Here is a 43,857-nt window from a genome sequence, read left to right on the forward strand (position 1 = left end):
AAAACTTGATTTTATTGGTCATAATCAATTTAATTTGAGCTTTAATAATCAAGTTATTTTTAAAGGCTTATTAAATCAAGTAAACCGCACAACTGACTCTCATGGACTTTGGAATGTACAAGTATCTAGTCATAATCCACCAAAGCAGAATTTTACGTTAACCAAACTGGCATTACCAACAGCGGTTAAAATATTTCAATATAATTATAGTGTTACTGAAAAAGGTAAAATGACAGGCGTTATTGGTCTTAGTTATAATGGCAATGATAAAGAACAAATTACTCAAGTACTTAATCATATTCTTAATGTTTATCATAAGCAAAATATTGAACGAAAAACACTAGAATCAAAACAAACTCTGAGCTTCCTAGACAAACAACTTCCAGAGTTAAAGCAACAACTTGAACAATCTGAAATCAAATTTAATCAATTTAGAGAAAAGTATAATACGGTAGATGTAACTCAAGAATCAGAACTTATGCTGAAGCAAAATATTGAGCTTGAGAAAATGAAAATTGAGTTAAAACAGAAACAGGCAGAGTTATCAGCAAAATATACCCCTGATCACCCTTTAATGGCTGAAATTAATGCTCAAATCACATCTCTTAATCAAAAAACAAATGAACTTGCTCAATCGATTAGACGCTTACCTGAAACTCAACGATTATATTTACAACTTTACCGCGATGTCAAAGTTAATACGGAATTGTACACCTCACTATTAAATAACTATCAACAATTGAAAATTTCCAAAGCTGGTGAGATTGGTAATGTCCGCATTATTGATACTGCAGTTGAACCTATCGAACCAATTAAACCGAAAAAGCTGATTGTTCTCATCTTATCTATTTTTATGGGTGGATTCATTGGTGTGCTAATCGCATTAGTCAGAAATATGATGCAATCGGGTGTGAAGGATTCATCACAAATTGAAAACTTTTTCAACTTACCTGTCTATGCAACAGTTCCTCGCTCTCCATATCAATTAAACCGCCTTGATAAACTTAAAAAGCAAAAGGTTATTCCAATTCTGGCTGAGAAGAATTCAGAAGATATTGCAATTGAAAGCTTAAGAAGTATTCGTACGGCACTGCATTTCACTTTTATGCAGGCAAAGAATAATGTCATGTTAATTACAGGACCCGCACCCTCGATTGGTAAATCGTTTGTTTCAACAAATTTAGCAGTGATTTTGGCTCAAACAGGTAAAAGGGTTTTACTCATTGATGCTGACTTACGCCGTGGCTATTTACATAAATACTTTGGGGTTAGCAATGAAAAAGGCTTAGCGGAGTATTTAATTGACGATGCTCCCCTAGAAAGTGTCATTAAATCGACCAATATTGCTGGATTAGATTTCTTAAATCGTGGTCGTAACCCTTCAAATCCTGCAGAACTATTAAGCTCAGATAAGTTTCGAGACTTCTTAGCCAATTTAAATGAAACATACGATCACATCTTAATTGATTCACCACCAGTACTTGCTGTTACTGACAGTATCATTATCTCGCAATATGCCGCAGTAAATTTAATTGTTGCACGTTATAACCAAACCGCTTTAAAAGAATTAGAAATTACCGTCAATCGTTTCGAACAAGCAGGAACGAAAGTCACTGGTTTCATTCTGAATGATGTGCAAAAAACCTTTGGTGGAGGTTATGCATATAACTATGCATATACATCCAAAGCAGAGGATTAATTTTTAAATATTTAGAAAAAGTCAGATTTAAAATCTGGCTTTTTTTATTTTTATACCTATATATTCTTAGATGATTTGGTTAGAAAATGATATCGTTTCTAATATAGACGTTATATGCTGCTGTGGTTAAGCTATGATGATCAAATTAACTCTTTGAAAGATTAAAAATTGGGAAATCTTATGAGTAAAGCCTTACCCATCGCTGTTGCTATTATTTTAGGCGGTGCTGCACTTGTACCTGTTTACTATGCATCTCAACACCCAGCCGATAGTGCTGTTAAATTTGAATCGCAAAATTTTGATATGTCAAAAAACGCTTCGGCGCTTGATCAATTAAGTTATGCACAAGGTTTTAAAATGGGTGCGCAGATTCCTGCTGAAGTGAATGCTAAAGCAATGGCAGCGGGTATGCTAGATGCTGCGGAGAAGAAACCTTCTCGTTTCTCTGAAGCTGAAATTAAAAAAGCAACGGCTCTAATTAATAAAGAAATGTTTGCGAAAGGTATAGAAGAATTACGTTTAAATTTAGACAAGATTCCACCTGAACAAAGAGCTCAAGCTGAACAAGCACTCAAAGCTTATGATGCAAATATGGCATTTATGAAAGAAAATGCAAAAAAACCTGGCGTAATTACCACTGAAACAGGTCTGCAATATAAAATCACCAAAGAAGGTACAGGTAAACAGCCAACGGCTGAGTCTACCGTGATTGCACACTATAAAGGTTCACTGATTGACGGGACTGTATTTGACAATTCATTTGAACGTAATCAACCGATTGATATTCCTTTAGGTCAAGTAGTTCCTGGTTGGACGGAAGGTTTTCAGCACTTAAAAGAAGGTAGCAAAGCAACCTTATATATTCCGTCTTATTTAGGTTATGGTGAGCAAGCGCAAGCCAATATTCCACCTTTTAGTACACTTATTTTTGATGTTGAACTAATCAAAGTAAAATAAAAAATATTAAGGAGAGCTTTTGCTCTCCTTTTTTGATCTAAAATAAATCAATCTAAATTGAAAACTACTTCTTCTGAAGTGTAATACAAATAATCGAACAAAAGACCGATTAAAATCCAAGCAAAGTCCCTACAGTAACGTGTACTAAGGGAAATTAATGAATATAAGATTTTGACAACTCCAATGAATGTACTGAAGCCATTATATTGTGCTTAGATCATGGATTTCAGCCAAGGGTTACAATTCATGAATAGAAGGCTCTAGTACAATTTTATATATTTCTGCAAAATTAACATATGACGATGAAGGTCTGTAAAAGATGATTCCTTTAAATAGCACTCTAATTTTTAAAGTTGAATAATTGAAAGTGAAATAATAGTCGGAAGATGGAATTAAATATGAAAAATACTGTTTTATTGTTATCAATGTTCAGCTTAGCTAGCATGAGCCATGCTGTTGTCATCACCAATAAGAGTACCCAGCAAGAACAACTCGGCTATAGCTATGGCTATGTCATGGGGCGCAGTAATGCAGAAACCTTAAAAGATATTAATCTCGATGCTTTTATTCTGGGACTCAAACAAGGTTCTACCAGTCAAAAAGCGACATTAACTGATGAAGAAATGGCAAAAGCATTAACTCAATACAAACAACAAAGTGATGCAAAACAACTTAATAATTTTAAACAATTAGCCCTAGAAAATGCAAAACTAGGAGATGCTTTTTTGGCTGAAAATGCAAAAAAATCAAATGTGATAACGACAAAATCAGGTTTGCAATATTCGATTCTACAGCCAGGAACAGGAAAATCTCCAAAAACCAATTCTAAAGTTTCCGTCCATTATGAAGGTCGCCTACTCGATGGAACAGTATTTGACAGTTCGATTGCTCGTAATCAAGCCGTTGATTTTCAAGTGAACCAAGTTATTCAAGGTTGGACTGAAGGCTTACAATTGATGAAAGAAGGTGCTAAATATCGCTTCTTTATTCCAGCAGCATTGGCATATGGCGAAATTGGTTCAGGTGATGCGATTGGACCGAATAGTACCTTAATTTTTGATGTCGAGCTTTTAAAAGTAAGCCCTTAAAAGATCAGCTAAAATAAAAAAAACATCGCAGTGAGTTTAAATCACTGCGATGTTTTTTTTATTTTCAATATACATTTTAATGTTTCAGATGGCGCGGTCTAAATCCGGAAGCCAGTAATGCCACAGCATATGCCACAACACCAATCACACAAAGCCCTGCAACTTCAGCAATACGAATCCATTGAGAAAGTGCCCCATCGTACCAAGTCAATCCATACCAAAGTGCTGCAACCATGACTAAATTTGCAATTACAAACTGGATAGATAATTTTTTCCAATGTGCCCCAAAACGGAAAATATTACGTTTATGCAAGTAGTAATACAGCATTCCAGCATTCACGAAAGCAGAACCTGACGATGCAATCGCAAGTGCCATATGCTCAGCTTTCCAATCAATCAGTTTAAATATTCCAATAAAGACAACGTTTAAAATGGCATTTGCCGCAACTGCCATTAAGCCGACACGTACGGGAGTTCTCGTATCCTGCATGGCATAAAAACCGGGTGCAAATACTTTAATCAGCATAAATGCCAACACCCCACCACTCATACATTGCAGTGCCATTGCAGTCATTTGTGTATCTCGCAAATCAAAAGCACCGTGCTGAAATAATGCTTGAATAATCGGTGTAGACAGCATAAATAACGCAATACTGGCAGGTACACCGACCACGACAATGACTCGGGCTGCCCAATCGATCATGGCACGAAATTTAGTTTGATCATGCTCTGCTTTACGCGCTGAAAGTGAAGGTAGAATCACTGTACCAATTGCTACCCCAATTAAGCCTAAAGGTAACTCTGTCATCCGTTCGGCACTATATAGCCACGATACCGAACCATCCTGCATGAAAGATGCCCAAATCGTATTTAACAATAAATTAATCTGGGTAACGGAGACACCAAACAAAGCTGGCAGCATCAGTTTTAGAATACGATCTACGCCTTCATGCTTGAAATCAATCTTGGGTGGGATCAATAATTTTTTATGCCACAATTCAGGAATTTGAATTGCTAGTTGTAATATACCTGCAATAACCACTGCCCATCCGAGTGCCATAATTGGCTCTGCCATATGCGGAGCCAACCACCAAGCACCAGCGATCATGGTAATATTGAGTAAAACTGGGGCAAATGCTGGGGTCGAAAATGATCCATAACTGTTTAAAATACTACTGGCAAAAGCCGTAAGTGACATAAACATCAAATATGGAATCGTTAAACGAAACATATCAACTGCCAAATCAAATTTGGCAGGATCATGATGGAAACCAGGTGCATAGACATACAAAATTGCAGGTGCTACCACCATACAAAATAATGTTAGCAAAGACATGACCGTTAACAAACAACCAAATACCCGACTAATCAGAATCTGAACTTCTTCGTGTAATTTTGTTGTTTTATATTCTGTTAATACGGGAATAAAAGCTTGTGAAAATGCACCTTCAGCGAATAATCGCCTGAAAAAATTTGGAATACGAAAGGCAACCACGAAAGTATCGAAATCTTTACCTGCACCAAAGACATTCAAAAGAACCATATCTCGCACAAGTCCCAACACTCGTGACAACATGGTCATTGCACTGACAATAAAGGTGGATCGCCACAGCGCCATCGTATTCACCTAGTAATTATAAAGTCGCTATTGTAATGAAAGTTTCTCAAAATTACGTTGTTAATTCATGAATGCTGTGATGATTTTTAAGACCGCTTGTTCTGAGCCAATAATGTTCTGAAATATGACCATTGAAAATGCGATCCAGGATCTGTTTTCCGTCCGGGTGCAATATCAGAATGCCCTGCTAAATGTTGGGCTATTTTTGGAAATGCATACTGTAAGGTTGCCACAGCATCTGCTAAAACCTGATATTGAATTTCTTCAAAATCAGTATCATCACTGCCTTCTAATTCAATGCCAATGGAATAATCATTGCATTCTTTTTGAGCAAGATAACTTGAACGCCCAGCATGCCAAGCCCGATCATTAAAATTCACAAATTGCAGAACTTCACCCGTGCGCAAAATTAATAAATGTGTTGAAACTTGCATCCCTTCTATCGTTTGAAAATAAGGATGTACCGACCAATCCAGTTGATTCTGGAAAAATTGCTCGATATAGCCACCACCAAATTGTGAAGGAGGTAAACTAATATTGTGAATGACAATCAGCTGTATTTCCGTCTCTTCAGGGCGTTGACTATAATTAGGCGTAGAAATTTGACGAGCACCGATGAGCTGTCCATCTACAACTTGAAATTTTGCTGCTGATTGCATCACTCATTCCTAGACGATGATTATCTTTTTCAAGGCCGAACTCACTATTCGGGCAAAGCTTAGTTTACGCTGAACTATCTTAAATAAAAACTTCTCAAAATATTCGGTGAGAATGCTAATATAGCGCTCAATTTTAAGGCTGAACACGAAAGGGATTCCATGAGCATACCTGAATCTTTGCTTGAACAATCGATTCAAATCAATATTCAACACGCGCTACAGGAAGATATTGGCGATGCCGATATTACAGCCCTGCTCACGCCTGAAGATGAGCAAGCCACTGCAACGATAATTACCCGTGAAGATATGATTCTTGCAGGACAGCCATGGGTCAATGCATTAATTCAAGCGTATGATCCAACAGTAAACATCATATGGCTGAAAAATGACGGTGATTTCGTCCAAGCCAATGCAGCTATTTTCAAACTTGCAGGTTCGGCACGTAGTTTATTGACGGTAGAACGCCCTGCTTTGAATTTTATTCAAACCCTATCGGCCGTTGCAACCAAAACTGCAGAATATCTTAAACAGCTTGAAGGTTTAAATACCAAGCTATTAGATACCCGTAAAACTTTACCAGGATTACGTATTGCACAAAAATATGCAGTTACCGTTGGCGGTGGTCAAAATCATCGTTTAGGATTATTTGACGCTTTTTTAATTAAAGAAAATCATATTATGGCGGCGGGTGGCATCACTCAAGCCATTGCCAAGGCACATCTGATTGCACCTGGTAAACTAGTAGAAGTAGAAGTAGAAACGTGGAATGAGTTAAATCAAGCGCTTCAAGCAAAGGCAGATATTGTGATGCTGGATAATTTCAGCCAACAGCAAATGATTGATGCAGTCAAACACGTTGCAGGTCGTTGTAAACTGGAAGCATCGGGTAATATTACGCTTGATAATTTGCACGAAGTTGCAACCACAGGTGTCGATTATATTTCAATGGGTGTACTTACTAAAGATGTCAAAGCCGTGGATTTATCCATGCGTTTTAATGGCTAAAACTTAAAAAAATAGTCGATTTAATGTTCAAAAACGGCAGTACCTCTGCTGTCGTTTTTTTTATTTATGATGCATATTTACCACCTTAACGACAGATTACATAAATGTACTTTTGAAAAGCTAATGTGATCTTTTATATTTAATTTATCCAAATTATTATAAACATAGAGAATATAACAGTGAAAAAAACAAGCTACTTATATAGTCTTTTAAGCCTCTCGATTTCCTCATTCAGTATTGCTGCACCTTTAGACATACATGTACTCAGCGCAACGGTAAAAGATCAGAACATTGCCAATGCAGAAGTGATTTTACAAAAAAATGGGGAAAGATCTGCATCCAATAGCACCAATGCACAGGGACGAACAATAATCGCGAGTAACCTCAACGATACTGTCGAAAATCTACTGATTATTAAAAAGCAGGGTTATTCAACTTTGGTGGCAAAATGTCCATGTGATGGTATGACCTATGCATTAAGTCCAGTACTCAAAGATTTGAATAGCATGCGAATCGTACTCAATTGGGGGCAGAATCCTTCAGATTTAGATTCGCATTTAAGTTATAAAAATCAACATATTTATTGGAACAGTAAGCAAGGCACGAATGCCAACTTAGATGTAGATGATGTTGACTCTTATGGTCCAGAAACCATAACTATCGAAAAACGTTTAGCCGATCAGTATTATGTTTATTCTGTACATGATTATTCCGATCGTGAATCTCCTGATACCCATAATCTTGCCAATAGCCAAGCCAAAGTCATGGTTTATGCAGGCGAATCTTTAATCCGTTCCTATTATGTTCCTACAGAAAAAACTGGAAACTTATGGATGGTATTTCGTATTTCACCAGAAGGAGAAATTCAAGATATCAACCAAATTTCAGGTACTCAGGCTGGTGCAAGCCGAATTGGCTCCACTGTCTCTAATTATCAAAACCAAGCAACCCAAGTACATCAGATTACTGTTTCAAGCGCCGATCAAGCCCATGCCAAAACGTTAAATCTTAAAGCAGATCAAGCCTATAAAAATAATCAGTTTGAGCAAGCTGCGATGCTCTATCAACAATCGATTGATTACAATCCAAATATTGGACAAACCTATAGTAATTTAGCATTAAGCTATCAAAAACTTAATCGTTCTGCAGAGGCATTATGGGCCAATCAAAAAGCCATTGCTTTAGCAAACAGTAACAATACCAAAGCCTATTCACATTATAATATGGGGCGTATTTATGAAAATCATCAGGACTACGCTGCTGCTTTGAGTCATTACCAACAAGCTAATCAATTTAAACCGAACCCAAGTTATGATGAGGCAATCCGACGTGTAACTCGTTAAATTATGTATAGAGGAATTTTAAATAATTCCTCTTTTTTCATGCCGATAAAACTGTAAATAATGCGCATTGATGCACTCCTTACTCAAAAATTATTTCGCTAATTGTGCTCGATAATCTTGTATTTATCCACAAACCTAAACCACACTTATTGATTACAATTTAAGCAACCTGATTACATTGTAAAAATATCTAAACGGCCTATAATATTTGCCCATCCCAAAGCAGCGCAAATTAGATCAAATGGCGACATTGAAACAGCAAGTATTATTCCTACTTGTGGCTTTTTTATCCGTGTTCATTTTTTTCTTATACCAAGAAGATCTCAGTAAGTTCTTACAATTCAGTGAGCCTTATCAAAAATTGCGCCTATATAAATATGGTTTTTCTGTTCTCCTAAATTATTCTTTTATTAGCTTATTTTACTTATTTTTAAGAAAAACTTTTGCAACCCTTTTACTGAGCCAATTCTTGGTTTTTTTTCTGACTTTTATTAACATCAAAAAAGAGCAATATTTATCATCTAGCTTTGTACCCAATGATTTTTTGTTAGTCAAAGAAACCTTTATTGCCTCTCCTTTTTTTCTAAAAATCACTGTCTTTACAGGGATTACATTATTTTTAGCTTTATTCATTTTTCTATATAAAAAAGAGCGTTTTGGAAAGAATAAGCTATTGTTAGTCAATGCAGTTTTTTCAGTTTCTATACTTTCATTTTTTGTGACTGCAAATTTTACCAATAATTTTAGTCAGGCCTGCTCACCTGCGAAGAAATCGTCACTGTGCCAATACACTGCCTTTTTACCGAATACGCGTGGTGATTGGGTGGGTGATCATCTGACCATTAAAAATTTAGGTTTTACCACTTTCTTTTTTTCAAAATCAGTCGACAGTATTAATACCAAAATCTTTCAAACTGAAAATATTCCTGAAGATAAAGTTCAGGCTTTATATGCTGAACCAGTCGCCCAAACCAATCCTCCTGTGACTCATCCGCAGAAAAACCCAGTGTTACCCAATATTATTTTTGTGATGAGCGAATCACATTGGGATGCAACTCAGCTGGATAAAAGCATTCCAAAAAATATTACCCCAACCATTCATAAAAATCAGGTCTCCACACTGCTCTCGCCTAGTTTTGGAGGAGGGACGGCGAATGTCGAGTTTGAAGTTTTAACCAGTTTAAATGTTTTACTGAATCAGAATGAATTGGCTTATGTCTCTAAACTTAAACGTCCGACATACTCTCTTCCTATGTATCTAAATACATTAGGTTATGACACCACAGCGATGCATAATAATGGTAAGTATTTTTATAATCGTAGCGCGGTATACCAAAATCTAGGTTTCAACCGATTTACCTCAATTGAAAATATGGTCAATGCCGCTGATCGCCAAAAATTTATTAATCAGGCGGGTTGGGCAACAGATGATTTATTGTATAGCAGCATTCACGATCAATTAAAAAATACAGAGCAACCACAATTTATTTATGCGATCAGTGTCGAAAACCATCCAATGTACAGTGATGATCGTTTTGGGAAAGACAACTATAAAATTACCAAAGCGGGTATTAGTGATGCATCCAAGCGCCAATTAAATACTTATTTAACCGGCATGAAACGTGCAGATGATAAATTAAAAGGTTTAATTGAAGATGTTAAACAATTAGATCGCCCGACCATCATCATTTTCTTTGGTGACCATCTACCAAATTTACAAGCCGTGTATGATGAATATGGCTTCTTTGCTTCAGCACAGGAAAAAACTGAGAAAAAGGATGTTAGGTTTTTTGAAACGCCTTTAGCCATTTGGAGTAACTTCCCAATTGACCGTAAAAAATTACAAGGAGATTTTATTGCGGCGCATTTCTTAGGCCCTAAAGTTTTAGAAGCGGCACATATTCCTCTTTCACCTTATTATACATTTATTAATAAAGTCAGCTCATGCTATAACGCAGTGCATCAAACGGCGGTAATGCCGAAAAAAGAATGTAACTTTGATCAAACACAAATATTAAATCAATATAAAGACCTGAACATGGATGTACTCAACGGTAAAAATTTTAGTTATCAAATGCTAAAGACTCCAGCGGAAAGTTAATTTTTAGGACGACTCTTCGGAGTCTTCATTCTCTTACTTCAGATTTTCTTTAGACAAATTATTATTTAAAGATGAATCTCGAGTTTCAACATTTCCAGAGCGAGGATCACCAGCCATGATTAAAAAAGTAATTACTGCAAATAAAATAATCAATATTTTCATCAGCAAACTCATTACAAAAAATTTATATTCAGCCTAACGGGAGGATATGACAGATTGTGGTAGATTTTGTATATCAACAACAACATCTTGCAAGTAGTTATGTATCTATAAAAAAGTCTATCGATCTCAATAACTCAAAATTTTATAAAAAAATAAGGTGCATATAGCACCTTATTAAATATTTCAAAAACTCAAACTAGGACTCTATAAAGCCCATATATGGGTCTGAAATTGAGTCTTCATTGGTTTCAATCCTGCCTGCAAAACGACGTTTATACGTTGGATCATCTACCATGGTGACTGTGAAATCATACCAACCACCGAATTGTGACATATCCCAATGTAGCTCTTTTTCAGTTGATGCTGTCTCGATATTCCAAGTCTGGTTGGGTAAGTAAGCATTGGCTTTAATCAACAGTTTTGTAGATTTAGTTGAATCATTACGAACTTTCAAATAAATTTTAGGATCACACTCTTCTACACACACTCTTACTTCTGCTAGAGATTCTCTTTGGCTGGCTTTATTCAGATCACCCATAAAATGGCGATGGAAACCATTTGGCCCCAAGACCCATAAATCATATTGTCCTTGTTGAGCCGCCCAACTATGATCTAATTGTTTACCTGCTTCTAACATATAACGATGTGGAATTGCGTCTAAATTTAAACGATCATAGACGTGGAACACAGCAGCTTGCGTTCCTGTATTTGAGAATATCAGCTTAACTGTTTGAGCCGTGAGATCCACTTTGGCACTACTATGTAATATATAAGGCAACGCACGTGAGGGACGAATTCCCATATCTTGTACTGGGTATTGCTGGCTTAAGGGTCGTGATACTTGTGGCATTGCAGCCTGAGAGGTACGAATTGCATCTACCTCTGCTTTGCTCTTCTTCCCATCTAAACTCGGAAGAGCCAATAAATTAGGTGTTTTAAAATTAAAGGCTGAGGTTAAATCACCACATACAGTACGACGATACGGGCTAATATTCGGCTCTTGTACACCAAAACGTTGCTCCAAGAAACGAATTACAGAAGTATGATCAAAGACTTGAGAATTAACCCATCCTCCGCGACTCCAAGGTGAAATAACATACATCGGTACACGCACCCCCGGCCCATACACACGACCATCTGGCTTCGGTTGTGATTTTGAAGTATCTACAGCTTTATGATCAAAATATTCGTAAGACATTTGTTGATCGGACAGCGTCGTTTTCCCCTGTAGCACACCATTGGCATCTCGCGATGGAGCACTTGGTGAGGGTATATGATCAAAAAAACCATCATTTTCATCAAAATTCACCAACAAAACCGTCTGACTCCACACATCAGGATTATTGGTTAATGCATTTAAAACTTCTTGAATATACCACGCACCCTGCACAGGGCTGGAAGGTCCAGGATGCTCACTATAGGTCGCTGGTGCAACAATCCAACTGACTTGTGGTAACTGACCTTGAGCAATATCATCTTTCAATGTACCTAAAAAACCACCGTCAGGCATTGTATTTGCAATCGCTTTATAAAGTGGCTGCTTAGCATCGATTGCAGCATCATAAGCTGGACAAATGGCTGAATTACTCACTGGCTGACCTGAAAGCTCATTGGCACGACGATACTGTTTAAAACCAGCTAAAGGATTATCCGTAAAATTATCTGGCATATTTTGATAAATTTTCCATGTCACCCCTGCTTGCTGTAACCGCTCAGGATAAGTCATCCATTCATAACCTTGTGTTGATGGACCGATCTCATCAAATTCATTCACCACACTGGCAACATTTGCTCCAGTTGGGCCATTCGTCCCCGTCCAAATAAACTTTCGGTTTGGGTTGGTTCCAGCATGCATAGCACAGTGATATGCATCGCAAATTGTAAATGCATTGGCTAAAGCAAACTGAAATTCAACTTCTTGTTTTTTATAATAACCCATCGACTGAGGCTGTTTATATTTAACCCAGTTGGACATGCGACCTGCATCCCAAGCCGCTTGGCCATCTGACCATGAGTGTGGCGTTCCACTGACACGCTGTGCATTGCCTCGACTACTGTCTAAATGATACGGCAATACTTTATTTTGAGTTGCGTCGTACTGTTCCCACACCTTACGTCCATTGCTTAAGGGAATCGTAAAACGGTCACCAAAGCCACGAACCCCCTTTAACGTTCCAAAATAATTATCAAAAGATCGATTTTCTTGAGTCAAAATGACCACATGTTTGACATCCTTGATGGTGCCTGTATCTACTTTGGCATCGATCGCTAAAGCTTTTTGGATACTTAGGGGAAAACTGGCTAAGGCTGCTGTTCCAAACATAGTTTTAGTTGAATTAAGCAAAAATTCACGACGATTCATTATTCTGTCCTTCTCATTCTTATTTATTATGGGGCGCAATGTATTTTGCAATTTGAGATCGGTGGATTTGGTGTTGAATTCTTATTGTCATTGCCATCCTTACATGCACTGAGCATTAAACTACTACTAAACATTAAACTAAGAATTAAAAATCGCATCGGTCAAATCCATGAATGAAAGATGCTCATAGTCAATACAAGCGCAATGACAGTTTGGTGATGCTTTCATGGCAATTTAATTAATTTTCTATTTTAAATATAAAAAACGCATCCGAAGATGCGTTTTTTAGTTCAGGAATTATTGAGTTAAATTACCAACCCAATGCTTCCTGTTGTTTTTTAACTAATTCTTGGATGCCTTTTTCAGCCATTTCAAGCATTGCATTTGATTGGGCACGAGTAAATGGTTTTTCTTCCGCAGTCCCTTGAATTTCAATGAATTCACCAGCTTGAGTCATGACAACATTTAAGTCTGTTTGGCAGCTTGAATCTTCTTCATAGCAAAGATCAAGTAATACTTCATCTTGGTATATACCTACAGAAATTGCAGCAACTAACCCCTTTAAAGGATCTTGTTTAATTTTCTTTTTCTCAAGCAACACATTCATGGCATCAATGAGTGCTACTGCTGCACCCGTAATTGCTGCTGTACGTGTACCGCCATCGGCTTGGATCACATCACAGTCAATAGTAATGGTATTTTCACCTAATTTTTTCAGGTCAACCATGGCACGAAGACTACGTCCAATCAGACGCTGAATTTCTTGAGTACGACCACTTTGTTTACCACGAGCAGCTTCACGATCACTACGCGTATGAGTTGAACGTGGCAACATACCGTATTCAGCAGTTACCCAACCTTGTCCCTTACCCTTAAGAAAACGAGGAACTGAATTATCAATACTTGCTGTACAAAGTACTTTAGTATGACCAAATTCAACCAATACTGAACCTTCCGCATAACGCGTATAGTTACGGGTAATTTTAACATCACGTAATTGGTCTAACGTACGTTGGTCGATACGCATAATTCATCCTTATAATGACTTAAATTAATTGCGCACGATTATAACAGAAGCCGATGCGATGATTTCGTTACAGCTTGATGGTTTTTGCATATAGTCTGCTCAGCCCTTTGAAATAAAATCGCCAGTTTGATAAAAATCCTATGTATCTCTTTCATTTAGCGGCTTACTAACACAATGCTTTGACAAATTACTTAGACAAAACTTCCACTCCAACATAACATTTCAATGACTTTTCATCCTTGAAAAGTAAGATTTAACCAATGTAGATAATGCTCAATATTCATTTTATTTGAAACAATGCATTCATCTGGTTTTAAGCAAAAATTCCTTTCACTTTTTGTAAAGACTGCATAAATGTATGTGTCATCGAATTTGGCAGAGAACATTTTGCTAAACGCACCCATACACTCCCAAATTGCTGAAAGAAATTTGCTTCATTATAATTTATGCCATATTCAGCACATAAAGCCTTAATCTGAGGAGCTACTTGCGCATAACGATTGGCAGGCATGTCAGGAAATAAATGATGCTCAATTTGATGACTCAAATTACCACTTAAAATATGTAAGGATTGCGTACCTGTAAAATTACTTGAACCACGGATTTGACGTAAATACCATTCCGCACGTGTTTCATTTTCCGTATTGTCTGCTTCAAAAGTCTCAGCATCCTCAGTAAAATGGCCATTAAAAATCACGGCTGAAGACCACAAACTACGAATCACATTGGCAATCGCATTCCCAGCTAAAACAGGTAAAGCATTCGGTCCTGCAATCACAGGAAAAAATACATAATCTTTTAGAATCTGACGGCGTGCTTTTTTACGAAACTTACTTGCATCTTGCCAAACCTGTTGCCAGGTTTTGGTTTTATAGATTAGTGCATCTTCCAAATGCAAATTTTGTAAGCCAACATACCATTCAAAAAACACCATCAATTGCATTGCTAAAGGAATATTCAATAAAAATCGCGGTTCCCATTTTTGCGATTCACTTACTCGCAACAAGCCATAACCAACATCGTGATCTTTGCCAACAATATTGGTATAAGTATGATGCACATAATTATGTGTGTATTTCCAATCATCACCTGCAGCCATCGTATCCCAGTCATAATTGGCACCATTCAGACTCGGATCATTGAGCCAGTCAAATTGACCATGCATCACGTTATGACCCAATTCCATATTTTCGACGATTTTGGAAATTCCCAACAAGCCTGTTCCAACCACCCAAACAGGCGGAATCCAGCCCGCAAACATCAACATACCACGTGAAGCAATTTCGCTATAACGAACAAAATTACGAATTTTATAAATGTATTGCGCATCTTGTTCACCTAGATGCTCCATTACTTCACGACGGATTGTATCAATACGACGACCAAACTCGGCTGTTTGTTCTGGACTCAAGTGTTGCGATGGACTATTTTTTGGAAAATTGACGGATATATTCATTATTTTTCTCCTACCTGATTCAAATATTTTTAAATCACAGACTGAAATTTTGAAACAACACTCCCTCAAGCTCATAGCTAAAATGAAGCCTAAAAAATATGTTTTAATTAATTTAAAGTGTCCGACCTAAAATCTTATTTTTAAAGATTGATCACCACAGGACTCACGGCCTGACTAATACATAGCTTGATTTGAGTCTGACTGGAATGATCAATTTCACCCGTCAGAATATTTTTGGTTGAACCACTCACTTTGGTACAGGTACAGGTGTTACATATGCCCATACGGCAACCATGGGTTGGTCTTAGCCCTGCCTGCTCAGCACTTTCTAGTAAATTAGATTTCGCTTCAAATTTTTGCTGTGAACGTAAAAATGTCACGGGTTGAACAGCTAAAGTTTCATCAACCATCACTTGGAAATACTCTTGCTTTAACTGCTGAGAAATTCCAAATTGCTGATAGATCTGATTTAAACTTTGCATCATCGCTTTTGCCCCACACGCATAACTTTGACGTTGCTGGAAATCTGGAACGAATCGCTGTAATAACTCAAGGGTTAGATGCTGCTTCTGCTGACTGGTGTTGACAGGATGATAGTTAAATTGAGGGTATTGCTGTACCAATTGCTCGAAATCGAGATGAAAAGCATCATCACGTGTAAAATAAATTAAATCGATATTTTGTATATTACGTGACAGTGCATCCTGTAAAAGTGCATAAATCGCGGTAATGCCACTACCTGAAGCCAGTAATAAAATAGAATGCGAACAATCGTCTAAAACAAATTCACCTTGGCTTTGTGATAATTCTACAATACTGCCAAAATCCATTTGGGTTAAAGCATTGGAAACTTTACCTTGCTGTTTCACCGCAATAAGAACATCACCATTCGCTAAAATTTTAACAATCGAATAACTACGTTGCTGACGAATACCTTCGATCACCACAGTTAAAAGTACACTCTGCCCTGCTTTAAACTGTTGTGATTTAAAATTGTGGTTCGGCCGCAGTTGAATTTGATAAAAACCTGCACTGAAAGCACGCGTTTTAATAATTGAAGCTTTAATCTTTTTCCAAGCCCAAACTGGATTGATTTTTTCAGCGATAAAATCGATAAAATCCTCACGAATCCATTCTGGCTGATACTGTATATAATGACTCATGTTGCGTTCCTCTTTGTGCTTGCTATTTATTGAGTGAACATGTGTTCTTTTAGTGAACATATGCACACTATACTCAAATTTAGCACTCAGTCAACACATGTACACTGACATTCGTCGTTTAATTTTTACCAATTTTTGATAGACTCACCGCATCCCATTAATCTTAGGTATCAGAATGTCGATTCGTGATGAACGAAAACAACAAAGCCGCCAAGCCTTATTGGACGCTGCTTTGCGTTTAAGTACCTCAGGTCGATCATTTTCGAGTATCAGTCTGCGTGAAGTTGCACGTGAAGTCGGCTTAGTGCCTACGGCTTTTTATCGACATTTTCAAGATATGGATGAATTGGGCAAAGAACTGGTCGATCAAGTCGCACTCGATTTAAAAACCATTTTGCATCAGCTTGGACAAACCTATTTAAACCAGCCTAAAACCAAGACCAAGGCTAGTTTAGAATTATTTTTTTCTGCTGTAGATCAGAATCCCGCACCTTGGATTTTTATGATTGCAGAACGCTGGGGCGGAGCTGAAGCGGTTCGCCATGCGATCTCAAGAGAAATTGACTATCTCAATCAGGACTTTGCCACTGACTTAGAAAAAATAGACAGCGTGCAACATTTTCACAATATGCATGATTTAAAAGTCTTATCGAATATCTTAATTAATCTCTCGTTTACTTGGGCAATGTCGTGGATTAGTTTAGTTCGCCAAACACCGAGTATTGAATTAGAACTCGAAAAAATGGCCTTAAAAAATCAAACAGTGACCCAAATTCAGCTTATTTTTAGAGGGATTTCAAATTGGGAACGGCCTAAAAATTAAACAACTCATTTCTGTTATCAATTTGAAGATTCATAAAATTTAAAAACCCGCTCAACGCGGGTTTTTAAATAACAATGCTTATTTACCAGTACGTTCTTTATTAATTAAATAATCAACCACTTGAGTAACTTTTTCATTTTCACCTTGCACAACATACTTACCATTAACGACTACGGCTGGTACACCAGACAATTGGTATTGTTGACCTAATTTATTCGATTCTGCAACTTTCGCGGTAATCGCAAATGAATTGTATAAGCTATTAAATTTCGCTTCAGGCACACCATATTGGGTAAAAAATTTCGCTTGTGATGCTTGATCAAAAATTTGCTGACCACTATTTACCGCATGGAATAATGGAATATGGCTATACTTGCGTACACCTAATGCTTCAGATACATAATAACCACGTGCACTTTGTTCCCAAACTTTGTTCATTGCAGCGGGCGTGCGTACAAAATACACATCTTTCGGAATTTTTTTCAACCAAGTCTGCATATATGGTTCAAGTTTGAAACAGTGTGGGCAGCCATACCAAAAGAATTCACGCACTTCAATTTTACCTGGAACAGCAGATTTCCCTGGGTTTTGAATGACGGTGTAATCTTTACCGGCAACATAATCTGCAGCCATTACCTGTGCTGAAAATGCCATGATCATGGCAGTCATGCCGCTTAAAATAAATTTTTTCATTACGCTTATTGTCCTCTCAGTCATTTTGTATAGCTTATGCACTAACTATAAAACAAATATGGGAAATTCGTTTTCCTTCTGTGAAGTTTTTTACGCGATTCATCGCTTTTTTCAGAATTATGGTTACACTAGCACAGCTTGAATTAATTTTTGATTAAAACAAATTACTCAGAGGTGTTGCTTATGTCGAAACTTAATGTTGATCCACAAGAAATTGCTAAATTTGAAGCACTTGCTGCCTTATGGTGGGATCAGCAATCTGAGTTTCGCCCTTTACACCAAATTAATCCCCTACGTTTAAATTGGGTTGATGAACATTCTGGTGGTTTAAGCGGCAAAAAAATTCTAGATGTCGGCTGTGGTGGCGGTATTCTCGCTGAAAGCATGGCGCGCCGTGGTGCCCACGTTTTGGGTATTGATATGGGTGAAGCACCATTGAATGTGGCACGCTTACATGCAGAACAAGAAAATGTCAGTAACATTGAATATCGCCAAGTACCTGTTGAACAGCTCGCAGAAGAGCAAGCTGGACAATATGATATCGTGACGTGTATGGAAATGCTTGAACACGTGCCTGATCCAGCATCCATCATTCAAGCCTGTCAAAAATTGGTTAAACCCAATGGTCATGTATTCTTCTCGACCATTAACCGCAATCCAAAAGCTTATGTATTTGCGATTATTGGTGCAGAATATGTACTGCGATTACTCAAAAAAGGCACACACGACTATCATAAATTCATTAAACCATCTGAACTTGCACATGACATCCGCAATGCAGGTTTAAGCATGAAAGACATGACCGGATTACATTACAACCCTCTCACCAAACACTACTGGTTAGCTCCAAATGTCGATGTAAACTATATGGTTTATACTCTAAATGAAGGTGTGTAATGAAAGCGGTATTGTTTGATCTTGATGGCACTTTAATTGATACCGCTGCAGATTTTATCCGTATCATTCAAGCGATGTGCCGTGAAGAAGGTCGTGATATTGTAGATGCAGATCTAATTCGAACACAGGTTTCCGAAGGCGCACGCGCTATGGTGAAATTGGTTTATCCTGAGTTAGCAGTTGAAGATCCGATCTTTCTTGCCCATCGTCAACGCTTTTTAGATATTTATGGGAATGATATTGCGGTAGATACCGATCTGTTTGAAAGCATGTATCTATTGCTAGAAGAATTAGAAGCGCATGATATTCCTTGGGGAATCGTAACCAATAAGCCGCGTTGGCTCAGTGAATCACTACTCAATGCCTTAAATTTAACTGAACGCTGTGCAGTTTTAGTGTGCCCTGAAGATGTAGCTAAAACCAAACCCGACCCAGAACCGATGTTCCTTGCAGCCAATCAGTTAAAGATTGATGCCAAACAAATTATCTATGTCGGTGATCATCCACGAGATATTGATGCAGGTCGTAACGCTAAAATGTATACGATACTCGCGGCTTATGGGTATTTACCATTGCAACACAAAGATGACTTAAACGCATGGCAAGCAGACTGTATAGTAAAAAATGTTGCTGAACTACATCAGGTCATCAATAAATTGGTAGATATCAAGCAAACAATTGCTTAAGTTAAAATTTTAAAACATCATAACAATTATAGGAGGTCTCCCATGAAGTATTCAGCATATCAACCTCGTCCAGATTTATTAAAAGATAAGATTATCTTAATTACTGGTGCAGGAGATGGTATTGGGCGAGCCGCTGCCATCAGCTATGCACTACATGGTGCAACTGTCGTATTACATGGCCGTACCTTAAATAAACTTGAAGTTATTTATGATGAAATTGAAGCTCTAGGTGCACCACAACCTGCAATTTTACCATTACAACTTTCAACTGCCAGTGCAACCGATTATGAAATCTTAGCCAATACCTTAGAACAGCAATTCGGGCGTTTAGATGGGATTCTGCATAATGCTGGTATCTTAGGTGAACGTGTAGAATTGGCGCATTATCCTGAAGATGTTTGGGATGATGTCATGGCTGTAAACTTGAGAGCGCCATTTGTTTTAACGCAAGCATTATTACCTTTATTGCAAAAATCTGAACATGCCTCTGTGGTTTTTGCAAGTTCAGGCGTAGGACGTGAAGCTCGTGCACTGTGGGGAGCTTATTCTGTTTCCAAAGTTGCGATTGAAGCAGTCAGCCAAATTTTTGCTAAAGAGAATACCTACCCCAATATTCGTTATAACTGTATTAATCCCGGTGGTACACGAACTGCAATGCGCGCCAAAGCCTATCCTGACGAAGATCCCAAAATTTTGCCCACCCCAGAAGCAATTTTACCTGGCTACCTGTACTTAATGGGCGAAGATAGCCTAGATATGAATGGCCAAAGTATTGATGCTCAAGATTAATCTAAAATAAAGCTTGCTGATTGCCCTCCCTGATTCGGAGAGGGCTCAACCTCCACCTTTAAATCTAAATATCCAATCATTATTATAAAATTATTCGGTTTTTTAAATTTATATATTCTCGTTATGATCAGCTTTAAGCCAACAACTGATTCAATTGAGGCATTGTTATGCGTGATTTAAAACGTAAAACTGAAATGATCCAATCTATTCAAGATTTACAATTACCCAATTCCCTTATTTATGCATTAAATGATGCTGAGCAAGCCCATGATATTGTTGAGGCGATCTGTTGTTTAAAAAATATCACGCAACAATGGCACTAAAGCAGATCGCATCTGATCCAAAACTCAATCCAGCAAATTCAATGGATGCCAATATCTCTGAGGATTTCATAATTTTTTACAAATTTAATTCACCTACAATATTCAAATACTTATTCGACTAAAGCATTACAATCTAATTTCTTACGATGAATTTCTTTTATCTTGTTGCAAAATATGTTCTTATTATCTCTGCATTTTTAAATGAATTGATGCTTTACCTTCACAGTTTCTCTGCAATTTCGCAGTACATTAGTGATGTGAAAAATAGCATAAATAAACGAGGGCCTAACATGAAAAATATTTTGACTATATTAGCCATTTTTTTCAGTGCATTGCTAACCAGTCATGTTGCCAATGCAGGACCCCATTTTGACAATGAACGTGGCAATGACCGAGGTCATGGTCAAAAATTTCTCGATTTCCAACAAGATGAAGATAATATTAATGAACAACGTCGCGAACGTGAAGAACGTGGTGTACGTCGTCTACAACAACATAAATGGCAAACTGGTTATGTGATGCCACAACATTATCGTGGTAATAGCTATAAAGCCGATTATAGAGACAGTAACCTTCCTAAACCATCACGTAATCAGCAATGGTATAAAATTAACAATGACTATATTTTAGTAGATTCGGATAGTAATAGTATTGTCGGAATTAAAGGAATGTAAGTAACTTTTATAATCTAATTTTTATTGATCAGCTCAAACAATCGTTTGAGCTTTTTTGCTTTATCGGGTTCAATTCACTTAGTTTCAGTCTGTAAGCTACATTCCTCCATGAAATCTTCATACATTTCACAATTCAACTAAATCTCCCTCACCGTTTATCTCCAATTATTGCGTAACTTGATCTCATCGAAGGACAAAAGTTAATTTAAGGTGAGTCACATGAAAAAAGTTTTAACTGCTATCGCGTTATCGCTGAGTGCCATGATTGCCACGTCTGCAATAGCAGCACCACAAGATTATCAGGATAATCGCCATTATTCACAGCCAAACCACTGGAATAATCAATATAATCAGCACAACAATAATCGCTACGAACATGACCGTTATGATCGTTATAACAACCGAGTAAACCCAAGCCGTGAATGGCGTTCAGGGCAATATTTACCGAATCAATTCAGCTCATCACGTTATCAAGTCAACTATAAAAACGACCGCCATTTACCTAAACCAGGGCGATATCAGCAATGGTATAAAATTAATGGTGACTACGTGTTAGTGAATGAACGTAACCACAAAATTATTCGAATCATTGGCTAAACCTTATTCTTACTAAAATTAACAGATAATTTTAGTGAGATGATATTTTTTGACAGCAAACAATTCAATTGATGTACTAGCCCCCTTATACCCTGAGTAAAAATCTACTTTTCTCAAGGTATAAAAGGGCTTTTTTTTCATCTACTATTCCGTAATTCTGTTTTTTGTTTAGAATCAGCAGAACACTCCTCATTTTTTCATTGGAATAGGCATGCAAACTGACGCTTTAGAAACAATACACAGCACAACTCAGCAATATGTGCATTGGTTTCGTCATTCTGCACCCTATATCAATGCACATCGTGGTAAAACCTTTGTACTAATGTTTGGTGGTGAAGCGGTACAACATGAAAATTTTCAACATATTATTCATGATATTGCCCTGCTCCATTCACTTGGCATTCGCTTGATTTTGGTACACGGCGCGCGTCCACAAATTAATGCAAATCTGAAAGAAAAAGGTATCCAAAGTCCCATTCATATCAACCGTCGAGTAACCACTCGAGAAGCTTTGCCCTGTATCATGAGTGCAGTCGGTTCCATCCGATTACAGATTGAAGCATTATTGTCGATGGGTCTCGCCAATTCACCCATGTTCGGTGCGCGCATTGATGTTGTCTCTGGAAATTTTGTCACGGCAAAACCGTATGGCATCCGCGATGGAATAGATTTCCAACTGACAGGTGAAGTCCGTAGCATTGATACCGAAGCGATTCAACGCCATTTAGATAATCATAATATCGTAGTATTGGGTGCAACGGGTTATTCCACTACTGGAGAAGTCTTTAATCTACTGGCTGAAGAAGTCGCCACCAAAACAGCTATTCATATTAAAGCCGATAAGTTAATTTTTTTAGGTCAGCAGCAAGGTTTATTAGATGAACATGGGCAGCTACTACGTGAAATCACCCCACAGCAACTTGATCAGCACATTATGCAATATCAAGATGCTCATTTTGAGATTGCCTTGCATCTACATAATGCTAAAGCCGCTTCATTAAAAGGGGTGCATCGTGTGCATTTGCTGTCCTATGCCTATGATGGTGCTTTAATTGAAGAGTTATTTACCCGAGATGGTCATGGTACGATGATCACAGATGCGCATTATGAAGAAGTACGCATGGCCAATATTGGTGATGTCGGTGGTTTAATGAACTTACTTCGTCCACTCGAAGAAGAAGGTATTTTGGTCTACCGCTCTCGCGAACGCCTAGAAAGTGAAATTGAACAGTTTGCAGTTATTGAGCGCGATGGGACAATTCTAGCGTGTGCAGCGCTATACCCGATTCCTACAGCAGTCAATGAAATTCAATCCGCAGAAATCGCCTGTGTTGCTGTACATCCAAGTTACCGAAAGTCCAATCGTGGCAGCCAAATTTTGTATTTTTTAGAAGAAAAAGCACATCATCTGGGAATTCAACAGCTGTTTGTTCTGACTACACGCACAGCACATTGGTTCTTAGAACATGGCTTTGTAAGCGCAAGTGTCGATGATCTGCCTGAAGCACGCCAAGCGTTATACAACTATCAACGTAATTCAATGGTTTTTAAAAAAATGATTTAGAGCTCAATATACGAACCTGCATTATCTTAATTTTTATTAAGCATATACGCAATTCAGCACTAAAACTCTAGCATCGTGAGATACGGGGATGTATTCGGTAGATCCCTGTACTCTTTATGTTGTAAAAATACAATGAACATAAAATTATTAATAAAAACAATACTATCGACTCTATTTCCCTAATTCATATTTTTAGATAAATTTTTCACATTTCATTTTATCTTTTTTATTCATGACTAAAGCCTGAAATCTTATTTTTTTTAAAATAAAAAGCCGTTTAGCGTATGTGCTTATTCAGCATTTACCTTAAAGGAGAGGCTCATGCAGCGCAATACCCCCCTATTTTTAAAAACAATTTCGGTATTAAGTTTGGGTGTTGCAAGTGTAATGCTGCTTTCTGCTTGTGCAAAAAAAACTGAAGTTACTACGCTCAATATTGGCTATCAAAAATACGGATTATTACCAATTATTAAAATCCGCGGGGACTTAGATAAAGCCTTAAAGCAACAAGGTATCAAAATTAAATGGGTAGAGTTTCCTGCAGGTCCTCAGCTACTTGAAGGCTTGAATGTCGGCAGTGTTTCTTTAGGTGAGGCTGGTGAAGCCCCCCCCAATTTTCGCACAGGCAGCCAATGCAGATTTGGTATATATCGCGAATCAGCCAGCAGCGCCTCTGGCAGAAGCATTGATTGTTCCGCAAAATTCAACCATTAAATCAATTCAAGATTTGAAAGGTAAACGTGTCGTTTTAAACAAAGGTTCAAACGTTCATTACCTACTCTTGAAAGTTTTAGAAGCGAATCATTTAAAACTCGAAGATATTCAAGTGGTGTATTTACCCCCTGCCGATGCACGCGCAGCTTTTGAAAAAGGTGCTGTCGATGCTTGGGTAATTTGGGATCCGTTCTTTGCTGCGGCTGAACAACAACTTGGTGCAAAAGTGCTGGCGACAGGGCAACACTTAGTCAGTAATCACCAATTTTATTTAGCAGATCGTAAATTTGCTGAAACACATCCTGAAATTTTAAAAACAGTCGTAAATGAACTGAATGCAACTACCCAGTGGGTTCAATCGCATCAAAATGATGCTGCAAAATTATTAGAAAAACCTACTGGTTTACCTTTGAGCGTACTGAATACTTCTATTTCTCGTATGGGTTTTGGCGTTCAGCCCATTTCAAACGATGTCGTAAAAGAACAGCAATATGTCGCTGATGCTTTTTATCAACAAAAACTCATTCCACATAAAATCAATATTCAAGCCGCTATTTTGGCTTATTAAAAGTTAGAAAATACACAGACGAGAGGATCAATACATGACTCAATATCTTGCACAGCATCAAGCGGCAACTCGGTTACATAAATCAGCTTATAGCATAACGGCTATGTTCATTGGCTGTGCAATGTTGAGCTCTACAGCGGCTTGGGCTGTTGATCCAAGTGTAAAACAATTACGAATTGGTTTTCAAAAAAGCTCAATTAATTTTGCCATTGCTAAGCAACAGAAGTTATATGAGAAAGAATTTCCCAACGCAAAAATTACTTGGAATGAATTCCCAGCAGGCCCACAAATTTTAGAAGCACTGGCGGTAGGCTCTTTAGATATTGGCGTTACCGGTGATACACCACCAGTTTATGCTCAAGCTGCTCATAAGCCACTGTACTATATTGCTTATGAAGCAGCGAAGCCTTTAGCTTCGGCCATTTTAGTACCTAAAAACTCACAATTGACTCAACTCAATCAACTTAAAGGCAAGCGTATAGCCCTTCAAAAAGGCTCTAGTGCACATTATTTATTGGTACAAGCTGTCGCTAAAGCTGGTTTGCAATGGTCAGATATTCAGCCTATTTGGCTAACTCCTGCCGATGCCCGTGCAGCCTTCCAAAAAGGTGCAGTAGATGCTTGGGCAATTTGGGATCCGTACTTTGCGTCTACTCAACTGGAAGATCAAGCCAAAATTTTAGTTTCAGGTAAAGACTTGAGTCCAAACTATACCTTTTATTTAGCAGCACCTAATTTTGTCAAACAGCATCCTCAAGCAATAAAAGACATCATTCAACAAATTAATGTCGCTGATCAATGGGTACAAAAGCATAAAGATGAAACAGCACAATTAATTGCTGAAAGTACTGGGTTAAAGCCTCAAGTCAGTCAAATTTTTATTGATCGACGTCCTATACCCTCTTATGCAGCCCCACTAACTGCAAAAGTCATTGCAGATCAACAACAACTCGCCAATCGCTTTAGCGAACTTAAAATTATTCCAAACAGTATCAATATCAAACAAGCAGTTTGGACGGGTAAAGCACTTTAACGCATATAAATTTCGAAGGATGAAATACATGAAAATTTTCTGGTTTATTCCCACTCACGGTGACAGTCGTTATTTAGGTACGAGTAAAGGTGCTCGTCAGGTGGATCATACTTATATGAAACAGATTGCTGTAGCGGTTGATCACCTAGGCTATGAAGGTGTTCTCATACCCACTGGGCGTTCTTGTGAGGATCCATGGATTACCGCAGCCAGTCTCATTGATGCCACTCAAAATTTAAAATTCCTCGTCGCCCTTCGTCCAGGTATTACAACACCTGCTTTAGCTGCACGTATGGCGGCAACTTTTGACCGTCTATCCAATGGGCGCGTTTTGCTGAATTTGGTAACAGGGGGTGATGAACAAGAACTAAAAGGTGATGGCCTATATGAAGATCATGCCACACGTTATAAAACCGCCGCAGAATATGTGAAAATTTGGCGTGAAATTTTAACGCGCTCACATACTGGCGAATCTTTTACTTTCCATGGTGAACGCCTACAAGTAGACGATGCAAAACTGCTTTATCCACCCATACAGGCACCTTATCCACCACTGTGGTTTGGTGGCTCTTCAGATGATGCTATCGATTTAGCAACAGATCAGGTCGATACTTATTTAACTTGGGGTGAGCCTCCTGCTGCAGTGAAAGAAAAAATTGCCAATGTCAAAGCCAAAGCTCATGCTAAAGGTCGCACACTCAATTACGGTATTCGTTTACATGTCATTGTTCGTGAAACCAATGAACAAGCTTGGGCTGCTGCCAATGAATTAATTCAATATGTCGATGATGCTACCATTGTGACGGCCCAACAAAAATTTAAACAAATGGATTCAGTCGGTCAGCGCCGTATGGCGGAATTACATAATGGTGATCGTTCTAAATTAGAAGTATCTCCCAACCTTTGGGCAGGTGTTGGTTTAGTTCGTGGAGGTGCAGGAACTGCTTTAGTTGGTGACCCGCAAACTGTTGCCGATCGTATTGAGGAATATGCAGATCTCGGTATTGATACCTTTATTTTTTCAGGCTATCCACATTTAGAAGAATCGATTCGATTCGCAGAATTGGTCTTCCCTTTATTGCCCTTAGCAACACGTAAAAAATTAGCTCAACCCAATTTAACTGGGCCTTTTGGTGAAATTATTGCCAACAACTATGCTCCTGATGCAACCAAACAGCAAAAACATCTTCAGGAGTTCGCATGAATGCTCTAATCGTAAAAAATAAAAAAAGCGTCGTTTCACGTGGAACGAAACAGCTCGTACAACATTTATTGCCTTGGATTGTTCCACTATTACTCATTCTGGTTTGGCAAATCGCCTCCAAATCAGGGTTATTAGAAAGTCGTATTTTGCCAGCTCCCACTGCTGTCATTTCAGCATTTTGGACATTACTGATCAGTGGTGAACTTTGGCAACATGTCAAAGTCAGTGCAGGTCGTGCCCTACTTGGTTTATTGGTGGGTGGTGGGTTAGGTTTAGTACTTGGGCTGTTAAATGGTTCCTCTAAAATTGCGTCTCATTTGTTAGATACCACATTACAAATGATTCGTAACATTCCTGCTTTAGCATTAATCCCATTGGTGATTTTATGGTTCGGCATCGATGAATCTGCCAAATTATTTCTAGTGGCAATTGGGGTGTTTTTCCCCATTTACATCAATACTTACCACGGTATTCGTTCTGTTGATCCCCAACTTATTGAAATGGGAAAAAGCTATGGCTTAACCCAATGGCAATTGTATAAAGAAATTATATTACCCGGTGCAATGCCTTCAATTTTAGTCGGACTACGCTTTGCACTTGGACTGGTCTGGGTCTTATTGATTGTGGCAGAAACCATTTCTGCACAATCTGGTATTGGTTATATGACTATGAATGCACGAGAATTTTTACAAACCGATATCGTCCTCGTCGGCATTCTGTTGTACGCATTTCTTGGTAAATTTGCAGATGTTTTTGCTCAATATCTTGAAAAATATTTACTGCGTTGGCACGCGGGTTATCAACAATAAAAAGGAAAGCTCATGACTGATTTAAGCATAAGCCAATATGTAAGTGATTTCATTCCAATGACTCCTGAGAAAAATAGCACCTCACATAAAGTGGGAGCAGAAATTAATATTGAACAACTGCATAAATTTTATGGTGAGGTCAAAGTTTTAGAAGATTTAGATCTGCATATAGCAGCAGGTGAGTTTGTTGCGATTGTCGGTCGGAGTGGTTGTGGTAAAAGTACTCTACTTCGTTTAATTGCTGATTTAGAACAACCCAGTTATGGTGAGATTAAATTCAAATCGATAAAAAATTTCCGTGAAGGAATTACTGCAGATGATATTCGAGTCATGTTTCAAGACCCTCGACTGTTGCCGTGGAAAAATATTCTAAAAAATGTGCAACTTGGCCTTGATAAAACACAACATACAAAAGCTGCACAACTTTTAGAAACAGTTGGCTTAAAAGATAAAGCACACCTGTGGCCATCACAACTATCTGGTGGTCAACGGCAGCGTATCGCTTTGGCTCGTGCACTCTCACATACACCGCGTGTTTTGCTTTTAGATGAGCCATTGGGTGCTTTGGATGCTTTGACCCGTTTAGAGATGCAAAGTTTGATTGAAAGACTCTGGCAAGAACAAGGTTTGACCACCATTTTAGTCACGCATGATGTCAGTGAAGCAGTACAATTAGCTGATCGTATCATTCTGCTCGACAAAGGACATATTGCACAACAATTTAATATTAACTTGCCACGTCCTAGGCAAAAAGGTGCTCAATTTGCTGAATTTGAACAACAGGTTCTACATGCCGTTCTAGCAACTTAAAATTTAACAGCAGCAACTGATTATTCTAAATTAATGTTGCTGCTATTCTTCAATTGATTCGATCAAAAAAACAATATGCGTTGTGCTGAATAAAGTTTAAGCATAACCATTAGTTTAAAAAGCTAAGCTTCTGATTTAGCCCCAATTCAGTGCAGAAGTTTCAAATAGGCAATATCTTACAAGTCAATGATGCCAGCAGAATATAGACTGTCGGAATAATGATAAAATAGTATGATCATCTGTGCACAAATCAAACATTTTACCGTACAATTTAAAATTCCTTTTAAATGCAATTTCATAAGATGGAACAAAAAAAGAGTACTCAAAAAAGACAGCAACTTTTAGCGGCTGCATTAGATGTATTTTCACTCTACGGTTTTAATGGTGCAAGTTTAGATGAGATCGCACAACTTGCAGAAATGCATAAGTCTAATATTTTCTATTACTATGAAAATAAAGAAGCATTATATGTTGAGGTCTTAACTACCGTCATGCAAAAATGGCTTGCTCCATTACAAATGTTGGAATCTGAATTAGAACCTGCTGAAGCATTGAGTCATTATTTAATGACAAAAATTGAAATTTCACGTACTCAACCTAAAGCCTCTAAACTGTTTGCTTTAGAAATTATTCAAGGTGCTCCACATATTTTGCCAATATTAAAAGGCCCTTTGAAAAAATTATTTAAACGTAAAGCGAAAGTCATTTTAAATTGGCAAGAGCAAGGAAAAATTTCAGATCAAATTGATGCTGAATTACTGATCTTAAATATTTGGGGATTAACTCAAAATTATGCAGATTTCAGTACTCAAATAGAAATGGTGACTGGCAAAACCTTAAAAAATCGCAGTATGTATCAACGTGCCGTTGAACATACAATCCATATGCTTTTATATGGAATTTTACCGCGCACTAAATAAAATTTAAATTACTCTCATCTAAAAATGATCCTCTCAGATGAGTTTATTTTGGCATACGACCATAATTAACTGTGGTCGCCGAACTAAAAATATACAGCCTCAGATACTTTCTTATAAACTTTTATAAAGTACTAATAACTTCTGAGCACCCAATAATAAATTAGCTTCCCAATCTAAATGTGCAGTGTCGTTCGCACCATCAGTAATATATTTGACCGAAACCAAACGCACACCGAGCTTTTTACATACCTTCGCGATGGCATAACCCTCCATATCGACCAAATGACAGTCGACCTTAGGTTTTCCTATTTCAAAGTTATCTCCTGTACCACAAATTCCTTGAGGAAGATGCTTAAAATAAGGCTCAAGGTCTATCGCACCAGGATAATCATCATCCATCGGTGTCACGCCCACTTCAAAACCAAGCGGAGAAACATCCATATCGCGTTGTACAAAACAACTGACCTCAACTAAGTCATGTGCATTAAATATCGGACTCCCCGCTGTTCCTAAATTCAATAAGGTTTTACAGCCAGTTTTTTGAATGACATCAAATGCTTTAAATGCTGCATTTACTTTGCCAATACCACTATAGTGAACATGGATATTTTCTTGTTCGAATAAACCTTTAGATTCATTTGGCAGTGCCATTATTAAGGCTAAATCATGTTTCATATACGGAGCATCTTAAAAACTTAACGATATTAAAATCCAAAAAATAAAATCGTGCAAATCTGAGATATAAAAAATCCTCCTTTTTAAAGGAGGATTTTTGGCTGCTCAAAAGCTTATTGTTTTTCTAAAAAACTTTTTAAACATGGAGAGAAAAATAAATAACCTGCATACATTCCCTGCAATGTTTTACGCATAACCATGATCCAGAGCATCATTAGAATTGCTGCAAAAGCCAAACCAATATCTTGCAAAAACTGAGCATCAATCTGATGTGCAAGGTTTAAGATTGCGAGGGTAAATACACCCAATGGGAAAGTCAGTCCCCACCAACCCAAATTAAAGGGTAAGCCTTTCTTTACGTGAGTGAGAGTAGTGAATACGGCAATCGCAAACCACCAAATACCAAAACCAAGCAAGATAAAGCTACCTAAAATACCCGCATGTTGAAAGAATACACCTAAACTTTCTAAACCAAATGCTTGTAAAACATGTGGTGCTTGAGCACCCAAAACCAATAAAGCCAATGCACCGGTACCAATTGGGCCTAAAGCTAACCAACCAGTGATAGCTAACTCTCGACTTGGCAACTGATGTAGTGCTAAACGCAACATCAAAATGGTTAGAATGGCAAAGGCAGGAAGTACTGACATGCCCCATAACATATAGCTACCAAACAAAGTACCCAAAGCCTGTTGACCTACAGCAAGATGTTGTACCAATAAGCCACCTGAGGTTGCTGCGACTTCACAGGCAACAATGGGCAATAACCACATCGCTGTCATATTCTGCAATTGATGTTCCTGACGGCTATACATACAAAATGGAACACCAATACCAATCACGATGGCGAGCACAACATCCACGTACCAAAGTACTTGTGCAACATCAACCGCAATATCACCATATAGAGGTAGACCAAACTTTAACAAGCCATTAATCACCGTTGCCAAGCCCATCGGAATAGCACCTAAAAAGAGTGCCATCGTTGGATGAGAAAAAACCTGCTTGGCTTCTTGAGGATAAAAATACCAGCGTAGAAGATAGAGCAACGTAAATGTAATAAATAAAAGCGTATTAAATTGCCATAACCATGTCGCCAATTGCAGCAAAAATACATGAGCAAATGGAAACTCAGGTAAAATCAATGCAACCACACCTGTACCCATAGTTACAGTAAACCAGTTTGGCGTAAACTGACGGATCACATCACGGGGCTGGGCTAACTGATAAAATGGCATTTTCATCGCTTGAATCCTCATAAAAGCAGATAAGCTTATTATAGAATGTTATAATAATAAGTAAAATTGATTTATATTTATACAATGAATCAGAATTATTGATATATAATTTTTTGAGTAAAAACACAACAACGAGACGAAATTGTGCGATTATGGCAATATATCCTTTCAAATTTTAAGCTTATTTTGAAATCATGAAGCTGTTACGTCTAAATGCTTTAGCGCCGAACTTACAATTGCCAAAAACTGCAGTGACGATTGGCAATTTTGATGGTGTCCATTTGGGACATCAAACCATGATTTCGCAATTAAAAGACATTGCCCAAACTCAAGGTTTAAAAACTACGGTCATCATATTTGAGCCACAGCCTTTAGAATTTTTTAAAGGATACGATGCACCTCCGCGGATTAGCTCCCTTCGAGAAAAAGTAGAATATCTCTCTGAACTGGGCGTAGATTATATTGCAATTGCAAAATTTGATAATAAATTCCGTAGTTTAAGTGCTGAAGCTTTCGCAGAGATACTCAAAAACAAACTCAACACTCAAAGTTTAGTTTTAGGTGATGACTTTCATTTCGGTAAAAATCGTCAAGGCAACAGTGAGTTTTTAAAACAATACGGCTTTGAAGTTACTAATTTAAATACCATAGAGTTTGAAGGTGAACGTGTCAGTTCAACCCGTATTCGTCAGGTTTTACAAGCAGGTGACTTAGCACTTGCAGCTAAACTATTGGGTCGCCCCTATAGCATGATTGGTCGCGTACAATACGGTGATCAAATTGGGCGCACGCTGAACTTTCCAACGATTAATGTCCGTTTAGGCCGTCATAAACCGTGTTTAAACGGTATTTATGCCACTGAAGTGATTTGTGAAACAACTTCGCTCACAGCTAAAGTGAAAAATAATGATCCTGAAAAATCAGGGATCTTAGGCTATCAGTCTGATGCTCTATTTGGAGCAGGTCATGTCGGAACACGCCCAGCAATCAAACAGCAACATCCAGAGTGGAGATTAGAAGTTCATTTCCCTGCTGTTTCTGCTAATCTGTACGGTCTGTTAATGCGAGTGACGTTCTTGCACTATTTACATGGTGAAAAGAACTATCCTTCGCTAGAAGCACTTCAAGCTGGAATTGATGATGATGTTGTAAAACTCCTTGAGTTTCGCAAAAGCACCCCAAAATTTCCTTTTTAATTCTTATTTTTATTGTAAAACGCGTCAGCAATCGTGCTGATAATATTGGATGACAACTTGCATGAGCGATAAGCAAACTTCTGAAAATGCAGTGGACTATAAAGCCACGCTAAACCTCCCAGGTACTGAATTTGCCATGAAAGCAAATCTCGCAGTACGTGAAGCTAAATGGTTAGAAGAATGGTATGCCGACAACATTTATCAGCAGATTCGTGCATCGCGTATTGGCAAGAAAAAATATGTGCTTCATGATGGCCCTCCATATGCTAATGGTCAAATACATTTGGGTCATGCGGTTAATAAAGTCTTAAAAGATATTATTATCAAAAGCCGTATTATGGATGGTTTCGATGCCCCTTATGTACCAGGTTGGGACTGTCATGGCTTACCGATTGAACTTAAAGTAGAAGAAAAAATCGGTAAAGTCGGCGTAAAAGTAGATGCGTCCACCTTCCGTAAAGCTTGCCGTGAATATGCTTACACCCAAGTCGAATTACAGAAAAAAGACTTTGTACGCATGGGCGTGTTTGGCGACTGGGACAATCCTTATTTGACCATGAACTTCGCGCAAGAAGCCAATATCGTGCGTTCATTGGGTGAAATTGCCAAAGCGGGTCATATTGAACCGGGTTTAAAACCTGTGAACTGGTGTTTAGACTGTGGCTCTGCGCTTGCAGAAGCGGAAGTTGAATATGAAAATAAAGAGTCTAAGGCAATTGATGTTGGTTTCTCTGTTGTAGACCTTGCTGATTTATCTACACGTTTAGGAACTACTATAACAACTCAAACAGATGTTGTTATTTGGACAACTACTCCTTGGACACTTCCTGCAAACCAAGCCGTTGCCTTACATTCAGATATTGAATATTCAATTTATGAAGTACTGACACCCAATGGTATAAAAGCAGTAATTACTTCTGAAAATAATGCACTAAGTTTATTAGAGAAGTACTTCAGAGCTGGAACAATCATTTTTACAGAAGAAGACATTAAAGATGGTAATACTGTTCCTGCATTTGTATCTCTTTATCCTTCGTTTAAAGGTTCCGCTTTAGAAGGACTTTTATTACAACATCCTTTAATTAGCGAGCGTCAAGTTCCAATTATTTTAGGTGAGCATGTAACAGATGACAGCGGTACAGGTGCAGTACATACGGCTCCCGGCCATGGTGTGGACGATTATAAAGTTGGCTTGTTATACAACTTAAAAGTAGATAACCCTGTTGGCGGTAACGGGGTGTATTTACCCACTGCACCTATTTTTGCAGGCGAGCACATTAATAAAGTTACTCCTAAAATTTTAGAGACGCTGACTCAAATAGGAAAACTCTGGGCTTGTACAACCATCAATCACAGCTACCCACATTGCTGGCGTCATAAAACACCAATTATCTTCCGTGCGACTCCGCAGTGGTTCATCAGCATGGATGCGCAAGGTTTACGCCAGAAAGCATTGAATGCCATTGAAAATGATATCGCTTTTGTCCCAGATTGGGGTAAAAACCGTATCCAATCGATGATTGAAGGTCGCCCAGATTGGTGTATTTCACGTCAACGGACGTGGGGCGTGCCAATCCCATTCTTTGTGCATAAAGACACCAACGAGCTACATCCTCGTACGCCTGAACTGATTGAAGAAGTTGCTAAAATGATTGAAAAAGAAGGAATTGACGGTTGGTATAACCGTGATGCTTCTGAATTCATTGGTGCAGATGCTGAACAGTACAATGCCGTTCGTGACACCTTAGATGTTTGGTTCGACTCAGGTACAACACATTTTGCAGTATTGCGTGAACGTGAAGAACTCACTGATCCTGCTGATTTGTACCTTGAAGGTTCAGATCAACATCGTGGTTGGTTCCAGTCTTCATTATTAACCTCGATTGCCATTAATAAACGTGCACCATATAAAGGCCTACTCACCCATGGTTTCGTAGTGGATGAGAAAGGTCGTAAGATGTCTAAATCACTGGGTAATATCATTGCCCCTCAAGACATCATTAAAGATATGGGGGCGGATGGTTTACGTTTCTGGATTGCATCTGCAGACTACCGTTATGAAATGACCGCAGGTAAAGAAATCTTTAGCCGTGCATCAGATGGCTATCGTCGTATTCGTAATACGCTTCGTTTTTTATTGGCAAACTTAAATGGTTTCACTCCTTCAACCGATGCATTGCCTGTAGATCAATTGATCGCATTAGATCAATACATTTTACAGCGCGCAGCTGACGTACAGAAAACCATTCAGCAAGCCTATGAAGATATGAATTTCCATATCGTCACTAATGCGTTGACCAATTTCTGTATTAATGACTTGGGTGGTTTCTACTTAGACATCATTAAAGATCGTCAGTACACCACTAAAGCAGATTCTCAAGCACGTCATTCTGCACAAACGGCGTTATATCATTTGGTACAAGCTTTTGTTCGCTGGATGGCACCCATCTTAAGCTTTACGGCGCAAGAAGCTTGGCCTTTAATTCCAGAGCAATCTGAGAAATATGTGTTTACCACTGAATGGTATGAAATTCCTGTTGCATCAACAGCAAACTTGATTTCAGAAGCAGATTGGCAAACCATGATTGCGGTTAAATCTGCAGTAAATAAGCAAATTGAAGCAGCACGTAATGCCAAATTGATTGGTTCAAATCTATCTGCAAAAGTTGAACTTTGGGCCAATACAGAGCTTAAAACTGTACTTGACCAACTGGAAGATGAATTACGTTTTGTCTTGATTACCTCAACTGTGGTTGTTAATACATTCGATGCTGAACAAGGTGAAGCAACAGATTTAGAAGGCTTACGCGTTAAAGTATCTGCCGCAGAAGGCGAAAAATGCGCGCGCTGCTGGCATGTCCTTCCAGATGTAAATACACATGCTGCACACCTAGGTTTATGTGCACGTTGTATTATCAATCTTCCTACAGGCCAAGGCGAAGAGAGAAAATATGCCTAACCCTCAAACAAAAAAGGGCTTATTTCAGTTTTATCCGCACAACCTTATTTGGCTTGGACTTTCAGTCCTTGCCATTGTGTTGGATCAATGGACCAAGTGGATTGCAACGACTCATCTGACTTATGCAGATCCGGTGCCTGTGTTGCCCTTTTTAAATTGGACTCTACTGCATAACTATGGTGCAGCCTTTAGCTTTCTGTCCGATGCAGGTGGCTGGCAACATTATTTATTTACTGGCTTAGCAGGCATTGTATCGATCATCTTTATTTTTTGGCTGCTGCGTATGCCTAAAAATATGCTGATATTACCTGCTGCAATTGCACTAATTTTAGGTGGTGCTGTCGGTAATTTAATTGATCGTGTCACTTTAGGTTATGTGGTCGATTTTATTCATGTGTTTTACCAAAATCACCACTTTCCTGCATTTAATATTGCAGATAGTGCGATTACCCTTGGTACTATTTTATTGTTAATTGATACGTTTTTTTTAGAAAAACAACGTATTCAACGTGCGGAAGCGCAAAATGACTGAAATGATTAATCCGAACGATGAAACCCGTGTTGCAGAAGGTTCGAAGGTAGACTTACATTTCTCAGTTGCCATTGAAAATGGTGTCGAGATTGATAATACCCGTAGCCGTGAAGAACCTGTTAGCCTCGTAATGGGTGATGGTAGTTTACTGCCTGGCTTTGAAAAAGCACTGTTTGGTTTACGTGCAGGTGATCGTCGTACTGTGAGTCTTCCACCTGAAGATGCTTTCGGCCCATGGAACGCTGAAAATATTCAGAAATTTGATACCATTAAATTTGAACAGCGCCCAATTGTGGGTCATATGATTGAATTTGAAGATAAAGCCAAATCTAGCTTATTTGGTGTAGTAAAATCAATTAATGATGATATTACAGAAGTGGATTTCAACCATCCATTGGCAGGCAAAAACATTACCTTTGAAGTTGAAATTTTCAAAGTAACACCTGCGGGTCAACAAGGCGTTAAATTCCTATAACCATCTGTATTCATACTCTAAAATAGCTCCTACTGGAGCTATTTTTATGCCATGTACAGATACAAATCCATCATATTTAATCAATCATATTCATATTAAGTTAAGCAGATAATTTTAAATATAAAGGCTTAGAATATGAGAATATACATCATTGTTGGAAGTATCCGAGAAGGACGTGTTGCCATCAAAGTTGCAGATTGGTTAGATAAGCAAATAAGAAAACTAGGCTTTAGTACATTAGAAGTTGAAATCATCGATTTAAAACTATGGGATCTACCCTTTTTTGCAGGGAAGCATTCACCTGCGAGTGGAATCTATGACCAACCCAAACAACAAGATTGGGCCGACCAAATAGCCTTAGGCGATGCTTTTATTTTTGTTACACCTGAATATAATCACGGCTATAGTCCTGTGCTGAAAAATGCGATTGATTATATTTATAAAGAATGGCAAGGCAAACCCGCTGCATTTGTCAGCTATGGTGGAACCAACGGTTCACGCTCTATAGACCAACTTAAGCAAGTATGTGGATTTATTGGCATGATTGATTCAAATGCTGTAATTGAAATACGAGATATTTTTAGTCGTACTAAAGACTATACCTTTGAGGGGAATGATTTTGATAACAAAGCCATTCAATCTGTGATTCATAAACTTATTCAATATGCCAACGCCTAATCCGATTTTTGTACGCTTTAGCGTACAAGAAATGCTGACATTAGCGTATATCTATATTTAAGAGAGTTTATTATGATTAAATCATCAAGGAACAGGACGTTTCTTAACATAAAACAATAATGATAAGTGATATGCAGGAAGCAAGGTATGACAGGAGTTGTGCCTCAGGTAATGAATATAAAAAAGTCTCGACAGGATGTCGGGGCTTTTTTTTATGATATTAAAAAATTTATTCTCAAATATTTTGGGTCTGTAAATTATTTTGTGTAAGTTCCATTTTTTATAAATGATCTTTTAAACGATCATCGAAATGAATCGTAAACCAATTCATTGCTAAACGCCAATTTTGAATAGGCATTGTCCATTTCTTAGAAGCATTTGATGTTGCTAAATATACGACTTTCCTCACTGAGTCGTCTGAAGAGAAGATCTTTCTCTTCTTAGTTGAATGACGAATCACACTGTTTAAAGATTCAATAGCGTTAGTTGTATAGATTGCATGACGAATTTCTGCTGGATAACTGAATATCGTACGAATATTTTCCCAATTAGCTCGCCATGACGCTGCAATCTTTGGGTACTGATGATTCCACTGATCACTGAAGATGTCTAAGGCTGCCAGCGCATTTTCTTCTGTAGTTGCCTGATAAATTGACTTTAGACCTGATGTAACAGCTTTATAGTCTTTCCAGCTAACGAAACGAAGGCTATTTCGAACGACATGTACAATGCATAATTGAATGTCTGTTTGAGGATATACTGCGGCAATTGCATCAGGGAAGCCCTTCAATCCATCAACACAAGCAACCAGAATATCTTGTACACCACGATTTTTAAGCTCAGTCATCACCGATAACCAGAATTTGGCACCTTCTGTCTGAGCAATCCACATACCTAATAATTCTTTCTGACCATCCATGTTAATGCCTAAAGCCAGATAAACAGACTTATTAATTACATTGGAATGTTGGCGAACTTTGACTACAAGACAGTCAAGATAGACTACAGGATAAAGACTATCTAATGCTCTATTCTGCCACTCTGTGACTTGTTCAAGTACAGCATCAGTAACCTTGCTAATCAAGGATGCAGAGACATCAGCATCATACATTTCCTTGAAAAAAGAGACGATTTCTCTGTTCGTCATTCCTTTAGCGTATAGAGATAAAATCTGATCATCCATACTGGTAATACGTGTCTGATACTTTTTAATAATCTGAGGTTCAAATGAACCCTCACGATCACGTGGAATTTCAAGACTTAATTGTCCGTCTGGTGTGGATACTGTTTTAGCACTAAAGCCATTTCGAGTATTTACTCCTTTTTTAGATTGATGTTTTTCATAGCCTAAATGCTCAGACAATTCAGTATTTAACGCTGTTTCGATCATGAACTTTTTAAAGACAGCGGTCAGTTGGTTTAGATCTTCTGGTGTCTTTAAGCTTTTAGCTAATTCAACGACCATACTTTTGATTATTGCTTCATCCATTTGAAGTACCTCTTATAATTATCCATAGAAGGATAAATGAAAATTAAGTACTTACACAAAATTTAGAACAGTCCCTATTGGTATTACAAGGTTTAACCCATCAATTACCAAATTTAATTAAACAGGTTGCATTACTTAATATTCAACCTTATTACTCATTGTTAGATTACGAAAATTTTTTATATCAACAAAACAACCGTCTGAAAAATCACGATGGGGCTGATGAAATTAATAGCTCACTACAAATGGAGCAATTCGAACAAGCCCTATTTAATACGTCTAAAAGTTTTCAATATCAAAATTATCAATACTTTAATGAAATACTAAAGCATTGGAACACCATAAAACAGGTTCTTGATTTACTGATGGAACTTGAAGCACCAAGTTTTGCAAACATCGACTCTCAATTAGACAACATTCAAAAAGCCTTAAAAAAAATATATAAAGTAGAAGCATTTGGCACCCAGATTCAACCTGAAATAATCCCAAAAGACACTGAGCAAAATATTGCTTTAGCTGCTCAACACATGACACCCATAATGAATACCCAAAGCCAGCAATCATTCCAACCACAACCACAAAGCCACTTGCAAAATCGTGAGCAAGCAATGAATGTCTTACAAGAAATTGCTGATTATTTTCAAGCCAATGAACCTCATAGTCCCGTTAGTTATATGCTGCAAAAAACGATTAAATGGAATCAAATGCCCTTACATGAGTGGTTGGGTCACGTAATTAAAAATGAAAACCCTTTAGAGTCCGTTCAGGAGTTATTAGGTGTGCAACAAAATAGTAATGAATCTAACAAATGGTAATTGTTCATGTTTAATGCGGAAAAAATTCTTTGGGGTGAAGGCTTATTTTTAAGACCTCAACACTTTCAACTTCAAGATACATATCACGAGCAGCGTTTAAGCCAAACTATTCGTGCCACTATTCCATTTGCTTATGGGGTAGAAAAAATCCGTTTTGATGAAACTCAACTGAGTACCCATGTCCTCGCTTTAGAATGCATCGAAATGATTTGGCAAGATGGTGAAATCTACATTGCTCCTTCTCGTGACTTACTACCGGAACCGGTACAATTAGATGATCTCCATTTACATGGAGAAATCCAGATTTATTTGGCATTGCCTATTTTACAAGCCAACAAAAAAAATGTTGCTGATGAGGATACAAGACAACCAAGTCGATATCATTCCTATCTCAATCAAACTCATGATCTTTTTACAGATGCATCACCTGCTGAAATTACTCAATTGAGACGACGTGCAGTATTCAAACTATTAGACATCAATTCTGATCCAAATCATGATTTGGACGGTTTTTTATATTTACCTGTCGGAAAAATTAAGCGACAAAGTTCAGGCAATTTTGAATTGGATTATAAATTTATTCCACCTATTCTACATATCGAATCTTGCGAAGCTTTAAGCAGTAATTTAAAACGTACGCTAAACGTGATCAAAGCTAAAATTAAAACAATTCAAACTAATAATCGTGAAAATGAACAAAAGCTCATTGAGTTTCGCTCTGGAGATATTGTTTCATTTTGGTTGGTAAATGCACTAAATACAGCATATTCAACATTGAATCATTTATTACAAAATCCTCAAATCCATCCTGAACGCTTGTTCTTTGAATTATTACGCTTAACGGGTTCTTTACTCACTTTCTCAACAGCTTATGATGTTGAGCATCTACCACAATATAAACATCATAACTTACAAGATAGTTTTAGCCAGTTAGATATCATTCTTAGAGATCTTTTAGATACTATTATTTCGAGTCGTTACATTAGTATTGCGCTCAAAGAAACTCGACCTTCTTATTGGGTCGGAAGTCTTGAATCCGATAAAATTACACGAGAAACTCGCTTATATATCGCAGTATCGAGCGGCATGATGCAAGCTCATGAATTAATACAAATTGTACCTTTACGCTTTAAAGTAGGAAATACCGTTGACGTTGAGCAACGAGTAGTTGCAGCATTGCCAGCAATTCCAATCCATCATTTGATGCAAGTCCCAACAGCGATTCCTGTTCGTTCTGGTGTGAACTATTTCGAAATTGAGCCACATCATGATCTGTATCAACGTATGCTCGACTCTGAATCCATTTGTATCTATGTGCCAGCAGGTTTCCAAGATATCAGTGTGGAATTAATCGCGGTCATGAATACTTAAGGAGAAAAAAATGAATCAACCAAATACTGCTCCTTCTTTATTTGATGATGGGCAAATTGGTACTGGGTTTAGCCCTCAAACACATTCTAAAATATCACAAGCCACCAATTTAGTAGATCTATTACATGATGGTTTCTATATTGTTTTCTTAATTAGAAATCAATATATACCTGAAAATGCGGATGCATTTAAAGCAAAAATTCTCGATCTTTTAAATCGTTTTGAACAGCAAGCAAAAAAGTTGCAATTTACAGCTGAAGATATTCACGACTCAAAATATGCTTTTTGTGCATTACTTGATGAAACAATTGCCACTCAACAAGATCCTAGTTTTTTCAATCTACAAAATTCATGGTTAATTAGCCCATTACAATTGAGTTTATTTGGCTCACAATTGGCTGGTTATCGTTTCTTTGAATTTCTAGAACATATGCGGAGTCGTGGTAAAGATCGCTTAGCGGCTTTAGAAGTCTTCCATTATTGTTTATTACTTGGTTTTCAAGGCAAATATCGAATTGAATCGATTGAGAGCTTAAATCACTTGGTATCTCGTGTCGGTGATGAAATTGAATATTTAAAGGGAAAAAAGGCGGCTTTTTCACCTTTTTCTGCATTACCAGATCAAATTAAAAACATTATCCATAAAGAACTCCCCTTTTTATGGATTCTTATTTTCTTATTATTATTTTCGATATTGGCTTTTACCGGTTTTCGATTAATGCTATCCCAACAAGAAAATACAGCCTTATCGAATTTTCAAAATGTCATCAGCACGCCAGCTGAACAGGCCAATATCACTATTTATTTACCTTAAAAAAGATAATAATACAATGCAAGATAATCGAAATTCACTTCGCATATTACAGGCTAAATCCAAAAAAAATTCATCCAGTATAATTTTATATATTTTACTGGGGTTTATTGCCGGTATTCTATTCTCTGGCATTGTCCTTATCCTTTATAGTAAATTTTCAAACTCAACAAATAATGAGAAAATTAATCAATCCAGCCAGAAACTGAATGAAAATGCTGTACAGCTGGCTCATACACAGCATTCTTCAGCAGCTATTGAAAATAATGAAAATATTGAGCAGGATACTGAAAATAACTATATACCGATCAAAGATAAAGAGCTAAGTAGCCTATTTAAACATCAAAAACCAAACATAGAATCATCACATCAACAACCCAGTTCTCCATTTGAAAATGCTTTCGGTACTCCCAATAAGCAACAAATATCTCACTCTCAAATACCAGCTAAAGTTCTGCAAAAGCCCCAAACAAAAGAGCAATTATCGGAATCCACTGCAAAAAAAATTACTAAAGAAAATACATTGGTAGATGATCAGGAAATTGAAATTCCTCAAGCTTCTGTACAAATTTCAGTAACGCGAACGTCACAAGAAAGCGAAAAGTGATTATTGTTATTGCATGTTGTTTTATTAGTCTCGTCATCGGCTTAAGCTTAATGATGTCATATGAATTGCGTATTAAAGCACATGAATTTATAGGTAATTTATTGCCACAGAGTAAAAAAAAATTGATGAATGCTCGCAATTTTGCACAGCAAATGAATTATGCAACTTCATCTAAACAGACACAATCACATTGGCATTTACAACAATGGTGGATTTTAATTGCTGGGTTTTTTTTATTATCAAGCGTTTTAATTTTTGCATTTACACGACCTATTAATCCTACAAAAGTAGAAGCTGACTACTTAAAAAAAGTCGATCCACAAATTTACGCACTATTAAATGGTGAAGTACTCACAGCACCACCCACTATTGATGAAAGCCTCATCGATGCTGCAATTACTGAAGCTATTCAAATGGAAAAAGCCAACTCAATAAATCCACAGATTAATGCCCCAATATATACCAATAATAAGTCTGAAGCAGCAGAATCACATAGTCACTATGATACAGCGATGATTGATCGTAAGTGGATCAAAATGCATCCACGATATAAGCAACGTTTACTCATGGTCTTTAAAATCATGAAAGAACGTCATGGCTATGAAATGGTTTTATTAGAAGGATACCGAAGTCCAGAACGCCAAACTCGCTTATCCGGCAATGCTGCTACAACTTTAGCAAAAGCCTATCAAAGTTATCATCAATTCGGTCTAGCTGCAGATGTTGCATTTAAGCGTAATGGGAAGGTTGTTATTTCTGAACGAGACCCATGGGCATGGCAAGGCTATAAACTTTATGGTGAAGTTGCTGAATCAGTTGGTTTAACATGGGGCGGACGTTGGACAAAAATTCATGATTATGGACATACTGAGTTTCGGATGCCTGGGTTAAGAAAAAATAGAGAATCCGCTGACCAGCTCATTGCTGAAGCTCAAGGCCAAGAACAAATTATGGCCAATAATACGAATTGATTACTATAACCCACAATCTAAAACGCTTTTAAATGTTAGAAGAAAACTCCCCCCCTCTCTAACTTAAAAAATGATCATCAGTTTAAGCATGAGGAAGTAAGCTAGAGCGTTAATTTACCTTTAATCTCTAAATACACAGCACCAGTACCGCTCATTTTCTTAATTCATTAACTTCCGCGCATAAAAAAACACCCCTTACATTGTAAGGGGTGTTTTTAGGAATAATGAGCTGGCGATGACTTACTCTCACATGGGTAACCCCACACTACCATCAGCGCTAAGAGGTTTCACTTCTG

The 43,857-nt window shown here is 37.7% G+C and carries 38 protein-coding genes and 2 pseudogenes (1 of these 40 only partly in view); 30 read left to right on the forward strand and 10 right to left on the reverse strand.

All coding sequences use genetic code 11. The annotated features are described in order from the left end of the window. The 3 genes from B9T27_RS02985 to B9T27_RS02995 all read left to right on the forward strand — a co-directional run. A protein-coding gene (locus B9T27_RS02985; protein WP_086205348.1) for a polysaccharide biosynthesis tyrosine autokinase crosses the window boundary here: on the forward strand, positions 1-1,699 show its 3' portion. 488 nt of this gene lie to the left of the window's left edge; 1,699 of the gene's 2,187 nt are visible here — the last part of the coding sequence; the start codon falls outside the window, past its left edge; it ends in the stop codon at positions 1,697-1,699. Positions 1,700-1,879: 180 nt separating this feature from the next. Continuing rightward, positions 1,880-2,656, forward strand: coding sequence for an FKBP-type peptidyl-prolyl cis-trans isomerase (locus B9T27_RS02990; protein WP_086205349.1), 777 nt, complete (start codon positions 1,880-1,882; stop codon positions 2,654-2,656). Between the two features lie 398 nt (positions 2,657-3,054). Next, positions 3,055-3,744, forward strand: a complete 690-nt coding sequence (locus tag B9T27_RS02995; RefSeq protein WP_086205350.1) for an FKBP-type peptidyl-prolyl cis-trans isomerase — start codon at positions 3,055-3,057, stop codon at positions 3,742-3,744. A gap of 76 nt (positions 3,745-3,820) precedes the next feature. Here the strand turns inward: B9T27_RS02995 and murJ are convergent, their stop codons facing one another. Together murJ and ampD are read right to left on the reverse strand one after the other, a co-directional pair. Then, complete coding sequence (gene murJ / locus B9T27_RS03000) at positions 3,821-5,371, reverse strand: murein biosynthesis integral membrane protein MurJ (protein WP_171263300.1); 1,551 nt, start codon at positions 5,369-5,371, stop codon at positions 3,821-3,823. Positions 5,372-5,448: 77 nt separating this feature from the next. Then, positions 5,449-6,021, reverse strand: a complete 573-nt coding sequence (ampD, locus tag B9T27_RS03005; RefSeq protein ID WP_086205352.1) for a 1,6-anhydro-N-acetylmuramyl-L-alanine amidase AmpD — start codon at positions 6,019-6,021, stop codon at positions 5,449-5,451. A 159-nt stretch (positions 6,022-6,180) separates the two neighbouring features. Here ampD and nadC point away from each other — a divergent pair, with 159 nt between their 5' ends. The 3 genes from nadC to B9T27_RS03020 all read left to right on the forward strand — a co-directional run bounded on the left by nadC (position 6,181) and on the right by B9T27_RS03020 (position 10,470). Continuing rightward, positions 6,181-7,026 carry a carboxylating nicotinate-nucleotide diphosphorylase gene (gene nadC / locus B9T27_RS03010; protein WP_086205353.1) on the forward strand — a complete coding sequence of 282 codons (846 nt, stop codon included), beginning with the start codon at positions 6,181-6,183 and terminating at the stop codon, positions 7,024-7,026. Between the two features lie 179 nt (positions 7,027-7,205). Further along, complete coding sequence (locus B9T27_RS03015) at positions 7,206-8,369, forward strand: YfaP family protein (RefSeq protein WP_143222556.1); 1,164 nt, start codon at positions 7,206-7,208, stop codon at positions 8,367-8,369. Between the two features lie 241 nt (positions 8,370-8,610). Then, the gene (locus tag B9T27_RS03020) at positions 8,611-10,470 is read left to right on the forward strand and encodes an LTA synthase family protein (RefSeq protein WP_086205422.1); all 1,860 of its coding nucleotides are present in this window, start codon (positions 8,611-8,613) and stop codon (positions 10,468-10,470) included. A 358-nt stretch (positions 10,471-10,828) separates the two neighbouring features. On the opposite strand, the gene B9T27_RS03025 is transcribed toward B9T27_RS03020, so the two are convergent. The 4 genes from B9T27_RS03025 to B9T27_RS03040 form a co-directional block, all read right to left on the reverse strand. Next, positions 10,829-12,994 carry a phosphocholine-specific phospholipase C gene (locus B9T27_RS03025; RefSeq protein WP_086205354.1) on the reverse strand — a complete coding sequence of 722 codons (2,166 nt, stop codon included), beginning with the start codon at positions 12,992-12,994 and terminating at the stop codon, positions 10,829-10,831. Between the two features lie 310 nt (positions 12,995-13,304). Next, positions 13,305-14,021, reverse strand: a complete 717-nt coding sequence (gene rph, locus B9T27_RS03030; protein ID WP_086205355.1) for a ribonuclease PH — start codon at positions 14,019-14,021, stop codon at positions 13,305-13,307. Positions 14,022-14,334: 313 nt separating this feature from the next. Further along, positions 14,335-15,477: a fatty acid desaturase family protein gene (locus B9T27_RS03035; protein ID WP_086205356.1), complete on the reverse strand. Its 1,143-nt coding sequence runs from the start codon at positions 15,475-15,477 to the stop codon at positions 14,335-14,337. Between the two features lie 140 nt (positions 15,478-15,617). After that, positions 15,618-16,640 (reverse strand): flavin reductase family protein, encoded by a 1,023-nt coding sequence (locus tag B9T27_RS03040; protein ID WP_086205357.1) that lies wholly within the window; start codon positions 16,638-16,640, stop codon positions 15,618-15,620. 175 nt (positions 16,641-16,815) lie between these two features. On the opposite strand from B9T27_RS03040, the gene B9T27_RS03045 reads away from it, so the two are divergent. After that, on the forward strand, positions 16,816-17,463 hold the full coding sequence (locus tag B9T27_RS03045) for a TetR family transcriptional regulator (RefSeq protein WP_086205358.1): 648 nt from the start codon (positions 16,816-16,818) through the stop codon (positions 17,461-17,463). Between the two features lie 78 nt (positions 17,464-17,541). Here B9T27_RS03045 and B9T27_RS03050 read toward each other — a convergent pair whose 3' ends face one another. Further along, positions 17,542-18,156 carry a thiol:disulfide interchange protein DsbA/DsbL gene (locus tag B9T27_RS03050; RefSeq protein ID WP_086205359.1) on the reverse strand — a complete coding sequence of 205 codons (615 nt, stop codon included), beginning with the start codon at positions 18,154-18,156 and terminating at the stop codon, positions 17,542-17,544. Between the two features lie 183 nt (positions 18,157-18,339). Between B9T27_RS03050 and ubiG the strand changes: the two genes are divergently transcribed. The 13 genes and pseudogenes from ubiG (at position 18,340) to B9T27_RS03110 (ending at position 29,744) form a co-directional block, all read left to right on the forward strand. Continuing rightward, complete coding sequence (gene ubiG, locus B9T27_RS03055; protein ID WP_086205360.1) at positions 18,340-19,053, forward strand: bifunctional 2-polyprenyl-6-hydroxyphenol methylase/3-demethylubiquinol 3-O-methyltransferase UbiG; 714 nt, start codon at positions 18,340-18,342, stop codon at positions 19,051-19,053. Further along, complete coding sequence (locus tag B9T27_RS03060; RefSeq protein ID WP_086205361.1) at positions 19,053-19,739, forward strand: HAD family hydrolase; 687 nt, start codon at positions 19,053-19,055, stop codon at positions 19,737-19,739. Before ubiG ends, B9T27_RS03060 begins: the two co-directional genes overlap by 1 nt. 42 nt (positions 19,740-19,781) lie before the next feature. Further along, complete coding sequence (locus B9T27_RS03065; RefSeq protein WP_086205362.1) at positions 19,782-20,528, forward strand: YciK family oxidoreductase; 747 nt, start codon at positions 19,782-19,784, stop codon at positions 20,526-20,528. A gap of 167 nt (positions 20,529-20,695) precedes the next feature. Continuing rightward, complete coding sequence (locus B9T27_RS14820; protein ID WP_171263301.1) at positions 20,696-20,851, forward strand: hypothetical protein; 156 nt, start codon at positions 20,696-20,698, stop codon at positions 20,849-20,851. A gap of 290 nt (positions 20,852-21,141) precedes the next feature. Further along, the gene (locus B9T27_RS03070) at positions 21,142-21,525 is read left to right on the forward strand and encodes an RcnB family protein (RefSeq protein WP_086205363.1); all 384 of its coding nucleotides are present in this window, start codon (positions 21,142-21,144) and stop codon (positions 21,523-21,525) included. A gap of 219 nt (positions 21,526-21,744) precedes the next feature. Then, positions 21,745-22,122, forward strand: a complete 378-nt coding sequence (locus B9T27_RS03075; protein WP_086205364.1) for an RcnB family protein — start codon at positions 21,745-21,747, stop codon at positions 22,120-22,122. A gap of 211 nt (positions 22,123-22,333) precedes the next feature. Beyond that, positions 22,334-23,686, forward strand: a complete 1,353-nt coding sequence (gene argA, locus B9T27_RS03080; protein ID WP_086205365.1) for an amino-acid N-acetyltransferase — start codon at positions 22,334-22,336, stop codon at positions 23,684-23,686. A 321-nt stretch (positions 23,687-24,007) separates the two neighbouring features. Then, positions 24,008-24,968, forward strand: a pseudogene (locus tag B9T27_RS03085) (sulfonate ABC transporter substrate-binding protein). 103 nt (positions 24,969-25,071) lie between these two features. Further along, the gene (locus tag B9T27_RS03090; protein WP_228146133.1) at positions 25,072-26,001 is read left to right on the forward strand and encodes a sulfonate ABC transporter substrate-binding protein; all 930 of its coding nucleotides are present in this window, start codon (positions 25,072-25,074) and stop codon (positions 25,999-26,001) included. 28 nt (positions 26,002-26,029) lie between these two features. Continuing rightward, positions 26,030-27,205, forward strand: a complete 1,176-nt coding sequence (gene ssuD / locus B9T27_RS03095) for an FMNH2-dependent alkanesulfonate monooxygenase (RefSeq protein WP_086205367.1) — start codon at positions 26,030-26,032, stop codon at positions 27,203-27,205. After that, complete coding sequence (gene ssuC / locus B9T27_RS03100; RefSeq protein ID WP_086205368.1) at positions 27,202-28,014, forward strand: aliphatic sulfonate ABC transporter permease SsuC; 813 nt, start codon at positions 27,202-27,204, stop codon at positions 28,012-28,014. Before ssuD ends, ssuC begins: the two co-directional genes overlap by 4 nt. 12 nt (positions 28,015-28,026) lie before the next feature. Continuing rightward, positions 28,027-28,824 carry an ATP-binding cassette domain-containing protein gene (locus B9T27_RS03105; protein WP_086205369.1) on the forward strand — a complete coding sequence of 266 codons (798 nt, stop codon included), beginning with the start codon at positions 28,027-28,029 and terminating at the stop codon, positions 28,822-28,824. A 287-nt stretch (positions 28,825-29,111) separates the two neighbouring features. Then, on the forward strand, positions 29,112-29,744 hold the full coding sequence (locus tag B9T27_RS03110) for a TetR/AcrR family transcriptional regulator (protein WP_171263302.1): 633 nt from the start codon (positions 29,112-29,114) through the stop codon (positions 29,742-29,744). A 111-nt stretch (positions 29,745-29,855) separates the two neighbouring features. Here B9T27_RS03110 and B9T27_RS03115 read toward each other — a convergent pair whose 3' ends face one another. Beyond that, positions 29,856-30,419, reverse strand: coding sequence for a 5'-nucleosidase (locus B9T27_RS03115; protein WP_086205371.1), 564 nt, complete (start codon positions 30,417-30,419; stop codon positions 29,856-29,858). A 113-nt stretch (positions 30,420-30,532) separates the two neighbouring features. Beyond that, positions 30,533-31,663, reverse strand: coding sequence for a TDT family transporter (locus B9T27_RS03120; protein ID WP_086205372.1), 1,131 nt, complete (start codon positions 31,661-31,663; stop codon positions 30,533-30,535). A gap of 188 nt (positions 31,664-31,851) precedes the next feature. On the opposite strand from B9T27_RS03120, the gene ribF reads away from it, so the two are divergent. The 5 genes from ribF to B9T27_RS03145 all read left to right on the forward strand — a co-directional run bounded on the left by ribF (position 31,852) and on the right by B9T27_RS03145 (position 37,497). Next, positions 31,852-32,853 carry a riboflavin biosynthesis protein RibF gene (gene ribF / locus B9T27_RS03125; RefSeq protein ID WP_086205373.1) on the forward strand — a complete coding sequence of 334 codons (1,002 nt, stop codon included), beginning with the start codon at positions 31,852-31,854 and terminating at the stop codon, positions 32,851-32,853. 61 nt (positions 32,854-32,914) lie between these two features. Continuing rightward, a complete protein-coding gene (gene ileS, locus B9T27_RS03130; protein WP_086205374.1) occupies positions 32,915-35,812 on the forward strand; it encodes an isoleucine--tRNA ligase in 2,898 nt (965 codons plus the stop codon). Continuing rightward, complete coding sequence (gene lspA / locus B9T27_RS03135) at positions 35,805-36,344, forward strand: signal peptidase II (protein WP_086205375.1); 540 nt, start codon at positions 35,805-35,807, stop codon at positions 36,342-36,344. The genes ileS and lspA overlap by 8 nt, the downstream gene beginning before the upstream one ends. Then, on the forward strand, positions 36,337-36,819 hold the full coding sequence (locus tag B9T27_RS03140) for an FKBP-type peptidyl-prolyl cis-trans isomerase (protein ID WP_086205376.1): 483 nt from the start codon (positions 36,337-36,339) through the stop codon (positions 36,817-36,819). Before lspA ends, B9T27_RS03140 begins: the two co-directional genes overlap by 8 nt. Before the next feature lie 135 nt (positions 36,820-36,954). Further along, positions 36,955-37,497 carry an NADPH-dependent FMN reductase gene (locus tag B9T27_RS03145; RefSeq protein WP_086205377.1) on the forward strand — a complete coding sequence of 181 codons (543 nt, stop codon included), beginning with the start codon at positions 36,955-36,957 and terminating at the stop codon, positions 37,495-37,497. A gap of 280 nt (positions 37,498-37,777) precedes the next feature. Here B9T27_RS03145 and B9T27_RS03150 read toward each other — a convergent pair whose 3' ends face one another. Next, a complete protein-coding gene (locus B9T27_RS03150; protein ID WP_086205378.1) occupies positions 37,778-38,986 on the reverse strand; it encodes an IS256 family transposase in 1,209 nt (402 codons plus the stop codon). A gap of 77 nt (positions 38,987-39,063) precedes the next feature. Here B9T27_RS03150 and tssA point away from each other — a divergent pair. From tssA to B9T27_RS03175, 5 genes and pseudogenes are all read left to right on the forward strand, one after another. Then, a pseudogene (gene tssA, locus B9T27_RS03155) lies at positions 39,064-39,801 on the forward strand (type VI secretion system protein TssA); the annotation flags it as partial. 6 nt (positions 39,802-39,807) lie between these two features. Beyond that, complete coding sequence (gene tssK, locus B9T27_RS03160; protein WP_086205380.1) at positions 39,808-41,172, forward strand: type VI secretion system baseplate subunit TssK; 1,365 nt, start codon at positions 39,808-39,810, stop codon at positions 41,170-41,172. 10 nt (positions 41,173-41,182) lie between these two features. Next, positions 41,183-41,986, forward strand: a complete 804-nt coding sequence (icmH, locus tag B9T27_RS03165; protein ID WP_086205381.1) for a type IVB secretion system protein IcmH/DotU — start codon at positions 41,183-41,185, stop codon at positions 41,984-41,986. Positions 41,987-42,002: 16 nt separating this feature from the next. Next, a complete protein-coding gene (locus B9T27_RS03170) occupies positions 42,003-42,590 on the forward strand; it encodes a hypothetical protein (RefSeq protein ID WP_086205382.1) in 588 nt (195 codons plus the stop codon). Next, complete coding sequence (locus B9T27_RS03175) at positions 42,587-43,561, forward strand: M15 family metallopeptidase (protein WP_086205383.1); 975 nt, start codon at positions 42,587-42,589, stop codon at positions 43,559-43,561. The genes B9T27_RS03170 and B9T27_RS03175 overlap by 4 nt, the downstream gene beginning before the upstream one ends. Positions 43,562-43,857 lie beyond the last annotated feature (296 nt).

The sequence above is a fragment of the Acinetobacter sp. ANC 4648 genome (assembly GCF_002135345.1).
Lineage (GTDB): Bacteria > Pseudomonadota > Gammaproteobacteria > Pseudomonadales > Moraxellaceae > Acinetobacter.

Bases quoted from the DNA above. Each gene is read 5' to 3' on its own strand.
- B9T27_RS03105 (WP_086205369.1), top strand. From the start codon at position 28,027: ATGACTGATTTAAGCATAAGCCAATATGTAAGTGATTTCATTCCAATG.
- B9T27_RS03040 (WP_086205357.1), bottom strand. From the start codon at position 16,640: ATGAGTCATTATATACAGTATCAGCCAGAATGGATTCGTGAGGATTTT.
- lspA (WP_086205375.1), top strand. From the start codon at position 35,805: ATGCCTAACCCTCAAACAAAAAAGGGCTTATTTCAGTTTTATCCGCAC.
- B9T27_RS03075 (WP_086205364.1), top strand. From the start codon at position 21,745: ATGAAAAAAGTTTTAACTGCTATCGCGTTATCGCTGAGTGCCATGATT.
- B9T27_RS03020 (WP_086205422.1), top strand. From the start codon at position 8,611: ATGGCGACATTGAAACAGCAAGTATTATTCCTACTTGTGGCTTTTTTA.
- B9T27_RS03025 (WP_086205354.1), bottom strand. From the start codon at position 12,994: ATGAATCGTCGTGAATTTTTGCTTAATTCAACTAAAACTATGTTTGGA.
- ubiG (WP_086205360.1), top strand. From the start codon at position 18,340: ATGTCGAAACTTAATGTTGATCCACAAGAAATTGCTAAATTTGAAGCA.
- B9T27_RS03170 (WP_086205382.1), top strand. From the start codon at position 42,003: ATGCAAGATAATCGAAATTCACTTCGCATATTACAGGCTAAATCCAAA.
- B9T27_RS03145 (WP_086205377.1), top strand. From the start codon at position 36,955: ATGAGAATATACATCATTGTTGGAAGTATCCGAGAAGGACGTGTTGCC.
- B9T27_RS03060 (WP_086205361.1), top strand. From the start codon at position 19,053: ATGAAAGCGGTATTGTTTGATCTTGATGGCACTTTAATTGATACCGCT.
- ampD (WP_086205352.1), bottom strand. From the start codon at position 6,021: ATGCAATCAGCAGCAAAATTTCAAGTTGTAGATGGACAGCTCATCGGT.
- B9T27_RS03140 (WP_086205376.1), top strand. From the start codon at position 36,337: ATGACTGAAATGATTAATCCGAACGATGAAACCCGTGTTGCAGAAGGT.
- B9T27_RS03065 (WP_086205362.1), top strand. From the start codon at position 19,782: ATGAAGTATTCAGCATATCAACCTCGTCCAGATTTATTAAAAGATAAG.
- B9T27_RS02990 (WP_086205349.1), top strand. From the start codon at position 1,880: ATGAGTAAAGCCTTACCCATCGCTGTTGCTATTATTTTAGGCGGTGCT.
- B9T27_RS03110 (WP_171263302.1), top strand. From the start codon at position 29,112: ATGCAATTTCATAAGATGGAACAAAAAAAGAGTACTCAAAAAAGACAG.
- ribF (WP_086205373.1), top strand. From the start codon at position 31,852: ATGAAGCTGTTACGTCTAAATGCTTTAGCGCCGAACTTACAATTGCCA.
- nadC (WP_086205353.1), top strand. From the start codon at position 6,181: ATGAGCATACCTGAATCTTTGCTTGAACAATCGATTCAAATCAATATT.
- B9T27_RS03150 (WP_086205378.1), bottom strand. From the start codon at position 38,986: ATGGATGAAGCAATAATCAAAAGTATGGTCGTTGAATTAGCTAAAAGC.
- B9T27_RS03115 (WP_086205371.1), bottom strand. From the start codon at position 30,419: ATGAAACATGATTTAGCCTTAATAATGGCACTGCCAAATGAATCTAAA.
- icmH (WP_086205381.1), top strand. From the start codon at position 41,183: ATGAATCAACCAAATACTGCTCCTTCTTTATTTGATGATGGGCAAATT.
- rph (WP_086205355.1), bottom strand. From the start codon at position 14,021: ATGCGTATCGACCAACGTACGTTAGACCAATTACGTGATGTTAAAATT.
- B9T27_RS03045 (WP_086205358.1), top strand. From the start codon at position 16,816: ATGTCGATTCGTGATGAACGAAAACAACAAAGCCGCCAAGCCTTATTG.
- argA (WP_086205365.1), top strand. From the start codon at position 22,334: ATGCAAACTGACGCTTTAGAAACAATACACAGCACAACTCAGCAATAT.
- B9T27_RS03070 (WP_086205363.1), top strand. From the start codon at position 21,142: ATGAAAAATATTTTGACTATATTAGCCATTTTTTTCAGTGCATTGCTA.
- B9T27_RS03090 (WP_228146133.1), top strand. From the start codon at position 25,072: ATGTTCATTGGCTGTGCAATGTTGAGCTCTACAGCGGCTTGGGCTGTT.
- ssuC (WP_086205368.1), top strand. From the start codon at position 27,202: ATGAATGCTCTAATCGTAAAAAATAAAAAAAGCGTCGTTTCACGTGGA.
- B9T27_RS03035 (WP_086205356.1), bottom strand. From the start codon at position 15,477: ATGAATATATCCGTCAATTTTCCAAAAAATAGTCCATCGCAACACTTG.
- B9T27_RS02995 (WP_086205350.1), top strand. From the start codon at position 3,055: ATGAAAAATACTGTTTTATTGTTATCAATGTTCAGCTTAGCTAGCATG.
- B9T27_RS03050 (WP_086205359.1), bottom strand. From the start codon at position 18,156: ATGAAAAAATTTATTTTAAGCGGCATGACTGCCATGATCATGGCATTT.
- ssuD (WP_086205367.1), top strand. From the start codon at position 26,030: ATGAAAATTTTCTGGTTTATTCCCACTCACGGTGACAGTCGTTATTTA.
- ileS (WP_086205374.1), top strand. From the start codon at position 32,915: ATGAGCGATAAGCAAACTTCTGAAAATGCAGTGGACTATAAAGCCACG.
- B9T27_RS14820 (WP_171263301.1), top strand. From the start codon at position 20,696: ATGCGTGATTTAAAACGTAAAACTGAAATGATCCAATCTATTCAAGAT.
- tssK (WP_086205380.1), top strand. From the start codon at position 39,808: ATGTTTAATGCGGAAAAAATTCTTTGGGGTGAAGGCTTATTTTTAAGA.
- B9T27_RS03120 (WP_086205372.1), bottom strand. From the start codon at position 31,663: ATGAAAATGCCATTTTATCAGTTAGCCCAGCCCCGTGATGTGATCCGT.